Source organism: Methanolobus bombayensis, from assembly GCF_017873415.1.
GTDB classification, from domain to species: Archaea; Halobacteriota; Methanosarcinia; order Methanosarcinales; family Methanosarcinaceae; genus Methanolobus; species Methanolobus bombayensis.
This window is the reverse complement of the sequence record NZ_JAGGKD010000003.1, coordinates 173015-230685: the sequence shown is the minus strand read 5'-3', so window position 1 is coordinate 230685 and position 57671 is coordinate 173015. Positions and strand designations below refer to the sequence as shown.

The 57671-nt window shown below is 41.2% G+C and carries 61 protein-coding genes and 1 tRNA gene (2 of these 62 running past the window's edge); 44 read left to right on the top strand and 18 right to left on the bottom strand.

The features are described 5' to 3' along the window. From thiE to J2746_RS14645, 3 genes are all read left to right on the top strand, one after another. Positions 1–283: the final stretch of a thiamine phosphate synthase gene (gene thiE, locus J2746_RS05110; protein ID WP_209617243.1), read on the top strand. It extends 368 nt beyond the left edge of the window; 283 of the gene's 651 nt are visible here — the last part of the coding sequence; the start codon falls outside the window, past its left edge; it ends in the stop codon at positions 281–283. 182 nt (positions 284–465) lie between these two features. Continuing rightward, a complete protein-coding gene (locus J2746_RS14650; RefSeq protein WP_245249991.1) occupies positions 466–678 on the top strand; it encodes a hypothetical protein in 213 nt (70 codons plus the stop codon). Positions 679–738: 60 nt separating this feature from the next. Then, complete coding sequence (locus tag J2746_RS14645) at positions 739–960, top strand: hypothetical protein (RefSeq protein WP_245249990.1); 222 nt, start codon at positions 739–741, stop codon at positions 958–960. Between the two features lie 50 nt (positions 961–1010). On the opposite strand, the gene J2746_RS05100 is transcribed toward J2746_RS14645, so the two are convergent. Next, a complete protein-coding gene (locus tag J2746_RS05100) occupies positions 1011–2582 on the bottom strand; it encodes a serine--tRNA ligase (RefSeq protein WP_245249989.1) in 1572 nt (523 codons plus the stop codon). Positions 2583–2788: 206 nt separating this feature from the next. On the opposite strand from J2746_RS05100, the gene J2746_RS05095 reads away from it, so the two are divergent. Next, a complete protein-coding gene (locus J2746_RS05095) occupies positions 2789–3718 on the top strand; it encodes a ketopantoate reductase family protein (protein WP_209617241.1) in 930 nt (309 codons plus the stop codon). 45 nt (positions 3719–3763) lie between these two features. Further along, positions 3764–4333: a uracil-DNA glycosylase gene (locus tag J2746_RS05090; protein ID WP_209617238.1), complete on the top strand. Its 570-nt coding sequence runs from the start codon at positions 3764–3766 to the stop codon at positions 4331–4333. A gap of 20 nt (positions 4334–4353) precedes the next feature. Here J2746_RS05090 and J2746_RS05085 read toward each other — a convergent pair whose 3' ends face one another. The 12 genes from J2746_RS05085 to hisS form a co-directional block, all read right to left on the bottom strand. After that, positions 4354–4587 carry a KEOPS complex subunit Pcc1 gene (locus J2746_RS05085; protein WP_209617235.1) on the bottom strand — a complete coding sequence of 78 codons (234 nt, stop codon included), beginning with the start codon at positions 4585–4587 and terminating at the stop codon, positions 4354–4356. Further along, complete coding sequence (gene recJ / locus J2746_RS05080; protein WP_209617232.1) at positions 4584–5924, bottom strand: RecJ family nuclease; 1341 nt, start codon at positions 5922–5924, stop codon at positions 4584–4586. Before recJ ends, J2746_RS05085 begins: the two co-directional genes overlap by 4 nt. 31 nt (positions 5925–5955) lie before the next feature. Next, the gene (gene glmU, locus J2746_RS05075) at positions 5956–7164 is read right to left on the bottom strand and encodes a bifunctional sugar-1-phosphate nucleotidylyltransferase/acetyltransferase (protein WP_209617229.1); all 1209 of its coding nucleotides are present in this window, start codon (positions 7162–7164) and stop codon (positions 5956–5958) included. Beyond that, positions 7161–8462 carry a phosphoglucosamine mutase gene (gene glmM / locus J2746_RS05070; RefSeq protein ID WP_209617226.1) on the bottom strand — a complete coding sequence of 434 codons (1302 nt, stop codon included), beginning with the start codon at positions 8460–8462 and terminating at the stop codon, positions 7161–7163. The genes glmU (J2746_RS05075) and glmM overlap by 4 nt, the downstream gene beginning before the upstream one ends. 27 nt (positions 8463–8489) lie before the next feature. Further along, on the bottom strand, positions 8490–10319 hold the full coding sequence (glmS, locus tag J2746_RS05065; RefSeq protein ID WP_209617224.1) for a glutamine--fructose-6-phosphate transaminase (isomerizing): 1830 nt from the start codon (positions 10317–10319) through the stop codon (positions 8490–8492). Between the two features lie 9 nt (positions 10320–10328). Then, a complete protein-coding gene (glmU, locus tag J2746_RS05060) occupies positions 10329–11546 on the bottom strand; it encodes a bifunctional sugar-1-phosphate nucleotidylyltransferase/acetyltransferase (RefSeq protein ID WP_209617221.1) in 1218 nt (405 codons plus the stop codon). Between the two features lie 186 nt (positions 11547–11732). After that, positions 11733–12191: a 30S ribosomal protein S15 gene (locus J2746_RS05055; RefSeq protein WP_209617218.1), complete on the bottom strand. Its 459-nt coding sequence runs from the start codon at positions 12189–12191 to the stop codon at positions 11733–11735. A gap of 230 nt (positions 12192–12421) precedes the next feature. Next, positions 12422–13630, bottom strand: a complete 1209-nt coding sequence (locus J2746_RS05050; protein WP_209617215.1) for a DUF7284 family protein — start codon at positions 13628–13630, stop codon at positions 12422–12424. Between the two features lie 9 nt (positions 13631–13639). Beyond that, on the bottom strand, positions 13640–14140 hold the full coding sequence (locus J2746_RS05045; protein WP_209617212.1) for a hypothetical protein: 501 nt from the start codon (positions 14138–14140) through the stop codon (positions 13640–13642). Then, positions 14121–14750 (bottom strand): hypothetical protein, encoded by a 630-nt coding sequence (locus J2746_RS05040; protein ID WP_209617209.1) that lies wholly within the window; start codon positions 14748–14750, stop codon positions 14121–14123. Before J2746_RS05040 ends, J2746_RS05045 begins: the two co-directional genes overlap by 20 nt. Then, on the bottom strand, positions 14750–15241 hold the full coding sequence (locus tag J2746_RS05035) for a hypothetical protein (protein WP_209617206.1): 492 nt from the start codon (positions 15239–15241) through the stop codon (positions 14750–14752). The genes J2746_RS05040 and J2746_RS05035 overlap by 1 nt, the downstream gene beginning before the upstream one ends. Next, complete coding sequence (gene hisS, locus J2746_RS05030) at positions 15238–16473, bottom strand: histidine--tRNA ligase (RefSeq protein WP_209617203.1); 1236 nt, start codon at positions 16471–16473, stop codon at positions 15238–15240. The genes J2746_RS05035 and hisS overlap by 4 nt, the downstream gene beginning before the upstream one ends. A gap of 272 nt (positions 16474–16745) precedes the next feature. On the opposite strand from hisS, the gene J2746_RS05025 reads away from it, so the two are divergent. From J2746_RS05025 to ahbC, 12 genes are all read left to right on the top strand, one after another. Beyond that, a complete protein-coding gene (locus J2746_RS05025) occupies positions 16746–20792 on the top strand; it encodes a DUF7286 family protein (protein ID WP_209617200.1) in 4047 nt (1348 codons plus the stop codon). A 9-nt stretch (positions 20793–20801) separates the two neighbouring features. After that, positions 20802–21398, top strand: coding sequence for a sarcinarray family MAST domain-containing protein (locus J2746_RS05020; protein ID WP_209617195.1), 597 nt, complete (start codon positions 20802–20804; stop codon positions 21396–21398). Positions 21399–21497: 99 nt separating this feature from the next. Then, positions 21498–21947: a hypothetical protein gene (locus J2746_RS05015; RefSeq protein WP_209617192.1), complete on the top strand. Its 450-nt coding sequence runs from the start codon at positions 21498–21500 to the stop codon at positions 21945–21947. A gap of 114 nt (positions 21948–22061) precedes the next feature. Then, positions 22062–23360 carry a TrpB-like pyridoxal phosphate-dependent enzyme gene (locus J2746_RS05010; protein ID WP_209617189.1) on the top strand — a complete coding sequence of 433 codons (1299 nt, stop codon included), beginning with the start codon at positions 22062–22064 and terminating at the stop codon, positions 23358–23360. A gap of 375 nt (positions 23361–23735) precedes the next feature. After that, positions 23736–25211 (top strand): DUF2193 domain-containing protein, encoded by a 1476-nt coding sequence (locus tag J2746_RS05005; RefSeq protein WP_209617186.1) that lies wholly within the window; start codon positions 23736–23738, stop codon positions 25209–25211. Positions 25212–25261: 50 nt separating this feature from the next. Beyond that, positions 25262–26011, top strand: a complete 750-nt coding sequence (locus tag J2746_RS05000) for an MIP/aquaporin family protein (protein ID WP_209617184.1) — start codon at positions 25262–25264, stop codon at positions 26009–26011. 118 nt (positions 26012–26129) lie between these two features. After that, on the top strand, positions 26130–28373 hold the full coding sequence (locus J2746_RS04995) for an ATP-dependent DNA helicase (protein ID WP_209617181.1): 2244 nt from the start codon (positions 26130–26132) through the stop codon (positions 28371–28373). Between the two features lie 122 nt (positions 28374–28495). Next, positions 28496–29776, top strand: coding sequence for a histidinol dehydrogenase (gene hisD, locus J2746_RS04990; protein ID WP_209617178.1), 1281 nt, complete (start codon positions 28496–28498; stop codon positions 29774–29776). Between the two features lie 103 nt (positions 29777–29879). Further along, a complete protein-coding gene (locus J2746_RS04985; RefSeq protein ID WP_091709829.1) occupies positions 29880–30278 on the top strand; it encodes a DUF1699 family protein in 399 nt (132 codons plus the stop codon). A gap of 235 nt (positions 30279–30513) precedes the next feature. Beyond that, positions 30514–31281 (top strand): uroporphyrinogen-III C-methyltransferase, encoded by a 768-nt coding sequence (gene cobA / locus J2746_RS04980; RefSeq protein ID WP_209617175.1) that lies wholly within the window; start codon positions 30514–30516, stop codon positions 31279–31281. A gap of 11 nt (positions 31282–31292) precedes the next feature. Then, positions 31293–32081 (top strand): uroporphyrinogen-III synthase, encoded by a 789-nt coding sequence (locus tag J2746_RS04975; RefSeq protein ID WP_209617172.1) that lies wholly within the window; start codon positions 31293–31295, stop codon positions 32079–32081. A gap of 127 nt (positions 32082–32208) precedes the next feature. Beyond that, positions 32209–33411, top strand: a complete 1203-nt coding sequence (gene ahbC, locus J2746_RS04970; protein WP_209617169.1) for a 12,18-didecarboxysiroheme deacetylase — start codon at positions 32209–32211, stop codon at positions 33409–33411. 234 nt (positions 33412–33645) lie between these two features. Here ahbC and J2746_RS04965 read toward each other — a convergent pair whose 3' ends face one another. The 3 genes from J2746_RS04965 to J2746_RS04955 form a co-directional block, all read right to left on the bottom strand. Next, the gene (locus J2746_RS04965; protein WP_209617166.1) at positions 33646–33996 is read right to left on the bottom strand and encodes a desulfoferrodoxin family protein; all 351 of its coding nucleotides are present in this window, start codon (positions 33994–33996) and stop codon (positions 33646–33648) included. 62 nt (positions 33997–34058) lie between these two features. Next, positions 34059–34571, bottom strand: a complete 513-nt coding sequence (locus J2746_RS04960) for a ferritin (protein WP_209617163.1) — start codon at positions 34569–34571, stop codon at positions 34059–34061. A gap of 56 nt (positions 34572–34627) precedes the next feature. Continuing rightward, positions 34628–34993 (bottom strand): DsrE family protein, encoded by a 366-nt coding sequence (locus J2746_RS04955; protein ID WP_209617161.1) that lies wholly within the window; start codon positions 34991–34993, stop codon positions 34628–34630. Between the two features lie 567 nt (positions 34994–35560). Here J2746_RS04955 and J2746_RS04950 point away from each other — a divergent pair. The 8 genes from J2746_RS04950 (at position 35561) to J2746_RS04915 (ending at position 44002) form a co-directional block, all read left to right on the top strand. Further along, the gene (locus J2746_RS04950) at positions 35561–38152 is read left to right on the top strand and encodes a valine--tRNA ligase (RefSeq protein ID WP_209617158.1); all 2592 of its coding nucleotides are present in this window, start codon (positions 35561–35563) and stop codon (positions 38150–38152) included. A 175-nt stretch (positions 38153–38327) separates the two neighbouring features. Beyond that, complete coding sequence (locus J2746_RS04945; protein ID WP_209617155.1) at positions 38328–38810, top strand: RNA-binding protein; 483 nt, start codon at positions 38328–38330, stop codon at positions 38808–38810. 176 nt (positions 38811–38986) lie between these two features. Further along, positions 38987–39367 carry a cell division protein SepF gene (locus tag J2746_RS04940; protein WP_209617152.1) on the top strand — a complete coding sequence of 127 codons (381 nt, stop codon included), beginning with the start codon at positions 38987–38989 and terminating at the stop codon, positions 39365–39367. Then, a complete protein-coding gene (locus J2746_RS04935) occupies positions 39364–40002 on the top strand; it encodes a ZPR1 zinc finger domain-containing protein (RefSeq protein WP_209617149.1) in 639 nt (212 codons plus the stop codon). Before J2746_RS04940 ends, J2746_RS04935 begins: the two co-directional genes overlap by 4 nt. Before the next feature lie 201 nt (positions 40003–40203). Beyond that, the gene (proS, locus tag J2746_RS04930) at positions 40204–41637 is read left to right on the top strand and encodes a proline--tRNA ligase (RefSeq protein WP_209617146.1); all 1434 of its coding nucleotides are present in this window, start codon (positions 40204–40206) and stop codon (positions 41635–41637) included. A 53-nt stretch (positions 41638–41690) separates the two neighbouring features. Beyond that, positions 41691–42767, top strand: coding sequence for a nicotinate mononucleotide-dependent phosphoribosyltransferase CobT (gene cobT / locus J2746_RS04925; protein WP_209617143.1), 1077 nt, complete (start codon positions 41691–41693; stop codon positions 42765–42767). Between the two features lie 69 nt (positions 42768–42836). Next, positions 42837–43033 (top strand) — tRNA-Trp (locus J2746_RS04920). A 207-nt stretch (positions 43034–43240) separates the two neighbouring features. Beyond that, positions 43241–44002, top strand: coding sequence for a response regulator (locus J2746_RS04915; RefSeq protein ID WP_209617141.1), 762 nt, complete (start codon positions 43241–43243; stop codon positions 44000–44002). A 21-nt stretch (positions 44003–44023) separates the two neighbouring features. Here J2746_RS04915 and J2746_RS04910 read toward each other — a convergent pair whose 3' ends face one another. Next, positions 44024–44341 (bottom strand): DUF4405 domain-containing protein, encoded by a 318-nt coding sequence (locus J2746_RS04910; protein WP_209617139.1) that lies wholly within the window; start codon positions 44339–44341, stop codon positions 44024–44026. A 222-nt stretch (positions 44342–44563) separates the two neighbouring features. Here J2746_RS04910 and J2746_RS04905 point away from each other — a divergent pair, with 222 nt between their 5' ends. The 19 genes from J2746_RS04905 to J2746_RS04815 all read left to right on the top strand — a co-directional run bounded on the left by J2746_RS04905 (position 44564) and on the right by J2746_RS04815 (position 56977). Beyond that, positions 44564–45154 (top strand): 50S ribosomal protein L15e, encoded by a 591-nt coding sequence (locus tag J2746_RS04905; protein WP_209617137.1) that lies wholly within the window; start codon positions 44564–44566, stop codon positions 45152–45154. A 14-nt stretch (positions 45155–45168) separates the two neighbouring features. Continuing rightward, positions 45169–45606: an RNA-binding protein gene (locus J2746_RS04900; protein WP_245249988.1), complete on the top strand. Its 438-nt coding sequence runs from the start codon at positions 45169–45171 to the stop codon at positions 45604–45606. After that, positions 45599–46333 (top strand): ribonuclease P protein component 3, encoded by a 735-nt coding sequence (gene rnp3, locus J2746_RS04895; RefSeq protein ID WP_209617133.1) that lies wholly within the window; start codon positions 45599–45601, stop codon positions 46331–46333. Before J2746_RS04900 ends, rnp3 begins: the two co-directional genes overlap by 8 nt. Continuing rightward, the gene (locus tag J2746_RS04890) at positions 46330–46659 is read left to right on the top strand and encodes an Rpp14/Pop5 family protein (RefSeq protein ID WP_245249987.1); all 330 of its coding nucleotides are present in this window, start codon (positions 46330–46332) and stop codon (positions 46657–46659) included. The genes rnp3 and J2746_RS04890 overlap by 4 nt, the downstream gene beginning before the upstream one ends. 118 nt (positions 46660–46777) lie before the next feature. Next, entirely contained in the window at positions 46778–47560 is a 783-nt protein-coding gene (psmA, locus tag J2746_RS04885; RefSeq protein WP_209617552.1) for an archaeal proteasome endopeptidase complex subunit alpha, read from the top strand. Between the two features lie 28 nt (positions 47561–47588). Further along, positions 47589–48281: a ribosome assembly factor SBDS gene (locus tag J2746_RS04880; protein WP_209617131.1), complete on the top strand. Its 693-nt coding sequence runs from the start codon at positions 47589–47591 to the stop codon at positions 48279–48281. A 9-nt stretch (positions 48282–48290) separates the two neighbouring features. Continuing rightward, positions 48291–49076 carry an exosome complex RNA-binding protein Rrp4 gene (rrp4, locus tag J2746_RS04875; protein ID WP_209617129.1) on the top strand — a complete coding sequence of 262 codons (786 nt, stop codon included), beginning with the start codon at positions 48291–48293 and terminating at the stop codon, positions 49074–49076. Positions 49077–49128: 52 nt separating this feature from the next. After that, on the top strand, positions 49129–50130 hold the full coding sequence (gene rrp41, locus J2746_RS04870) for an exosome complex exonuclease Rrp41 (protein ID WP_209617126.1): 1002 nt from the start codon (positions 49129–49131) through the stop codon (positions 50128–50130). A gap of 9 nt (positions 50131–50139) precedes the next feature. Then, entirely contained in the window at positions 50140–50922 is a 783-nt protein-coding gene (gene rrp42, locus J2746_RS04865) for an exosome complex protein Rrp42 (protein ID WP_209617123.1), read from the top strand. Positions 50923–50973: 51 nt separating this feature from the next. Next, on the top strand, positions 50974–51276 hold the full coding sequence (locus J2746_RS04860; RefSeq protein WP_209617120.1) for a 50S ribosomal protein L37ae: 303 nt from the start codon (positions 50974–50976) through the stop codon (positions 51274–51276). Positions 51277–51283: 7 nt separating this feature from the next. Beyond that, positions 51284–51421 (top strand): DNA-directed RNA polymerase subunit P, encoded by a 138-nt coding sequence (locus J2746_RS04855; protein ID WP_084323965.1) that lies wholly within the window; start codon positions 51284–51286, stop codon positions 51419–51421. A gap of 6 nt (positions 51422–51427) precedes the next feature. Next, entirely contained in the window at positions 51428–51898 is a 471-nt protein-coding gene (locus tag J2746_RS04850; RefSeq protein ID WP_209617117.1) for a Brix domain-containing protein, read from the top strand. Further along, positions 51889–52125, top strand: coding sequence for a KEOPS complex subunit Pcc1 (locus tag J2746_RS04845; protein WP_209617113.1), 237 nt, complete (start codon positions 51889–51891; stop codon positions 52123–52125). The genes J2746_RS04850 and J2746_RS04845 overlap by 10 nt, the downstream gene beginning before the upstream one ends. Positions 52126–52252: 127 nt before the next feature. Further along, positions 52253–52606 (top strand): prefoldin subunit beta, encoded by a 354-nt coding sequence (locus J2746_RS04840; RefSeq protein WP_209617110.1) that lies wholly within the window; start codon positions 52253–52255, stop codon positions 52604–52606. 60 nt (positions 52607–52666) lie between these two features. Beyond that, on the top strand, positions 52667–53665 hold the full coding sequence (locus J2746_RS04835) for a DHH family phosphoesterase (RefSeq protein WP_209617107.1): 999 nt from the start codon (positions 52667–52669) through the stop codon (positions 53663–53665). A gap of 19 nt (positions 53666–53684) precedes the next feature. Then, complete coding sequence (locus J2746_RS04830; protein ID WP_209617104.1) at positions 53685–54989, top strand: phenylacetate--CoA ligase family protein; 1305 nt, start codon at positions 53685–53687, stop codon at positions 54987–54989. Between the two features lie 43 nt (positions 54990–55032). Then, entirely contained in the window at positions 55033–55470 is a 438-nt protein-coding gene (locus J2746_RS04825) for an ACT domain-containing protein (RefSeq protein WP_209617101.1), read from the top strand. Positions 55471–55638: 168 nt separating this feature from the next. Next, positions 55639–55986: a DUF2103 domain-containing protein gene (locus tag J2746_RS04820; RefSeq protein WP_209617099.1), complete on the top strand. Its 348-nt coding sequence runs from the start codon at positions 55639–55641 to the stop codon at positions 55984–55986. Between the two features lie 10 nt (positions 55987–55996). After that, on the top strand, positions 55997–56977 hold the full coding sequence (locus tag J2746_RS04815) for a methanogenesis marker 12 protein (protein ID WP_209617096.1): 981 nt from the start codon (positions 55997–55999) through the stop codon (positions 56975–56977). Positions 56978–57079: 102 nt separating this feature from the next. Here J2746_RS04815 and J2746_RS04810 read toward each other — a convergent pair whose 3' ends face one another. Continuing rightward, positions 57080–57671 carry the final stretch of a thiamine pyrophosphate-dependent enzyme gene (locus J2746_RS04810; protein WP_209617094.1) on the bottom strand. Its footprint extends 962 nt past the window's final position, so the window shows 592 of its 1554 coding nt (coding positions 963–1554); its start codon lies beyond the right edge, outside the window; its stop codon occupies positions 57080–57082.

Sequence of the window (57671 nt, the reverse complement as noted above, 5' to 3'; positions counted from 1 at the left end):
ACGAATGGATGCTGATTATGTAGGTCTCAGTCCAATCTTCAACACTTCCACTAAAATGGATGCAGGGAATGGCATCGGTCCGGAAAGCATCCGTCCTGTTAAAGATGCCATCAAAATTCCTGTTGTAGCTATAGGTGGCATCAATAAAAAGAATTGTGAAAGTGTTATCCTTGGAGGAGCTGACAGTCTGGTTGCTATTTCTGCTGTTGTTTGTGGCGATGATGTGGAAAAGGAAACCAGGGATTTCATAGATTTGATTAACAGATCCAAGTCTCTTAGGTAAATGCTCATTTTTCATTTTTTAATATATATTTTCATTTTTAACTATATTTATAAAACTAATTGGTATACAGTTTTGAACACTTTTTTGCTGTTGAAAATTTGAATCAAAATGTTTGTATACAATATTCCTAATCATCCATATATATTTATAAATTTATACTATAATCTATATGGGGAATTATTTTGCCAGCGATAAAAGATAAAGTAACACTTGAAAAAATGCTTCAACGCATGTATTGGATAGAAGCGGAAATGGAGCAACTTGGCACCTGGGAAGCACGCATTGAAATGATGGATGAGAATGTTGCTGCACTTGAAACATTATCCCATGATTCCGATAGACATGGTGACATCATGAAAAAATGGCTTGTAAAAAGTGAGATTTCGGTGCCTTAGGAAGCACCTCACGGTCTTCCTAAACATATATTTGATTTTGCTGGAGTTTCAAGCCATGAAATGTTCAAGACTATAATGAAATATGAAATACTGGCAATGAATGCCTACAAAGATATGAAGAATACAAATCCTGAAGTATTAAATGAAGTATTTCCCGATGAAAATGATGTGAAGGAATTCCTTGCTGATATGGAACAACTGATTAAAGATGAGGAAATGCATGCAGGCATCTGCAAAAAACAGGTAGGTGGTTATACAACAGTAATGTATAACAAAAAATAATGCTTTTTTCTAAAGTATGGGGGATAATCCCCCACAAATAAAATAGGATTTTACAGGAACTTAATTCCTCTTGGAATCTCTCCTGCTCTTTTCCTGAATTCCTCAGGCCAGTTCTCAGGGTCAATTCCTTTCTGTGCAAAGAAGGCGGAAGCCCATCTTTCAAGTCCCACACCGGAACATCCGGACCAGAGCTCCTCACCGGACTGGCACTTTACATTGAATCCTGATGGATACTTGTTTCCGTTCACACTGACATTCTGGAATTCAAGCCACTCAGCATCCTCGCCGCGGTAAGGAAGCACCGCTTCATAATCGGTTGTACCTGCTTCTGTCTGCTCGGAAACTCCTGTGAGCCCTTCCTGTGCCATGAACCATGGAGTTACCCACGCTTTTCTCCATTCAAGATCAAGGATCTCATTGAAAATGTGCATGTATTTCTCATGGAGTTCATTTGCAGTCTTGATTACCTGCTCCTTATTTCCTACCCAGAGAATCTCGATTCTGTGGAACTCGTCAACACGTTCCATACCATGGATTCCACCACTCTCATACCTGTGTGAAGTTCCTGACCTGTCAAACACCTTTATCGGGAACTCATCTGTTGGAACAGTCTCACCCTGCAGGTATGTCCAGAAAGGAGGACACTGTGCGTAGCACATTCCACCGATTGGCTCACCAATTTTTTCCTTTATGAGTTCAGTTGGGACTTCAAGTGTTACCTTGTAATGGTCAATAACTTCCTCCCAGAACTCAGGATCTCTTGTCTTTGGAGGACAGACATAGTAAATCTCAGGATAAACGCCCTTTGCGTGTCCCGATTTCTGCCAGACTTCCCATGGAACAAGTTTCGGAAAGATCATTTCTCTGTATCCAAGTGGCTCAAGCAGTTCCTCAAGGACGATTCTCTCAAATGTCCTGAACATCCTTGTGGACTGCGGACCATGTATCCACTGACCTCTGCTGGCACCTCTCTTAAGCCAGCCTGCTTCCATCATTGCCTTGGTTGGGTCTTCGTTGAACTTGTGATCTTTCTTCTCACTCTGCCAGAGGATGTTCCAGTGCTCAGTCTTTCCACCATAGGACTGCTGCTCTATCTTGTCCTCCATAAGGGAAAGGATCCTGTCAGGAACACGATTTGACATTGCAGACTCATCAACATCAAGAACCAGCTTGAGAATTCCATCTGTATAGGTCATTTTTGAAACATAAGGTATCTTCATTGGAGGAAGTTCTTGCTCAGAGGGAACTTCAATTGTGAATGAATCAACCTCTATTCCACGAATACCTATCTTGAATTCCTTTCCAATCTTTCCTGCAAGAGGTTTTCTCATACGAAGCAGTGCATCATGCACACGCAAATGCCTTCCAGATTCAATGGTCAGTTTTATCCTGTCAGCTTGAACACTCCATGCAGTGACCTTTGCACCCTGGCCTTCAGGAGCTCCTTTTGTAAGAATGGTTTTGTTAGCCTCTTCAATATATGCACCGACAACATCAGTTGCTTTGTCGGCATCTGCGCTTGTCTTAAGTGAACACTCCAGTTTGAATTTGAAGTCAATTGCAATTCCTGCACCCTCCGGTCTATCTGCCGGACAGCATTCATCTCTTTTCTTTGCTTCCATAGATTTCCATTCCTCTGTATGATTATGATATGTAGTAATGAAGCAGTGATAACTGCTTTTTGTGAACATAAAGTGTTATTTCCAGCTCTCTGGATACTTTATGCATGATGTATCTTTTGCTAATTAAGAGCTTCTCTTAATTGGTTATGCTCCAAGAGTTATTCTTTTAATGGAAAAAAACATCTAAGGCAAAAAAGAGGTGCTCTATGAAAGTCCTGATATTAGGTGCAGGAGCAGTGGGTCTGACCCTTGCTGCAAAATTATCTTCTGTTTGTGATGTACATGCGGTCTGTCGCCGGAGACATGCTGATAAAATAAATTCAGATGGATTTAAAATGACAGGCATCTGGGGAGAAGCAAACTGTAAATTCAGTTGTTCTGACGATGCCCCTGAAGATGATTATGATTACATATTCATTACTTCTAAGTCCACATCAACAGAATCTATCTGCGAACAATTTGCCGATATTATCAAAGACAGAGAAGTTATCAGCATGCAGAACGGTCTTGGTAATGAGGAGATCATTGCCAAATACACTGACAAAGTAATAGGAGGCACCATAATTACTGGTTTTGAATGGGCAGGCGATGCACAGATACATGTGTCTGTAGAAACTGGACCAATGAACCTTGGAAGATTCCCTTCAGGACTTGATGACAGCGTAATCGAAATTGTTGAATTAGTAAAAAGTGCAGGCATTCAGGTTAGCGGATCAGAGAACATAATGAGTTCTGTATGGTCCAAGGTCCTGTACAATTCCGCCCTCAACCCCCTTGGTGCGGTCATGGGAGTTCCATACGGAAAACTAGAAAATTCACATGCATGGAGTATTATTGAGAACATCGTTCAGGAAGCATTTATGGTAACTGAAGCAGAAGGTGTTGTACTTCCATGGAAAACAGCAGAAGAATACCTTGCTTTCCTCCATGATTTCCAGCTACCTAATACTGCCGAACATCATTCATCCATGTACCAGGATATCACTTCCGGCAGAAAAACTGAGATAGATTTCCTCAACGGTGCGATAGTATCAAGGGCTAAGAAACTTGGAATTGATGCACCATACAATACATTCATTTCAGAGCAGATTCGTTTCATGGAAGCATTGCAGGCAGAAAAACTGAAACAGGAATAACAAAGTTGGAATTAATATTGAAACTAAGATTGGAACAGTGATCATATGGAAGTCAGATCAGTGAGTGAACTTGTAGCACAGGGATTTGAAGCTGTTGAAAAAGAAATACTTGAGTGTACTGACTGCCAGCTTCATGAAACAATCACCAATAAAGTGATCAGCAAAGGTTCAAGAACTCCAAGAGTTGTTTTTGTTGGCGAGGCACCCGGGAAGAATGAAGATGAAACCGGTGTTCCATTCTGCGGAAGAGCAGGCAAGAACCTTGATGGCATGATCGAGTACATGGGACTTTCAGATGACGACTATGCTGTTATAAACACTATCAAATGCCGTCCTCCTAAAAATCGTAATCCTCTCAAAAGCGAGATTAAAGCCTGTAAACCATTTCTGGAGGCACAAATACAACTTCTAAATCCAAAAGTAATCATACTTCTTGGAAACACTGCTGAAAAAGCATTTTGTGACGGTGAAAAGCTTGAATGGGGAGTTCCAAAAGCAGTGAATGGAAAATACACTCTTCTGAAAATATACCATCCGGCAGCACTTATTTATCAGCGTTCAAGAATTGAGGAACAAAATACTCTGATTGATAATAACAGGCATCTGTGGGAATAAAAAAGGGCCATTAATCAAATTTACTCTTCAAGGTCTTCTGCTATCTCTTCTGCGAGTTTTGCATTCATCAGAAGGTCGTCTACTGTGGCAATGAGTGAAGTTATCTTTTCTGTAGAAATATGAATACATACACTGTCATCCTTGACTTCAGTATGCATATTGGTCAGGTTATCAGGAGCCAGTGAATTTGCAATTCTCTTTGCCACCTGCATGGCACCTTCATCTTTGAATTCAATAGTTGTAGTAATTTTCATTCAGTCGACTCCTGCTTTGGGAGTTGTTCTGCAACTATCTCATCAACTTTAGCAATGAACTGATCGGCAGTTCCCGGTGGGATTGATGCACCGGATGCCACATTGTGTCCGCCGCCTTCTCCCCCAACAGACTTTGCAGCCTCGCGGAGTGCAAATGAAAGATCAAGTCCTTCCTCCACAAGTGCCCGGGTGCCCCTTGCGGAAACTTTTACAAGCTCATCAACCTGGTTCACTGCAACAAAAGGCATCTGAGGATTCACATACCTGACAAAAGTGCTGGCAATCATACCTGTGGATTCCATGTTTTCTCCTATCATGTAACCAATACTGTTGCCTTCTTTGACGAGTTCCATGCCTTTTTTGACATTCTCAACAATTGACTTCTGGTGAGCAACTGCCATTTCCATTGCTTCTTCCAGATATGTCTTATCCTTCAGGCAGATGGAAAGTCCCATGCCATATTTTTCAGCCTTGCCACAGGTATTGAGAATTGCAACAAGGTCGTAGACATTGGAAACAATCTCATTGTTCAGTATGTAAACATCACCGATTGCAGCATCCACAGCTTCAGGACTTGCATTCTTTGCAAGTTTTAGTGCAATTGCGGAAGTAAGTGCTTTTGTCTGGTCAGGATTCAGGTCTTCGATATTCCCTTCAATTCCAAGGAAATCCAGGAACTGGGCTATCTTTTCACTGTCACCGGTTATGTCAAGATAAGGTTCTGGAGTGTACTCAAGAACCTTTGCAATATCTCCATCACCAATTTTCAGTCCTTTCCTTACTGAAACCACTTCAGCATTAACAGCCTCCTCAAGAATATGGCCGTTAAGGGTGCTGAAAATCTGCTTGTCACCCACAGCACCTGCGATGGCAAGTCCCGAAAGGTCAACATTTGCAGGTTCCATTTCCATTGCCACAAAAAAAGTAACTCCTGAGCCGGATATGTGCATTGCACCGTCAATTCCCACAATATGCGGATTTACCAGCACCTTTGCAGGAGATTCACCTACGGGAACGTGGTGGTCAAGTACAACGATATCCTGCTTGATTTCGGAGATTATGTCTGACTGGCCGCTGCCCATATCACAGAAAATAACAAGGTCATCGTCTGCTGTGGTTTCCTTTACCATTTCAACTACAGACTTATCGAGACGTGGAACAATGGATGTGTGATAACGGATGTCCTGCCTTAAAAGAGCCTGGCAGATAATACCGGCTGATGTCAGTCCGTCGGCATCATTATGGGAAATTACACGTACATGTTCGTATTTCTCAATTACATCTGCAGCTTCCCGTGCCAGTTCCTTGAGTTTTTGCATCTCGATATTTAAGTTCATCCGAATCTCCGAATTAAGATAGAAGCGAGCCTTAATTAGTTTTTCTTCTGTACATCAGAACTTCGCCGGGCATGGTTGAACTTCCGGCTTCCATCACAGTACCGATGTTGATACTGGTATTGATGCCAGTATGCACATCATCGCCCATAATAACACCGAGTTTCCTTCTTCCGGTATCCACAATCTTGCCCTTGACAACAGACTTCACATTTTTATTGTCGTGTCTGAGGTTTGCAACCTTTGTACCTGCACCGAAATTACAGTTTGTTCCTATGACGCTGTCACCAACATAACTGAGGTGACCGATATTTGTACCATTCATTATTACACAGTTTTTTATCTCAACTGCATTTCCAATGCGTACGCCATTACCAACTGCAGTTGAAGGTCTGATAAAGCAGTTTGGGCCAATATCACAGTCATCACCAATAATGACCGGACCCATGATGTATGCGCCGTTTCTAATAATGGAATTCTTTCCAACCTTCACATTACCATGCAATGTTGCATAGGGTTCGATTGTTCCTTCACAGCTATTATCGATATTCTCGAGCAGAACCTTGTTTGCGTCCAGAATATCCCATGGTCTGCCAATGTCGATCCACTCGGTTTCCAGAACTTCATAACCAACATTGAGACCATCATCAATCATCATTTGAAGAGAGTCAGTAATTTCATATTCTCCCCTTGATGATTTGCCTGTTTTTGCAATGTAATCGAAAATTGCTTCATGGAAAAGGTATATCCCTGCATTTGCAAGGTTTGTTGGTGGGTTTTTAGGTTTCTCAATGATGCGTGTTACTTTCTCCCCATCAGTTTCAATAACTCCGAACTGGGAAGGATTTTCCACTTTCTTGACACTGATAATCGCATCTTCTGGCCTTGATACAAGATGAGCTATATGTTCCGTGCTGACAAGCATGTCTCCGTTGAGCACAATGAAGTGACCTTTCACAAAGTCTTTTGCACAACCAATGGCATTTGAAGTTCCAAGCTGCTCTTCCTGACGCACGTACTCAACACTAATTCCAAGGTGACTGCCGTCTTTGAAATAATCCTTAATTGCATCCTCACGGTAACCTGTAACAATCAGAAATTCCTTCACGCCGGCATCGATTGCTGCGTTAATGGTATGCTCCATCATTGGTTTGTTTGCTATTGGAAGCATTACTTTTGGTTTTGAAACTGTTAAAGGTCTCATACGTGTGCCTTCACCGGCAGCCAGAATTACTACTTTCATTTGAGGCACTCCTTTACAATATTCTCAACTTTGGCATGTAGTTCTTCAACATTCTGTCTGGCTTCAGCAGTAACTCTTATCTTCGCCTCGGTTCCCGATGGCCTGACAAGGACCCAGCCACCTTCCATATCAACCCTGATACCATCTATGCTGGAAACTTCACCCATGCTTTCAAGTTTAGAGCTGACAGCCTTCATTACAGCAGACTTCTTATTATTGTCACATGCAACCGTACTTCTGAGTGTCGGATACTTCGGAAGTTCATCCCGCAGTTCTGAGAGTTTCTTTTCCTTCACAATATCAACAAGCAGGGCTGCAGCATAAATTCCATCAGGACAGTAGGAGATTCTGGGGAAAATCCAGCTTCCTGAAGGTTCGCCTCCAAAATCAGCCTTGAGTTTCTTCATTTCCTCGGCAACATAAACGTCTCCAACCCTTGTATGAACAACAGTGGAACCGGGCATGGAATCATCAACTATCATTGATGTGTCAACGGGAACAACTATCTTAGGGTTGCCTTTACACTCAAAGCGTGCAAAAATTGCAAGCATCTCATCACCGGAAAGGAAGTTACCATTCTCATCAACAGCCATCATCCTGTCAGCATCACCATCATGGGCAATACCAAGGGCTGCATCGAATTCCTTTACTGCTTTTTTCAGCATCCAGAGATTATCCTCTTTTGGCTCGGGGTTACGTGCAGGGAAATGACCGTCAAGCTGGGAATTAAGAGTGATGACTTCGCACCCCATTTCGCGTAAAAGGAATGGAGTAATTGTACCACCTGCACCGCCTCCGCAATCAATTACAACACGTATTGGTGCACCTGTGGAATTGCTGAGTATCATATCCATGTGATCCCTTACGGCATTTCCGTATGTAGTGATCTCACCAACCTCATTCCAGGGAACATAAACAAAATCCTCTTTCTCGATGATATTCTCAATCTCTTCCTGCTGGGTTGAATCAAACGCCATTCCATCAGGGTTCCAGAGTTTGATCCCGACATCTGTTGCAGGGTTATGTGATGCAGTGATCATTACACCGCAATCGTAATTCCTCGCTGCGTATGCAAGTGTTGGGGTTGTTACAAGGCCAACTCTCACAACATCACAGCCTGCAGACATCAGACCGGAAATTACTGCAAGTTCTATCATTTCCCCTGCTACCCTTGGGTCTCTGCCTATAACAGCAGTCTTCTTTGATTTTCCAAGAGCCATTCCAACTTTCAGTGCCAGGTCTACGGTAACTTCCACATTTGCAAGTCCGCGGATACCTGAAGAACCAAATAACTTCATTTGCTATCCTCTCTAAAAATAAAATGATTATTCTACAGTCACACTCTTTGCAAGGTTCCTTGGTTTGTCAATGGAACAGTCTTTTGCAAGTGCTGTATAATATGAAAGCAACTGCAGCGCTACCGATGAAAGTACAGGTGACAGTAGTTCATGTGCAGGTGGCACACGTATAACTTCATCCACATACTTTTCAATTTCTGTATCATCATCATCTGCCACTGCAATAACTGTTGCATTACGTGCCTTTACTTCCTTGATATTGCTCAGTATCTTCTCGTAAGTGTGACCTTTTGTGGCTATTGCCACAACCGGGGTCTCATCTGTGATTAAAGCCAGTGGACCATGTTTGAGTTCACCTGCTGCGTAACCTTCAGCATGAATATATGATATTTCTTTAAGCTTCAGAGCACCTTCCAGAGCTACCGGGAAATTCAGGTAACGGCCGATGAAGAAGTAATCTCTTTTGTCAGCGAACTGCACGGCACATTCGTTAATTGCATTCTTCCTGCCGAGTACTTTCTGTATCTGGCCTGGAAGCTTTTTAATTCCAACTATCAGGTCTTTTGCTTCGTTGGCACTGATAACTCCTCGTGTCCTTCCAAGATTGATCGCAAGCATGTAAAGTGCCATAAGCTGGGCTGTGAATGTTTTTGTTGCAGCAACACCAATCTCAGGTCCGGCTCTTGTGTAAAGCACACTGTCCGATTCCCTTGTAATTGTGCTTCCAACTACGTTTGTAATTGCAATACTACGACACCCGTATGAACTTGAACTCCTGACTGCTGCAAGAGTATCAGCAGTTTCACCGGATTGAGTGATTGCAATGGTAAGTTCCTCTCCGCAAAGAACCGGATTACTGTATCTGAACTCGGATGCAGTTTCAACATCCGTATGCAGACCTGCAAGTTTTTCAAACAGGTATTTTCCAAGAATGCCGGCATTCCATGAAGTTCCACAGGCAATTATTGTGGCTCTTCTGAGTCTTTTTATTTCATCTGGTTTAAGATATATCTCATCAAGCGTGACAGTTCCCTCGAGTTCAGAAAGCTTGCCTGCAAATGTGTTCTGTATTGAAGTTGGCTGCTCGTGTATCTCTTTGAGCATGAAGTGTTCATAACCTGCTTTTTCTGCCGCTTCAAGGTCCCATTCTATTGTTTCAGTGTCTCTTGAAACTGTGTTTCCTTCAATGTCATAGATCTCTATTGAATCAGGTCTTAGAAGACCGACCTCATTATCATTTATGAAAAGAACCTCTTTTGTGTGCTTCAAAAAAGCTGTAACATCAGATGCAGCATAGTTGCTGCCATTTCCAATTCCTATTACAAGAGGGCTATCCTTTCTTGCAAATGCTATTAAACCCGGTTCGTTGTTACATAAAGCAGCAATGGCGTATGATCCGTCAAGTTCCTTTACGGTTTTAGTAAGACCATCCAGAAGACACATTTCACTATCACAACTCATGTTGAAATGCAAAAGATGTGCAATTACCTCGGTGTCAGTATCTGAATTGAATTCATATCCCTGTTCTATCAGTCTTTCTTTGAGTTCCAGGTAATTTTCAATTATACCGTTGTGTACTACTGATATGTCTGATGAATTGTGAGGGTGGGCATTTCTGGTTTCCGGTTTTCCGTGAGTGGCCCATCTGGTGTGTCCGATTCCCACAGTTCCTGATACGTTTTCCGGGATTACTCCCTCGAGGTCATTTATTCGACCTGCAATCTTGAAAGTTTCAAGTTTTTCATTAAAAACAGTTACACCGGCAGAATCATAACCTCTGTATTCCAGCATTTTGAGTGAATCCAGCAATACAGGTGCAGCCTGTTCATTTCCAATATAGCCAACTATTCCGCACATTTACTCACCTTATTTTATCAGTGCATTTGTTGGTACATCTTCAGATATCGTTTTTCCGGAGCTGATACGGCAGTTCGACGAAACCATCTTTCCGGCATGAACAAGCACATTTCCACCGATATCAGTATCATCACCAATGACAGTTCCAAGTTTTTCAGCTTCATGAAGCTCATTTTCCAGAATTATATGTAGTTCCTCACCTTCTTCAGTAATGAAATTAGGTCCTGTTGAAACATTGCTCCCTATCACAGAGCTGGATATGTTGTTATGAGTATTTATACGAATATCGTTCATCAGGATACTGTTCTTGATATATGAGAACGAAGCGATTGACACGTTATTACCAATACTTGTGGAAGGCAATATAACCACATTTGGTCCGATATCACAGTTATCACCAATAATCACGGGTCCCACAATGTATGATCCCGATCTGATGGTTGTGTTGCTACCGATGGAAACATCTCCTTTTATGCTGACACCATCTTCAATCCTTGATTTTGAAATGTCAGTTTCGAAGTCTCCGAGAACGATTGTGTTGGCTTCCAGCAGGTTCCATGAATAAGCTGCATCAAGCCACTCTGCATTAGTCACTGCTGTTGTCACAGGCCTTCCATCATTGATCATCATTTGAAGAGTATCTGTAATTGCATATTCGCCAGTTGTTGATATGGCTGTCATTTCGATCATATTAAAAATATCACTTTTGAACAGGTAAATACCTGTATTGATAAGGTGACTTACAAGTGTCTTTGGTTTTTCAATGATCTCAACAACTTTCTTTCCTTTGGCAACTATTACTCCATAACCACTGACATTGTCTTTTTTACAAGTGAGCAATGTGGCGTCACCTTCCTCACCACTTATCAGATCTGCAATGGAATCAGGTCCGATTATGTTGTCTCCATTTACAACAACAAACTTCTCCTCATCCTGTCCTATCAGATCACGTGCCTGAAGAATTGCATGTGCTGTTCCTATCTGTGCTTTTTGTTCCACGTACTCAATTTTAACACCAAAATCTATTCCGTCTTCAAAATAGTCCATGATGCGTTCTTTTTTATAACCGACAACAAGAATAATCTCTTTTATATCATTCTTTACAAGAGCATTTATGATATGTTCAAGGATTGGTTTATTTGCCACCGGAAGCATTACTTTTGATCTTGTAAGTGTGAGGGGCCGGCATCGTTTTCCTTCGCCGGCTGCAAGTATGACAGCTTTCATGGCATATAATGCTCTTTAAAACAATTTATAAGTTACCTTCATAAGTGTTTTAGATAAATATAGATTTCTATTTAAGAATTACTCCGTGTTAATACAGCTACCGCTAAAAAAACTTATATTTTTAAAAAGAGAAAAGTTGTGTTTGACCAGCTGGCCAAACAAGTTTTTGAACAATCTAAAATGTGCTTATCTGGTAATCAGCATCTCAGCTGTTTCTGGTTTGTATTTCCAGTCAGCTGGAAGGACCTTTGTGGACTGGTAATATTTAACCAATCTTCTGATTTTTGATTCAACATTCTGGAGAGAACGTTTGTTGTGTACATCCTTGTGGTTGTAGCCCATGTGTTTTCTCATGCCGATTGCTTTTACAATAAGATTGTAGAGATCTTCTGGTACAGCGAAACTCTCACCATTTTCCTTAAGGATTTTTGTGATCTTCTTTCCGGTTGCCACCTTGACGTCAGGTACACCATACTTGTCCCTGAGGATCATTCCTATCTCGCTTGTGCTTATGCCCTGCTTCCAGAGATCAGCAACTACCTCGGTTACTTCATCTCCGGTCATTGTTGACCATGAAGGTGTTTCTGTACGAAGTGGTTTTGTAGGTCCGGCACTTCCTTTCCTACGGGTGTGCATTTTTGCCATTAGCATCCTCCTGATAATTATAATTCGATTTTTGATTTGATTTAATATTCTATATTGAATTTAGATAGAATCCAATATAGTTTAGATGTTTTGATCCTTATCGAACTCTTGAACTTGGGAGTTGGTCCGATAAAATATTACTGTGATTGGCGAAGTGCTACTTATGAAGAGCATCATCTCATATATATGTTATGATTGATTGAATAGCGATTTTCATGAATTTAACTCTCTCACCAAATCATGAGAATTACGTCTGCACCGCCGGAATTTGAATTTCTGTATATCTTTGAAAGTTGTGTATTTGCAAGTTCAATTCTGTTACTGCCGTCTGATGCATTACATATCTGTGCAACAGTCCGGTTGATATTATCATTCTGGACGTGTAATATATGCTCTGATATCTGCTTAGTATTTTTCTTTTTGATAAGATCATGTACCATATCCACAATATCCAGACCGATGCTTTGTTCTTCAGGTGTCATTTCAACATTAAGTCCATACAGGTCTTTTACAGTGTAGTTCATGCATCCGAGAGCACCCTTGATGACGGGACTACTGTAATTTGCATTATCAGGTCCTGCAATGCATGCAAGTTGCTCACTATCTATGGATATTTCAGTTCCATTTAATGATGACAGGTATTCATATGGGAATACAATTTCCGTGATAATCTCGGAAGCTCCTTCTGATGCTATAACAATACTTGAATAGAACATATCATGAAGTTCTTTATCTGGGTCAGATGAGTTTAAAGCAGCACATATACTACTTTCATTCACTGGTCCATATATGTCATTTTTAGTAGTTGTGTACGTCACAGGCAGTGATATTCTGACTTTTTGCTTAACGGCATTTTCCGGAGCATTTCCACCTATAATAATATCACTTTGAATGTTATATCCAGATACGGGTTGCCAGTGTGCTTCAAACCTGTAATTATATCTCTGTCCTATGGTTCTTTCAAGGTGTTCTTCTATTGCCTTTCCGGTCTCAATGTTCTGCATCTTTGTCATGGGGTTGAGATGCTTTTCAGTGCCATTCTGATCAATAACCAAACCCAGGACCAGTCCTTCAGCAACAAGGTCGGAAAAAGTTCTATGTTTTTGTTCTTTTGCAAACAGAGTTTTTTCAGCATTCTCGATTATGGAATCTTCCGACAAATTAACTTCAATCCCTGTAAGTTCTGCAGGTTTAACTGTATATTCAAAATCCTGAACAGTACTGCTCATGATCGTGCTCATTAGTTTTGTATCTATGTCCTGTGCAGACGTATAGGATGCGGAACGATACTGTTCATCTGCTGCAATGGAAGGAAAAAGGATTGCTGCAGATATGGATACAAGTATAAGAAACAAAATTGCATCTATGCTGGTAGAAAATCCCCTGTCATCATCTATGATCTTCATATCTTCCTGAACTTCCCGTTTTTTGATTTTCATGATTGATTCTCAGTTCCATCTGTTCTGTATAACTTTCACAGTTAGTGTTCCAGGTTCACAGCGAGCATTACTTCCAAGTTCAATAACAACAGGTACAGATGCAGCTATTACATCTCTACCACCTAATGTGGTGTTTCCATTGTTTATGGTCCAGTGGTAGTTTCCATTATCTGTTCGTGCCTCGACATAGAATTCAAGATTAGATGAAAATCTGTGGAAGAATATGTAATTTGATTGTGAATTCTGTGAAGGGTCTGCCAGCGTATCCAGCATCTGTGCGGAAACAAGCTCTTGTCTGCTTCCCTGAAGTGGAGGATATGATGCAATATCATTTGCTATCATGGCAGCCTGTTCATAGTTTTCAAGTGCCTGGGAATTGTCGTTGAATGCTATGAATGTCTTTGAAAGAATAGCAGCAAATACAACAAAACCAATGACAACAAGAGTTGTGGCTATTATATCGTTATTAGGTTCAAGAAGTGCTTTCTCATCATTGGTAAACGAGGACATATTCAAGCTCGTTCACCTCTCTTCCGTCTGCAACAAATACCGTTGTTCTCTTAATGTAAAGCTCTTTACTTGTATTCAGATAGAGCTCTTCATTTCCCTTGTTGGCAAGAAGGTCAGTTACATCAGTGTATGAAAATTCTGAGTTTATCGGTTGGTTGATGTTTCCATCTGCACCGAAGCTGCCTGTGAGTATATTGCACAAGTCCTGAGGATTCAGAGTGAGTGTTCTGTAACTTAGCTGCCTGGCTGCTGTAATATCCTGGCCGTTATCTTTGAGTGTACAGAAAACGTACTCACTGCTGATCGATATGTTCAGGTCGTTTCGTCTGCTTAATTTTAGTTCATAGTTTTCAGTATCCAATTCTAGGCAAGCGGTCGACCTATCAGAATGTGCCGAGCCTATTGAATCTATATTTGAAGCAATGTCCGCGGCTATTATCTCGACTTCATCCTTTTTTACAAGACTTGAATAGCTGCCCGCAAAAGTATAAACCGCCATGAGTATTATCACGGTGGCCAGAATAAGTGCCGTTTTTGATAGCAACAAGTCTGCCCATGCAGAATCATCTGAGACAAGATGATGGGTGATAACTTCTTTTCGTTTTTTCATTATATCTGCGACTTATCATGAAGTATAATAAAAATTTTTCCATTTTGATCGCGGACACTTTCAAGAGTCAATACATGTGGTCCGGGACTGAGGATAAAACAGCTATCTAATGTCTGATTAGAATAGGATGCAGACGATTCTCCAATTGTCTGCTTTCCATTTATTTCAAAATAATAATTCTCAGAATCTGAAGGCCATGAGTTTCTACTTTCAGGAATTGCTCCAAATGTAATCTCAACACCAGAAGGAACATTCACATCAATTGTGACAATGCTACCTGCACCTTTGGATGACATTTGTTCTGCATTTGATTCTATTTCAGAAATAATCGCTTTGGTGGTGTATGTTTCCTCACTTTCAATCAGGGAAGAAACTGCACCTGTCATTAGAATAAGCAGTGCTCCTATTGCTATAACAGCAACCACTATTCTCATAGGGAGGGCATCTGCTGCCCTCTCATTTTTCAGAAAATTTCTGGAAAAGTCAATCATTTGTTTGTGATTTTTGTAATGACCTCATCGAGACTCAGAAGTTCCTGATTACCGCTTGCCATGTCCTTTAACATGACCTTTCCGGCTTCAACTTCCTTCTCACCAATGATGATAACATGCTTTGCACCAATGTTATTGGCATATGATAATTGAGCCTTGAAGTTCCTCTTCATCAGGTCATTGTATACTGTTATGTGTTTTCTGAGTTCGTTGGCTGCTTTTATTGCATCAAGACGTGTGCTGTCCTTTGCAATTATCACGACTGGTACATCATCAGGTGATTCAAGCTCACACACTTCCATTATCCTGTCAAACCCAAGGCCGAAACCTGTTGACGGAACATCTCCGCCACCGAAAAGCTGGATAAGCTGGTATGAACCGCCACCGCAAACCTGGTTCTGTGCCCCGAGTCCTTCTGCATAGATCTCGAAAACGGTTCCTGTGTAATAATCAAGTCCCCTGGCAATTCCAAAGTTAATTGTGTAGTCCACACCGTAGGCATCCAGCATAGTAAGAAGGTCCTGGAAATCATCTATTTCAGGAAGATCTCCCAGAATATTCCTTGCTTTTGTAATTGCATCATTGCCGGTTAGTGATATAAGTTCAATTAATTTCATACGAAGATCAGCAGGAGCATCGATATCCTCTAAGAAGTTGTCAAGTCCGTCGTAATCTTTCTTGTCAACAAGCCTCATGATCTTGCTCTGGTTTTCAGCTTCCAGAACACTGAGGAGGTGTCTGATGACACCAAGATTATTCACGTTCAGGTCACCTTTGATACCAACAGATTTGAGCATCTCTGTTGCAAGGGCAATTATTTCGGCATCAGCATCCATTTTCCTGCTGCCAATAAGTTCTACACCAAACTGCCAGAATTCTCTGAAGCGTCCTTTTTGTGGTCTCTCATATCTGAAGCAGTTCTCAAAGTAGAATAACTTTAAAGGCTGCTGTTGTGCCTGCATTTCATTGACATACATCCTCATAACAGGTGCAGTAAGCTCGGGGCGCAGTGTCATTTCCCTGTCACCTTTGTCTGTGAAGTTGTAAAGTTCTCCTATTATACCTTCGCCTGATTTTAGCGTAAAGAGTTCCAGATTCTCAAATGTAGGTGTAATTATCTCATTGAATCCCCAGTTCTTTACTACCTGACGCAGTATGCCTTCTACATATCTTCTTTTCTTTGTGTCCTCAGGGAGGAAATCACGTGTTCCTCGTGGTTTAGTGATCTTCATTTTGTGTCAACCTGATAATTGTGAATTGTAAATATTGAATGCTCGAATTATGTCTGCTAGTATAAATGTAGTATATTTTACAGTTTCGATTAGTTCTTACAGGCACAATGACTATTTCTTATTATTGAATAATTGTGTTTTCTTTATTTTATTCATAAATGAATATTGCTTATTTGTTATAATTTTTAACTTAAAAAAGAACAAAATAACAAAGTTTAAATATTCTTCTTTCGTGCAATGTCTCGCTTACAAAATCAGAAAAAGGTAAGTCTATGATATACGATCCCGCAAATAAAAAACGTAGCTTTAGCCAGGATACCCGGGCTTATATTCCTTTTGCGGTGATCGGTATATTCATTTTACTTTTTGCTGTGATGGCATCTATATACCTGACAAAGACCGACTATGCACTTGCAGAAGTGATACATAACACGGACACAAGAGATATGGAAAAAACTGCAGTGGAGTTTGCTTCATCTGATCTTGCCAGATGTCTAAATTATGCAGGCATGGAAGCCCTTGCGTGGCAGGGTAAGCATCCTGTCATTAAACCCGAGGACCTTACATACGAACCAATGGATTCCGACGGTTTTTCCATAGAACCGATTAACAGAAATGCAGAACCCGGAGACAATATAAATGTAAGTGTCACTTTGCCTTCAGATGTTTTCGAGGCTATATCCTGTCTGTTTTCCGATAAATCAAGAACCTTGATACTTAAAAGTGGTTCTGGAACAATTTATCATTCCATATCCTACAACGAAACTCATTCTTTTTGGACATTTTCAGAATTTGAAGAAGAATTAAGAATACCTGTAAATGCAGAATACGGATATGCCTATCTTTTTTTAGAGTATGATGGTGAGGAGAAAGCAGTCAACTGGTTCCACGTTGGAAGCAGTCCCCTGAAAGACATAACGGCTGAATATTTCAACGAATATCTCAGCACATCATATCAGGAAAATCAGCATACTTTCAACAATTATGCTATTAACATTGATCCCGTTGTATCTCCTTCGCAAATAAAAATTGATAAAATAAACGGTACACTTAAAAGAGAAATTAGCCGCTCTCCCTCAGATGATCGGAGATATCCGATTTATTATACTATGACCGTTGAAAGTCTCAATTATACTCTTGTTGATCTCACAAGTAATACTTCCACAACTAGTTCTATGAATGTGAGTGCTCACATAACTTCCAGAGAACCGTTACTTGAAGAACTGATGAATGAGTATGAAAGCGAATTGAATGGTGGGATTACATCAGACATTGTACTTGGAGCTACCAATATCAGGACTTTTATCTATGGTCCGTGGCAGTATTATCTGAACGGGCCCCTTAACATCGTAACCGGACCATCGCTCTCAGCTTCTGTGAATTCAGGTACTCTTTACACACAGAAACGTGTGTTCGACTCAGTAGACCCCTGGGCTCTAACCTATACCACATATTACAACGGTAAAGTTCTCTTTGATGATGTCAAAAAAGGTACAAGTTCGTATGAAGATGATTCCAGTAAAAATCTCAGTACAACGTATGATGCCCTGTCAAGTGATGGAAGTTTCAATATAAGTGTGGCACAGGGTGTTAATGAATCCATGAAGGAAGCCAATACCACCATGGAAGAGGTTACTGATAATTCAAAGATTGTTGTTTCTGTTTCTAATTTCACCAATGAGGTTTACAGTAATTGGGTCTATAATGATGCTGATGTGTGGAGCAATGATTATCCTGACCTGCTGCACGATGTGACCCATGAAGTGTACAGCGGTACAGTACAGGGTCAGGTTTTCAGGGATGGATTTGATTCTGCGGTTCCTTATGGATTATGGAGTGGTTCTACAACATATGATTCTGTATCTTATGAAGAGCTCAATAAACTACGAAGAAGGGCTAAATATGTAACATGGCGCAGCCATTATCCAATATCAATTTCACATACATCTGCTCTGGGGACTGATTATACAATGACTGATGTCATTGATGTAAATCACAAGGTTTATGTGAAACCGTTTGATGGAACGCCTTACAGGTGGGAATTCAGGTCGGTGAATGTTAAACTCTTGTCTAGTAATGTCAGATGTACTGATATTGATGTAACTTACAATTACATAGGTAATGACAAACTGCTAAATTCTGAATTTACAGACGGCTATCTATCTTTTGAGAATCATAGTTTTGATTGGGAAATTACCTATGATGTCAAGTTTCAGATTGATAGCGATTGGGAAATCAGTTATCCCTATTATTGGTATGAAGCTGTCGGAACGAATCTTGTGACTCATTATAATTCAAGTACAAAATCTGTACATTTGTCGACTAGCCCTGCTATTTCCCACACAGAAACAGAAACTGAACACATCAGTGTCGTTTACCATCAATATCTCCCTTCAGGTGGTTACATTGGAGAAGATGCCATTTACGATTCAGGAAGTTCCAATGATTACAGGAATACAACTGTTATCATCAATGGAATACAGCAATATGATCCCGGATGCAGTGATGCAGCCGATAAGTATCGCTCTCAGTATGTGAATCTGGTTGAGATTGAAAAAGGTTACAACACTTACAGTGACAGAACTTACCTCTCCGATGAGAAAGTCTATTGCGATATTCCTTCATGGCTTCAGAAGAACATGAGCCAGGAAATGGAAAACATGTTCGATGCCATAAATTTCGATAATCCTACAAGGGAAGTGTCCCTGCTTGGGGAGAATCTGGGAAAGAATCCAACTACATTGGTCCAGGAAGCTTCACTTGAGCTTGCTGATGAAATGAAAGCTTTCTCTAAACGAGATTCTTTCATTGAACAATCTCAATATCTGGAGTCCGGACAGTTCAGTACAAGCAGTGCTGCATGTCGTGCAATCTCAAAGAATGAGGCTTATGACCGTTTGCTCAGGGAACTCAAGGAACGGAACAAAGAGATTGAGGATTCATTTGAGTCTTACATCGATGAATCTTTTGAGAAAGAACAGGGATATTCTCTTCTTGATCTTGTCAGTAACAAAGTATCCACGGATGTTATCTTCAACAACCCTGCCATAGATAAAGCTTCAACCGCACTGGCTGATGAAATGGGTATTATTGAAACAATAGAAGTTGTGGGAATGCCAAACAGCAAGTACAACTGGACAGAGAATATGACCCTCGTGGTAGATCAGTATCCTGATTATCTCTACCATGACCCGGAGTTCGATATGCAAAGCCAGTACAAATGGGAGGATGCAACAGGGAAATCTGTCTATCCGCTGGCTGTTAGAAATGTTTGTGTGTTCTCCACCGGCATAGGTGATGATATTGCAGGAATGCTCTCAGGTGCATCCGAACCTCTGAAAGATATGATTTCTCAATCCATGAGCCAGAGTATCTCAGATGCGAATGCTGAGATTGATTCCCTGCTTGCAGACCTGGCAGATGATAGTACGGAACTTGTTACGAACGGAGTCTCAACAGATACTACTCTCATTGAACAGAACCGCAGTAAAATGATGGATGAATACAGCCGCAGAATCAGGGAACAGGTTCCCGGAACGATTGCTGATGAGATTTCCAGCGACCCGGTTCTAAGCACCTGGATCAGCAAAGAGGACGTGACATCAATCACAGACTCCTATCTTGATTCACTTTCCGATGAGGAAATAGTGGATTTAGCTGCTGACAACACATTACAGGATGAAATTCTATATCGCATCAGTCTGAAGATACAACACGACAATCCAACAATAGATTCTGATGAAATGGATGCAGTTCTTTATCGTCTTGAAGCTGACCTGCGTATAGGAGTATCAGAAGGTATCTGTAAGTCCATTGAACTCTGCCAGGAAACCATCGACCAGTGTTTTGAGAACATCAACAATGAGTTACAAAACAAACTGGACGAATCAACTGAGAAACTAACAGGCCAGCTTGCCGAAAAGATTGAAAAGAGGCTGGAAAGGTCTATGAAATATGTTCCATGTGGTCTGCCTGTGATTCCACCAAATTGGGTGTGCACTGTGAATGTATGGGAGTATGATGTGAAAGGTGTTTATCAAGAGTTTGAAGTTATTGATAATGATAATGAGTGTATTTTCAATTCTTATTTTGGACATGATGCGCAGAGTTATGTTAGGAAAAACGAGAGAATTATTCATCCTACTAAAAGAGATGAAAATGGAAATTTGATTGCTATTGGAAGAAACCAAGAAGTAACATTTGATTTTTCAGGTTATGCAGCAACTATAGTAGGACCTGGTCCAAAAGGCGTTGGAGATAAATTAGGTGAAAGGGATGAAAAGTCCTTTGCATATGATGATTTTGAATTACAGTTTTGAGGAAAGAATATGTATAAATTGATTATTGCATGTACTGTTTGTTTATTAGTATTATTTTCTATGCCCGCATCTTCGGAAAGTTCCAATCTTAAAGTTGATATGTATTATAATGACCAATTGCATCCTGGTGCATCAATTCCAAAACCACTATTAAAAATTGGTGAGCCATTCAAATTGAGATTTGAAGTGACTTGTTACAAAAAGAACTTTCTCTCTGTTATGTTAACATCTATTGGTGAAAATGATTTTGATATTATAAAAGGTCCAACACCAAGGTTGGGGTCATTTACAGATGAAGTTATGGAAATAAACGAAACAAAAGTATTTGAATGGACTGTTGCTCCAAATGAAGAATGGGCTGGTGGAAGTGCTCCAATTAATTTCTTTTATCAAATGAATGATTTAAACACAGCTAAATTAATTACAACAGGCGAGTTCACCGCCGCCTACGTTACAATCTCCGAAGAGTACTATGATGGTCCAGGATCCACAACTGATTCAACATCTAACTCCGAGGATGAAAGCAGTTCTCCTTCAACTCCTGCATTCACTGCATTATGTTCTGTTTTTGCATTGGTTTTAGCAGTTATTTACAAAAGAAAGTAGATTCTGATTAGAATCTACTTTTCAGAATATTTTTCAGGACTTATTTTCATATGAGTTATATTTATAAACAATACCACTTCAATTGTTTGTGGTGGTTGAATGCTGGAACGAAAGTGGGTGGTTGCACTCAAAATATCTGTTGTAATATTGATAGCTGTTTTACTGTCCGGTTGCACGGAAAATAGTAACGAGGCTGAAGAACTGATAGAAACTCTTGAAGACACTGATGCTGATTCATTTTCTATTGAAGAGCATTATGGTGATTCTGGAGAAAATATCATTGTTCCTGGTGGGATTCAGGTAACAGATTGGAAAATTGCTATTGACAGGGTATTGATAACGCTTGAGAACACTGAAACTTCAGGGATTTACATTAACAAGATCTCTGCGGATGTGTCATTTGATGATGACATGTCAACTTCTAGGCATTATGAAGTTTACATGAATGGAGAATTGGGTCCGGGTGAAGTCAAAGTTATTTCTATAAGGATACACAAATTCAGTGATTGGGAAAGACCTAATCTAAAATCCATAGAAGTAAGCTTATAGACTTATTTCTTCTATTTGAGCATTGCAAATTTATGCACAAATCAAAACCATTAAATATCTCGTTAATGTACTCAGGTATACATTATCGAATCCTTTTTTACAGAGGTATAAACTATGGATCATACAAAAATATTACTTGATGAAAATGAAATGCCGAAACAGTGGTATAACATACTTGCAGACCTGCCGGTAGAACCACCACTAAACCCTGCAACCAATGAGCCAATGAATCCTGCAGATCTTGAGCCCATATTTGCGAAGGAACTTATCAACCAGGAGATCAGCACCAAGAGATACATTGACATTCCTGAAGAGATCAGGGAGATCTACACACTCTGGAGGCCATCACCTCTGCACAGGGCACACAGGCTTGAAAAGGCACTGGGAACACCTGCAAAGATCTACTATAAGAACGAAAGTGTCAGTCCTGCAGGAAGCCACAAACCAAACACTGCAATAGCACAGGCATACTATAACATGAAAGAAGGCACCGAAAGGATCACGACAGAAACAGGCGCAGGCCAGTGGGGCAGCGCATTATCACTTTGCTGTAACTATTTTGATATCGAATGTAAGGTCTACATGGTAAGTTCAAGTTTCTACCAGAAACCATACAGAAAGTCACTCATCAACCTCTGGGGAGCAAATGTAGTCCCATCACCAAGCCCGGACACACAGTTTGGAAGAAAGATCCTTGAGGAATATCCTGACACAACAGGAAGTCTCGGTATAGCTATCAGTGAGGCAATTGAGGATGCAGCTCTTAACGACAACACCAAGTATGCGCTCGGTAGTGTTCTTAACCACACCAGTCTTCACCAGACTGTAGTTGGTCTTGAGACCCAGGCACAGTTTGACAAGACAGAGGACTACCCTGATATCGTAATCGGATGCTGTGGTGGCGGAAGTAACCTTGCAGGTGTAAGTCTGCCGTACATCAGGGACAACCTTGCAGGTAAGACAAATACAAGATTCATAGCAGTAGAACCATCCGCATGTCCAACACTCACATCAGGTGAGTTCAAGTATGACTTCGGTGACATGGCACAGATGACACCTCTGCTTAAGATGTACTCACTTGGTTCAGAGTTCATTCCACCTGCAATCCATGCAGGAGGTCTCAGGTACCACGGTGCGTCACCAATTGTCAGTAAGCTTGTAGCAGACGGAATCATGGAAGCAACATCATATCACCAGGTAGAGGTATTCGATGCGGCAGTTACATTCGCACGCAGCGAAGGTATTGCTCCTGCTCCTGAATCATCACATGCTATCAAATGTGCAATTGATGAAGCACTCAAATGTAAGGAAACCGGCGAAGAGAAGACCATCATGTTCAACCTCAGTGGTCACGGTCACTTCGACATGGGTTCCTATGACAAGTACTTCAGTGGTGACCTGAGCAACGACTGAGTTTTTCTAAAACTAAAAGTAAGTGGCATTCCTCATGCCACATTTATTGTTTTTTTTAATATGATTAGGTAGAAGACTACCAGTATGATCTTATTTTAATAAAATTCAGGTACATAAGATTCCGTTTGGAATGTCAACTCCTGTATCTGTAAACTTTATACCAGTTTATAAAAGTTTAGAAATGTTTATCTGGTATTACCTTAAATTATTATATGGAGTGAAGAAACACCCTGAAAAGAGAGTGTTGTTAGTGGCAGTAGTTAGCTTGGTACTTTACGGGATACTGTAGAGTATGGTTTATTTTTTAAATTCTATTGCAATTGCATTTCATTCAGGAATGTTTGTCACTTTCAGATATTGAGTAAGGGGTAGAATATGAAAGAGATATACGATAAAATGGCAACGGAAGCCATGAATGCACAGAAAGCTGTAGTTAGTACTATAAACAAGAAGCGAGGTACAGCCTTTAAGGTTGAGGACGCAAAACCTTATGTCGATGCAGTTAATAAGATGGAACCTAAAGGTGACCAGTGTAAAGAAGTTTTTGATCTGCACGTTAATTCTGTAAACTCTCATTATGAGGTTCTTTCCAGCTTAACCGACAGTGTAAGGCCAGAGGATGATCCATTTGTCGAACACTATCAGACACCTCCGATTCTGGATATTCTTTATGAGGAAGACCCAGCTTTCAGGGAATCTGTTGAGAAATTCATTGACAGGATAGGCAGATCTGAAGCTCTGATCGGGAAAGAATCAATTCGCAGGTATGCAGGTTTCTATGGTCCGACCTGTGTTGTTGACTTTGCTTTTGTCCCGGGAAGCACCAGCAATGTGGTAAATAGAATTCTTGAGAAGACAGATATTCCGGTGGACCATAAGCGTGCAATCCTTTCTTCCAAATCATGGGGTATGAACACATCGTATGGTATCGGTGCCAAGTTCCAGATGGCTATCGAGAATGGAAAGACACCATCAGAGGCCATTGCAGAAGAAATTGAAATGCTTCAGATGGTCTATGATGCCCCTATGGCTGCTCAGGCCAAGCTCATGGACGAGGCAGGCCACACATCCTTCGACGTAAAGAAGTATATGAGCGAGTACAAAAACAGGATGAAGAAAACAGTCAAATCCGCCATGGATGAAGATGTTTTCTACGGAAACATAGTTACTGTTCCTGCATATGGTGTAGGTGACGTTGCCCACCACATTTCCCAGTCAATGTTCAACATGACAAAGGATGATGTTGTTATGGCTGTAATTAATGCTGTAACCGATGTCATGGATGGTACAATGAACAATGCAATGGGCAAGTTCAAGGATGAATATTCTCCCCTGACAATAGCAACTGATGCCGCTGCTGCCGCAACAACTAAGATACTCTGGATGGATGGTTTCACCACAATGATGGTACTGGATCTGCTGGTCAAGAGATTCCATAACCTTGTACTGAACAACCCAACAAGAGGTGCTGCAGCTGAACTCCACAATGTGGATTTCATTGATCTCATTGAAAAGGGAGAACGTATCATTGATCACAAACCAAGAGGAATGGGTGGAAAAGTCCAGGGCATACCTGTTGACCTGAGTCCTATAGAGAAGAACGAAGTTCTGAACAACCCACAGCGTTACACATATCCTGCATGTGCTATCACTGTCAGGTTCTCGGCCCTTATGAGGCTGGCTGACTTCCCATGCCTGCTGACAAGTGAGCCTGTCACAGCTACAATGCTGACAAACATAATAGCCCTGCATAAGACAGAGCCACACTCTCCCGCACGTACCTGCAAGTTCTGTGCAGCCAATTACTTCGACTACAAGTGCAAGTACTGTAACTGGACGGAGGCAGTTTGATCACGGATGTGCCTTCTTAAGGCACATTTTGTTTTCAGGCGGGTGATTATATGTCAGAACCGGGTCTGTTAAAGAGATCCATCGCTGAACTGATCGGGACGTATGTACTGGTATTTCTGGGAACAGGATCTGTGGTTACAACCGTCCTGTTGGTCCAGGGTACGAGTTCGATTCCAGGTAACACATTCAATGTGGGTATAGATATTGCAGCATGGTTTGCAATAGGCATTTCCTTTGCAATAGCGATAATTGCTATGATATACGCCTTCGGCCATATATCAGGAACACATATCAATCCGGCTGTGAGCATAGCATTATGGGCAACAGGACGTTTCCCTGCAAAGGATATGCTTGGTTACATCGTGGCCCAGCTAATTGGTGCCAGCCTTGCATCATTCACCATTGTAGCAATACTGGGTTCAAGGGCTGTTGCCACGGGCCTTGGTGCCACGGCTATGTTTGATGGTGTGAGTTACAGCCAGGCCATACTCTGTGAGGCGGTTGCGACCTTCTTCCTTATGTTGACCATCATGGGTTCGGCAGTGGATAAAAGAGCACCTGCAGGTTTTGCAGGACTTGCAATTGGTCTTGTTGTAGCTGCTGATGTTATTGTTGTGGGAAACATAACAGGTTCATCACTGAATCCGGCCCGTACTTTTGGTCCGTACCTGGCGGAATTCCTCATGGGTGGAACGAATTTCTGGTGGCAGTTCCCAATCTATATCGTAGGACCGATAGTTGGTGCTCTGGTTGCAGCTTTCCTCTATGACTTTGTTTCTGAGGCAAAAGAAGTCGATTGAAGGCATCTGACAATATGTCTCATTTTTCTTTTTTAACATTCAGGATGCAGATTAATTTAGACTATTCTGGGAAGGACAATTTTAATTAGATATAACAATCTCTTAATTCTCAGTTATCATGAAGATTGAATCACTTGGCCTGCCAGACGAAGTCATTCGCTTTTATCTGGATTCAGGTATTGAAGAACTCTATCCACCTCAGGCTGAAGCAATTGAAAAAGGGTTACTTGAAGGAAATAATCTACTGGCTGCTATTCCCACAGCTTCAGGAAAGACCCTCCTTGCCGAGCTTGCAATGCTAAAGGCAATATCTAACGGAGGAAAGGCTCTCTATATAGTTCCTTTACGTGCACTTGCAAGTGAAAAATTCGATCGTTTCAGGTCATTTTCATCATTATATGTAAAAGGGGAAGGAAAGGCCGGTATCAGGGTTGGCATATCCACAGGTGATTTCGAATCAAGAGATGAGTGGCTAGGTTCCAATGATATTATTGTTGCCACATCTGAAAAAACAGACTCACTTTTACGTAATGAGACTTCCTGGATGGAGGATATTACAACAATAGTCGTTGATGAAGTTCACTTGCTCGACTCTGCAAACAGGGGTCCCACACTGGAAGTAACTCTCACAAAACTCATGAAACTCAATCCCGGATGTCAGATAATTGCACTTTCGGCAACTGTGGGTAATGCTTATGAGATAGCAGACTGGCTGAAAGCAAAACTTGTGCTCAGTGAGTGGAGACCCACTGATCTACATGAAGGTGTTTACCTAAAAGGAAATATCAATTATCATGGCTCACAAAAACGCATTGAACCCCGAACAAGGGACGATGCTATCAACATACTTCTGGATACACTGGAAGAGGGAGGGCAGTGCCTTGTTTTTGAAAGCAGCCGCAAGAATAGTGTTTCATTTGCAAAACGTTCCGGGGCAAAGATAGGGGAAACTCTTGACAAACCAACACGTAATGCCCTTGATATATTAGTAGAGCAAATTGTTGAAAACGGCGAGACCGAAACAGCCAATGAACTGGCAAAATGTGTGCGAAATGGTACTGCATTTCATCATGCCGGGCTTAATTCTGCACATCGCAGAATCGTGGAAGATGGTTTCAGAGACAACAAAATAAAGGTCATATCCAGCACCCCGACCCTTGCAGCAGGACTCAATCTGCCTGCAAGAAGAGTGATTGTCAGAAGTTACAGACGTTACGATCCCAATTATGGTATGCAGCCAATCCCGGTTCTTGATTACAAGCAAATGGCAGGTCGTGCGGGCAGGCCGCATCTTGATCCTTATGGAGAATCAGTTCTCATCGCCAAATCATATAATGAAATGACAGGTCTTTTTGACAATTACATTGATGCAGATGCAGAGGACATCTGGTCAAAACTTGGTTCTGAAAACGCACTGCGAACGCATATTCTGTCAACTATTGTGAACGGATTTGCAACCACAAGGGAAGGCCTTCTGGAATTTATTGAAGCCACATTCTTTGCTCACCAGAATGATACCTGGGGTATCATGGATGTGGTTGATGAATGTCTTGATTTTTTGCGAGACAATAAGATGCTTGAAGGTGAAGATACTCTTGTACCTACTGCCCTTGGAAGACTCATATCCACTCTTTACATTGATCCGCTTTCAGGAGCCTATATTGTTAATGGTTTAAAAAAAGCTGAACACATCACCGACCTTACTCTGCTGCATCTCATATGTAAAACACCCGATATGAGGCAACTCTATATGCGTTCCGGTGACTATGAAATTATTAATGATATTGTAATTGCACATAGTGATGAGTTTGCTGAAATCCCTCCACGCTCAAGAGAAATTGATTATGAATTTTTCCTTGCAGAAGTAAAAACAGCTCTTCTGATACAGGATTGGATTGGTGAGAAAACCCTTGATAGTATCACCAAGAAATTCAACGTAGGTGAAGGTGATGTTCATGCCTTTGCAGATATTGCCGAGTGGCTTATGCATGCCTCTTCAAGACTTGCAGGGCTTATTGCTCCTGAAATGAGCATCGATGTTTCAAATATGACTTCATTGCTGGAAAAGAGGATACATTATGGAGCTTCACCTGAGCTGATCGAACTTGTCAGCATACGCGGAATTGGTCGTGTGCGTGCCCGCAAGCTCTATGATAATGGGCTTAAAACGGTTGATGACATCAGAAAGTCAAGCCATAAAAGAATTGCAGAACTTATTGGTCCAAAGACAGCAGCGAAGCTATTTACAGAAATTGGCCTTCATCTGGAGTTCACATCTGATGATTCAGGAGAAGTGACCTTAAAGACAATGGATTCACTGATGGGAAATGAGCAGAGCACATTCAGCGATTTTGAAAAATGAAACTGACCTTAAAGATGCCATGTTCTAAGCATTATATATGATGAATAGGTATAAGCAGTAATAAGCATAACCATTAACTTATTATTTATCATACATTTTACGTACTCATCAGAGGAAGAAATATGCTTTACAAGAAATTATCCGAACTTACTGACGAAGAAAGGAACAAACTAATTGGACGTGGCGGAGGAGATCTTGCAGACGTACAGGCTACAGTTGCAACTATCCTGGAGGATGTAAAGCATAATGGAGATTCTGCTCTGCGCGAGTACACTAAGAAATTCGATGGTGCTGATATTGATGTCATTGAGGTTTCAAAGGAAGAAATAGATGAAGCTATAAAATGTGTTGATACAGAAATTCTGGAACACCTTGAGTTTGCAGCAGGTAACATAAAGAAGTTCCATGAGGCTCAGATGCCTCAAAAGATATGGTTCATAGAAGTTTCTCCGGGAATTGAACTTGGACAGAAATTCACTCCCCTTGAAATTGTGGGTGCATATGTACCCGGTGGAAGGGCATCCTATCCATCCACAGCTCTTATGACAATTATTCCAGCAAAGGTTGCCGGCGTTAAGGATGTCGTCATGTGCACTCCTCCTGGTAACGACGGGAAGGTCAATCCATTGACACTTGCGGCAGCAAAAATAGCCGGTGCAGATCATGTTTATAAGCTAGGTGGCGTGCAGGCTGTTGCCGGTATGGCATATGGTACTGAAACTGTCATGAAAGTTGACAAGATTGTAGGTCCAGGTAATGTTTTTGTCACATCTGCAAAGATGCAGGTTAGGGATATGGCAGAGATCGACTTCCCTGCAGGGCCCAGTGAAGTGCTTATCATAGCCGACAATTCCTGTAATGCAAGGATGGCAGCCTCTGACATGATAGCTCAGGCAGAGCACGACCCTAATGCAGTATCTGTTGTTGTAACAATTTCAGAAAAACTTGCATTAGACATAAAAGCTGAGGTACTTAAACAGGCAGAAAAAACCCTCAGATCAGAGATTGTAAATACTTCACTTGTAAATGCTGCTATTATTGTAGCAGATTCAATGGATGAGTGTATCGATTTCTCAAATGAATTTGCACCTGAACACCTTGAGATCATGGTTGAGAATGATGATGAGATCCTTGAAGGAATCGAACATGCAGGCTCAATATTTGTAGGAAACTATGCACCTGTTCCTGTTGGCGATTATGCATCTGGTACAAATCACGTCCTCCCAACTGCAGGTTATGCTCGAATTTATTCCGGTCTGAACCTTGCTCACTTCATGAAGTCGGCAAGTATTCAGAGAATAAGCAAGCAGGGACTTGGAACTTTGAAAGAGTCTGTAATTGCTCTTGCTGAAAAAGAGGGTCTGCAGGCGCATGCAGATTCTGTGAGAACAAGATTCGAATAATTTACCTTCATATTTTTTTATTTTCTAAATCGGTAATTATTTAAAAGGTGAATACATACATTATTTTAATAAGTTCTCAACGAACTGGAGGTGAGGGAGACTTATGAAAATAAGAGTTGTAAGTTCGCGAGAGGAGATACCACATCTGAATCCAGGTGAGAAGGTAATTCATCTTGCTTTCAGACCATCGAACAAGGATATATTTTCACTGGTCCAAACATGTCCTAAAGTGGAAGTTATTCAGATCCCGAGTTCTTACAGGCGAACTGTTTCAAAGTCCATCGAGATGTTCATGCAAATGCAAGGTATTAAGCTCATAGAAGGTGATGTCTGGGGCCACAGGAAAGATATCAACGAATATTACAGTATCGCTCCGGCGCTGCTCGACAAGATCAAAGAGCTTAAATCAGAAGGCATGTCTGATGAAAATATAGTAAGTAAACTGGAACGTGAAGGAAAATTGAACAAAGAAATGTTGTTCTATATATTGAGCAAAAAATAGAGTTTTTGGGTTGGAAAAGGTGCGGTATCTAACGGTACGGCACTCCATTTATATTTATTAGTATTTGATGCCGGATATTCAAATCTTTAATCATACTGTTTTTGTTTAATTAACTTAGGTCTTCCTTTTGACTATTTATAAAGTTTCCTTGTTTTCCGTCTTTTCAAGACGATGCATATTTATAACTTGGTAAGTTCATTACCATTCTAATAAAGATTAAGAGGATCTCACTAACATGGCCCAGAAATATGGTAAAGTCTATTTAGTTGGTTCAGGTCCGGGTGACCCGGAATTATTAACAATTAAAGCACGCAGGTTACTCGATACAACTGAAGTCGTGGTATATGACCAGCTTCCAGGTAAGGCGATAATAGATTTCATTCCTGACAGCGCTGAAAAGATCGATGCAGGTAAACACGCAGGTGATCATAAACTCACTCAGAATGAGATCAATGAAGTGATCATCCGTAAAGCAAAGGAAGGAAAGAACGTACTCCGTCTCAAAGGTGGCGATCCTTACATGTTCGGTCGTGGTGGAGAAGAGGCTCAGGAACTTGTTGCAGAAGGAATTGAATTTGAGGTAGTTCCAGGTATCACTTCTGCAGTAGCAGTTCCGGCATATGCAGGTATACCTGTAACTCACAGGGACCATGCATCAATGGTGACTTTCATTACAGGCCACGAAGACCCCACAAAAGAAGAAACAGCCCTTGACTGGGAAACTCTTGCGAAGTTCGATGGTACTATTGTCATTTTCATGGGTGTCAAGATGCTTGGCAGGAATGTCGGTGAACTCATGAAATATGGCAAGGATCCCAAAACCCCTGTAGCTCTTATTGAAAGAGGTACAAGACCCGATCAGCGCGTAACTGTGGGTATTCTTGAGAATATCGAAGAGGTTGCAAAAGAGAGAGGTGTAAAGGCACCTGCCATTACAATTATTGGTAATGTTGTATCACTGCACGATATTCTGGGCGAGCAGTTTGCAGAGTATTTTGATTAGAAGGTGTTATTTTGGCAGAAAATAAAAAGCCCGTGATAGCAATAATGAGGCCAAAGACATATCTTAAGAAGTCATCAGAGCTTGCCTCTTCAATGGGATTTGAGCCTGTAGCAGTTCCTATGGTAGAACTTGAAGATATGAAAGATGAGTATTTCGATGGTTTTGTAGAGAGGGTCATGACAGATGTGTCTGATTATGTTATCTTTACAAGTGCAAATGGTATTGATTATACCTTGCAGAAGATAGATGACAGGGAGGCTTTTATAGCTGCTCTTAATAAAACAAAAGTGATAGCTATAGGTCCTACTACCCGTAAGGCTCTGGAAGATCTTGGAATTCAGGTACTTGGAATGCCCGGAGTGTACAGCTCAGAAGGACTTGTGGAGTATCTCTGTCCTAAAGTGAAGGGTAAGGTCATTGACACTGCAAGAAGCTTTTATGGTTCAACTCGACTTATAGATGGGCTAAAAAGCTGTGGTGCGGAGATTCATGAGACAAATGTCTATACCCTTGTAAAGCCTGAAGGAAAGGAGCAGCAGGAATTCATTGACCAGGTTATTGAAGGCAAGATCGATATATTCGCATTTACAAGTTCAATGATGGTTCGTAACTTCTTTGATTATGCTAACGATCAGTTTGTAAGGAATAGAATTGTGGGAATTATGAACAACTCAGTGGTCGCAGCTATTGGTCTTCCAACAGCAGAGACCATTGAAAGTTTTGGTGTACCGGTTTCGGTGATGCCTGATAAATTCACTTTTAAAGCTCTCCTCGAAGATATCAGGGAAGTTCTCGACTGAGATTCCCTCTTTTTTATTTCTGGTACAAAATCTATCCAGCCTACCATAGATGTAATATAGGATGATGATATAGGAGTTTCGCATATAATAGAACAATCTTCTTTTATCTTTTATTCGGAGTCCGATCATGATAGGAATTTCAAAACTTTATTGCAGAACTGTAGAGCCCTCGGATGCGCTCAGGTACGGGCGTGATTCTAAGAAACTCCCCTCACACCTGCTCCAGTTCTCTAAGGATAAAAAACCGGTTGTTGTCTGGAATGTCACCCAGCGCTGCAACCTTCGCTGTGTTCATTGTTATGCTCATTCTAAAGACATAGAATACAAAAACGAACTCACAACTGAAGAAGGTATGGCTCTCATTGATGATCTTGCAGATTTCGGTTGTCCTGTAATACTTTTCTCAGGTGGTGAACCTCTGATGAGAAAGGACCTGCCTGAACTTGCAGGTTATGCGCGTTCTAAGGGAATAAGGGCTGTTATATCAACAAATGGAACTCTCATTACAGAAGAGGTTGCAAAGAAACTCAAAGATATTGGACTTTCCTATGTTGGAATCTCTCTTGATGGTATGAAGGAAACAAATGACAGGTTCCGCGGACAGGAGGGTTCATTTGAAAAAGCCATCCAGGGAGTTCATAATTGCCAGAAGGAAGGCATTAAAGTAGGACTCAGATTCACGATCAACCGCCATAATGTACAGGACATTCCTGCTATATTTGATCTTCTTGACAAAGAAAACATTCCACGTATTTGTTTCTATCACCTGGTGTATTCAGGTCGTGGTTCTGAAATGATCAATGAGGATCTGAGCCTTGAGGAAAGCCGCAAGACTGTGGATTTACTTATGGATAAGACGAAAGAACTTCACGAAAAGGGCAAAATGGTTGAAGTACTTACGGTTGATAACCACTGTGATGGTCCTTACATTTACATGCGCCTTTTGAAAGAGGATCCTGAAAGAGCAGGAGAGGTACTTGATCTTCTTCAAATGAACAGGGGCAATTCTACAGGGATCGGCTTTGGCTGCATCTCGTGGGATGGTTCTGTGCATCCTGACCAATTCTGGAGGCACTATTCATTCGGAAATATAAGGGACCGTAAGTTCAGCGAGATCTGGAGAGACACCAGCAATGAACTCATGGCAGGACTTAAAGAACGCAAACCTCTGATAATGGAAAATGCCGACAGGTGCGCTAAATGTAAATGGTTTGATGTCTGTAACGGAAACTTCCGTGTAAGGGCTGAAGCTATATACGGCAATACCTGGGCAGACGATCCTGCTTGTTATCTAACTAAAGAAGAGATAGGTTACGAGGACTTCGAGTAACCTTTTTTCTTTCATGCATGCATGTAAGGTATTACATATTCAAGAATTATAATTGCCATTACCCCTACTATCAGGGCAAGGAAAATAAATTTCCCAATAAGTTGTTTGATCACTTTTGTTCCCTCTTTTCTTTCAACTCATTTGCATGATGATTTTATTGAAAGATGGGGATGAACAGGTATAAAAAAGATGTGGCGACCGGTGCCACAAATAGCATATTTTTCACTGGAATCTTTAAACTTCAATACAGTTCTTCCACAGTCCGTGGATGTTACAGTATTCAAGTGCACAGAAAGATTTGAAGTCATCAATGTTGTTGACGTGGAATGAGGCTGTAGGTTCTGTATATACGGGCTCGAAGTTCATTCTTCCAAAGTCGATTACTTTACCATCTTTTGTTGTGCCATAAAGTTCAACCCACTCGATGTGATGCTCAGCGGTATTTGGGTGTTTTACCTCTTTTCCGACAATTACACGTACATAGTCTGCCTTTGCATGTCCATGTCCTCTGACAATATCAATTTCAGGGACATGCTTCTCTTTACCTTCAACTTCCTTTCCTTTAAGTATTTCTTCAAATTCCATATACTTCACCTTCTATCTTACTCTTATGTTTTGATAAGTTTAATCTTATGATTATTTCTTTATTATTCCTCTGATGCAGGTGGTGTGAACGTTCTTGTTGCAAGTTCATTGTCGATCATGAAAAGACCGTTTCCATCGTTGCCCACAAGCTTGAGTTTGGCAATCATTTCATTGTCATTAGCTTCTTCTTCTATCTGCTCTGTTACGAACCACTGGAGGAATATTTGTGTGGCATAATCTTTCTCTTCGTTTGCCAGGGTTACTAGGTCATGAATTGATTTTGTGATGAATTGTTCATGCTTTAGTGTCGCTTCAAACATCTCTAACGGAGTCCCGAAATCCCCGGGTGGCTTTTCAATTGCTTCAAGGATAATTTTTCCGCCCTGCTCATTGATATAGTCATAGATTTTCATTGCATGGCTCATTTCTTCCTGATACTGTACCATGAACCAGTTGGCAAAACCATCAAGTCCTTCATATGTGCAGTGAGCTGACATATCCATGTACAGATATGCGGAGTACATTTCCTTGTTGATCTGCCCGTTAAGGGCTACTGTCATCTTTTCACTTAACATTTACAATCTCCGTTCTGATGTTATTTCTATAATGGTTCGATTCTTACATGAAATGATCAGACTACAACAATCTCATAGCCCTCATCCATATATCGAGCCATGCTTGGATGTCCGAACATTTCATCGCACAGTGGCAATTCCTGATTTTTCGCACTTTCAAGACTTTCCATTTTGGATGCACATGCTCTGCATACGCAATCAATGAGTCCTGCATCCTTTGCTTTACGATAAAGAGCTGTGAATGTTTTATTCTCACCTTCTGCTTCCTTTACAAGACGGGTGGCAGAGCCTTCAATGGTGAGCTTTACATCATATTCTTTTTCTTTCATATCAAGTGCGTTCATCAGGGCGTGGATGAAACACATCTCCTCTCCGTTAAAAGCAAAAATAGCTACTTTCCTGGCCATCATTTCACCTTTCATCAACCGTTTTGCTTCCCCTGCATAGAATTGCTGAGATTTCTATAAAGTGTTTTCGGTAGCCTGATATTTTTATTCAAAATGCAGAGGTACCGTGCTTGTGGTGTGTCATGATTTTTTGTGACTGCCTTTTATGTATGTATTTGTTCATGATGCAAAAACAAAATCGCAAATTTGATATACTTACTTCTCTTCACAGAGTTTGGTTTGTCCTTTTGCATATGTGGGGCAGAATGTAGGGCATATGTTCCAGACGGTATCATCACCCATTCGTCAAGGAAATGTTTGCTTTCGATCGTACACCAATGACCTCTTACCCACTGAGTTTTCTGCAAGATACTCTTTTGTAAAGGGGCAGCCTCTTTTTAATCAGGTACGGTGATTTTCATATTTGTTTGCGTTCTGCATTAATGTGTTTATCGTTATGCTCCGGTATTTCCGGCTTTAACCAGATAATTTAAATAATCTTACGCCACTTAGGATAAAAAAACACAATCAATACATTAAATAAACTAATTAATTTCAGATTGATAGCAGATTACGTTTTATTACATTTATCGGAGAGTCACAATGACAATTCCTAAAGAATATGATCCACACATTATAGAGCCTAAATGGCGCGATTCATGGGATATGTCCATGTATCACTTTGACTGGAAAGATAACAGCAGACCCCAGTTCATCATAGATACTCCACCACCATATCCTACCGGAAATTTCCATATCGGTAACTCTCTTAACTGGTGTTACATCGATTTCGTTGCAAGATACAAGCGTATGTGCGGTTTCAATGTGATGTTCCCTCAGGGATGGGATTGTCACGGTCTTCCTACCGAGGTAAAGGTTGAGGAGATCCACGGTATCACAAAGAATGAGGTTCCGAGGGAAGAATTCAGGAATATGTGCCGTGAGCTCACAGTTGGTAATATAGAAAAGATGAGGCAGACAATGCTGGATCTCGGTTTTTCAACCGACTGGAGCAACGAGTTTGTGACAATGGAGCCTGAGTACTATTCCAAGACTCAGAGGTCTTTCAGGAAAATGTATGATATGGGTCGTCTCTATCAGTCCGATCACCCTGTAAACTGGTGTCCGAGATGTGAAACTGCTATTGCATTTGCAGAAGTTGAGTACGATTCAAGGGAAACAAAGCTTAATTTCCTTAACTTTGATGGTCTTGAGATCGCAACCACAAGGCCGGAATTGCTTGCAGCATGTGTTGCAGTTGCTATAAACCCTGAAGATGAGCGTTACAAACAACACCTTGGATCAACTGTAAAAGTTCCGCTATTCGGTCACGACGTAAACGTTATCGGTGACAGAGACGTTGATCCTTCATTTGGTACAGGTGTTGTTATGATCTGTACTTTCGGTGACAAGCAGGATGTCAGATGGTGGATAGAGCACAGCCTTCCACTGCGTAAGGCAATTGACAAGAACGGTCTTATGACCGAACTTGCAGGCAAGTACAAGGGAATGACAATTCCTGAATGTAAACAGGCAATAATCGAAGACCTCAGTAATGAAGGCTATCTATATGAGCAACAATCACTTGAACAGAATGTAGGTATGTGCTGGAGATGTGATACTCCTATTGAGATTCTTTCCGAGCGCCAGTGGTTCATTAAGATTGATAATGACGAGATATCAAAGGCTGCAAATGAGATCGAGTGGCTTCCGGATTATATGAAGGTCAGGCTTGATAACTGGAACAACACCATGGAATGGGACTGGTGTATATCCCGTCAGAGGCTTTTCGCAACTCCTATTCCTGTATGGTATTGTAAGGAATGTAGCGAGGCAATGGTTGCTAAAGAAGAGTGGATGCCTATTGACCCTACCAGCGAACAGCCACCAGAAGCATGTAAATGCGGATGTAAAGAATTCGAAGCAGAAGAAGATGTCCTTGACACATGGATGGATTCATCAATAACAGCACTCCATGTTTCCGGCTGGCTTACCGATCATGAGATGAGGCTCCCAACGCAGCTGCGCCCACAGGGCCACGACATCATCAGGACATGGGCATTTTATACTATTCTCAGATCAATGGCTATTCAGGGTAAGAAGCCGTGGGATTCTATTCTGATCAACGGTATGGTGCTTGGTGAAGACGGTCACAAGATGAGCAAGTCTCTTGGCAATGTAATCTCTCCGGAAGAAGTTATCAAAGACTACAGTGCCGATTCTTTCAGGCAGTGGGCTGCAATTGGCGGTTCCCCTGGTTCAGATGTAATGTTCCGCTGGAAGGATGTTGTTTCAGCATCAAGGTTCTTCGCAAAGATGTGGAGCATTTACAGGTTCAGCATGTCCCATCTTGATGAGTATGAACACAGTGAACTTGATGTTTCGGAACTTAAGGTCGTTGATAAATGGCTTCTGAGTAACCTTAACAGACTCATAGCCACAGTCACCGATTCAATGGATAAATTCCAGTTCGATGAGGCTTTCAAGGCTCTAAGGGGCTTTACATGGGATGTCCTTGCAGACAACTATATAGAGCTTGTAAAGGCACGCCTTTATGGTGAGGATGAAGCAGGTAAAAAAGCTGCAAGGTACACTTTGTATGTGGCCATTGATGCACTTTCACGCATGCTTGCACCATTTGCTCCGTTCTTTGCCGAGGAAATGTTCTCACGCTTAGGTGAAGGCAGTGTTCATGTTCAGAGTTGGCCGGATGTTTGTGATTCCTTGATAGATGCAGAAGTCGAGAGTTCCGGAGAGTTCATCAAGGAAGTTGCAAGCAATGTCAGGCGTTATAAATCAGAAAGTGGAATGGCACTGAACGCTCCTCTGGAGAAGATCGAGATTTATGGCAACCTTGATGATCTGACTGATGTGCTTGGAGTTACCAATTCTCCTGTTGAGATGATGGATGGTGAGCCTGACTTCGAACACGTTCCTGTGAATGTTAAGCCAAACATGGGAATTATAGGTCCGAAATTCAGAGGACAGGCAAAGGCAATTATCAATGCATTGACAGAGGCGAATCCAAAGAGGATCGCAGATGAGGTTACAAAGGGCAAGATTACCATTGATGTAGATGGTGAGTCTATTGAACTTGAACCTGAATGTGTTGAGATCGAGAAGGAAGTAGTTTCTGCCGGAAGGTCTGTTGATGTTCTTGATATCAGTGGGATTCCTGTTGTCATAATCAGGTAATTATTGAAATTGCTCGTGATCCAGGCAAAGCTTGGAATATTCAGTTTCAGGATGCTTTGTGTGTTTATCACACAAACTTTAAAAGCATCCATTACTTATTTTAGCAAAGGAGATAATCGGTAAAAAAAAATCCTTATTAAAGGGATCATAATTATCGTGTCTGACAGGTGATCAGTTGAAAATCAAGTCCAGGGTACAGTTAAGGAAATCTGCAAAGAATCAGCTTTTAAGTGATATCAGGTCCGTTTTCGGGGATGATGTAAAACAACTGGAAAAGAGTAAGTTTGAAACAGCAAACATTGATGATATGTCTCTTATACTTGTGGATGGTGAACCTTTACTTTTCCAGATCAATGGTTTCTACTTCCCCACTGTTAAAGGTGCATTGAAACTGGACCTGAAGAAAAATGTAGTAACAGTTGATTCGGGTGCTGTTAGGTTTGTAGTAAATGGCGCTGATATTATGTGTCCTGGTATAGTTGCTGCTGATGATAATATTATGGAGGACGATCCAGTAATAATAATTGAGGAAGCCCATGGCAAACCTCTTGCAGTTGGTACTGCACTTATGCCAGGATCTGAAATGAAAGGAAATAAAGGAAAAGGTGTCAAATCCATCCATTATGTTGGTGACAAGTTGTGGAATCTCGACATCTAAAAGAAATCATTAAAATAGGATGAGATTGAATATAAATACCATTATATCCGAATATCAGTAACATAACAGCAACAAATAATACTGATTATGAACCGGCATCTCCATTCAATTACGGTAACATTTTAAGTATTAGTGATATTAATATAACAGTGTTTTTGAATACATGAGGGCGAATTATGGCAAATATCGTGAACAAATTGTTTGGTGGCAGCAGTAAAAGCTCAACCACTGAGGATGAGTATACTGAACTTGACCTTACCAAGTACGAAGAGGTAATAGATGATGAGCCAGCAGAGACCTATATCAGGGTAGCGGAACTTACAAACCTCAATGAGCTGACCTCACTCAAGAAAGAGATCTATGATGGTAATATAGTCATGATAGACATTTCCAATATTAAAGTGGACAAATTGATACTTGATCGCGCTTTGAAAGATCTCAAAGAAGTAGTTCTTGATGTTCATGGCGATATCGCCGGTATAAAGGAAGACCAGGTTCTTGTAACTCCTACAGGCATTAAGATCGACAGGTCAAAGATTACCGGTGGCAGATATTGAACGAAGAAGATTCCTGCCAGCACTTTGTAACCAGATCTTCATGTCCGCTCTGTCATAAAGAGCTGCTGATCAGCTGGCAGAGTGATGAAATTCCTTATTTTGGCGAGGTAATGTACATCACTGCGGCATGTGATTGTAGTTTCAGGTTTGCTGATACTCTTATTCTTTCCCAGAAAGAGCCAATGCGTTATGAGCTACTGGTGGAGAACCTTGAAGATCTTAACAGCAGGGTAGTACGTTCTACTTCAGGAACCATCAGAATACCTGAACTTGGAATTGATGTTGAACCTGGTTCAATATCGGATTCATATGTGACCAATATTGAGGGTGTACTAGACAGAATTCTCAGTGTTGTAATAACTGCAACCAAATGGTGTGAAGATGATGAAGAAAGACACTCGCGTGGTCTTGAAGTCCAGAAAGCGCTTGAAGAAATAATTGAAGGTCTAAGACCTGTTACTATTGTTATAGAGGATCCTTTCGGCAACAGTGCAATTATTTCTGATAAGGTGAAATCATGTGTACTTCCTTCTGAGGAGGCCGATTGTCTTAAGACAGGTATGATTGTCTTTGATACCAATTCCTCTGAAATGGAACTTGATGCGAGTGATTCAGAACATCGTCTGACCGAATGAGTGAAGGTTCCAGTTTAATCTATTTTTTATCTTGTTAATCCGGGAATTCCGGTTTCTTCCGGATATCATTTATTATACTTCTTTTAATATTTCAGGTGATCATTTTTATTTGTCTCTACCATGTTATGAAAGGAAATGGCTATAAGCAATGTATTAGTTATTGTAGCCAAAATCAAGTATGGATATTATATAGGTGAATACATGGCAGAGCAAGAAAAAGAGGCTGCACTTCCTTCTAAAAAAGATTTCAGTGAATGGTATAACGATCTGCTCTTAAAGGGCGAGATCATGGATGTACGTTATCCTGTAAAGGGACTTTATGTATGGTTCCCATTCGGATTCAACATCAGAAGAAATGTTTACGACATAATGCGTAATTTACTTGATAAAGACCATCAGGAAACAATGTTCCCTCTTCTGATTCCTGAAAATGAGTTCATGAAAGAAGCAGAACATATTAAAGGTTTCGAGGATGAGGTTTACTGGGTGACACATGGCGGTACTTCTCCGCTCGATGTCAAGCTTGCACTTCGTCCTACCAGTGAGACTGCTATTTATCCAATGTATAAACTCTGGATAAGGTCACATGCTGATATGCCACTTAAACTGTACCAGATCGTCAACACTTTCAGGTATGAGACAAAACACACACGTCCTCTTATCAGGCTGCGTGAGATTACCTCATTTAAGGAGGCTCACACTGTTCATGCAACATGGGATGATGCTGCAGCTCAGGTAGATGAAGCTATCAGGATATATACCGATTTCTATCGTAAACTTGCTGTTCCTGTGCTTGCATCCAAAAGACCTGACTGGGATAAGTTCCCTGGTGCAGATTATACAATTGCAACCGATGCACTGATGCCTGATGGGAAAACGCTTCAGGTAGGTACTGCCCACCATCTAGGTGACAATTTTGCAAAGACATTTGACATTACTTATGAAGATGCAGAAGGTGAGCAGGTCTATGCTTTCCAGACATGTTATGGTGTTTCAGAACGTTCCATCGCTGCTCTCATTTCCATACATGGGGATGACAAGGGTCTTGTGCTTCCGCCAGCAGTTGCTCCGGTTCAGGTTGTCATTATTCCGATCATTTTCAAAAAGGCAGAAGGTGTTCTTGAAGCCTGTGAGGAAGTAATGAGTAAGCTTGAAGCAATAGGCATACGTGTGAAGATGGATGCAAGTGACGAACGTCCTGGTGCCAAATATTACAAATGGGAAATGAAAGGTGTGCCTGTAAGACTGGAACTTGGCCCAAGGGATCTCAAGAATAATGCAGCTATGCTTGTACGTCGTGATACTGGTAAGAAACAGCAGGCATCCCTTGACACTGTTGTTGATGAAGTATCTTCAATGCTGGGTGATATCCATGATTCACTTTACGAAAAGGCAAAGGAAAGTGTCTATTCACGTGTATTTGATTGCAAGGATATTGATGAGATCAAGGAGAATCTTCCAAAGGGCATTGCAAAGATATTCTGGTGTGGCGACAAGGAATGTGGCCTGAAACTGGAGGATGATATTGGCGCAGGGATACTTGGAATCCCCACTGAGCAGGAAGAATGTAAAGGAAAGTGTCCTGTATGTGGTGCTGATTCTGACATTCAGGTGTATGTTGCAAGGACTTACTGAGTTAATCTGGAAAAGGTCATATACTCCCTGTAAAATACATCTAGGCGATTGGTATGGATACGTTATCACCTGAAAAAGTCCGGTTACCTGAAAAACCGTTGTTCGTTTGTGTCCTTGGAAATACGGAGACTGCGTATATTGAAGGTCTTTCCGCTGCAGGAAAGACTGCAAAACTGACAGACTATACTCCTGCCGGTGACGCAGAGGTTCTTGAAACAGGAACTATCATTGATATTCCTATATTGCCTATGACTCCTCCCTATGATACTCCAACACCTGCACTTATTACGCGTGCTGCACTTTCCATTACAGGTGTGCCGCATATATTTGTAAATGCAGGTCTGAAGGTACTTCCGGCTAAACAGGTTCCTCTTTTTAGTATTAACGGTAAGCCGGGTGATGATATAAGAAAGCCTGTTGCTGTACATAATGTACAGGAAGCTTTTGATAATGCCTTCAGGCTCGGAGAGGAACTTGCAAAGAAGCATGACTTTGTCATGATCGGTGAGAGTATTCCTGCGGGGACCACCACTGCAAATGCTGTATTACAGGCACTTGGCTATGATGGGAACGTTAGCAGTAGTTCAGATTCCAATCCTTTGTCTCTTAAAAAAGAGGTTGTAAAAGAAGCTCTTGCTTCATCAGGTATCACTTTTGGATCTTTGCGCAACGATCCTATCAAGGCGATAACTTCTGTGGGTGACCCTATGATGGTTGCAGTTGCAGGGATAGCTGCAGGTCTTGGTGACACACCAGTTGTTCTTGCAGGTGGTACACAGATGGCTTCAATATTTGCTGCCATTAAACATATGGGCTATTCAATGGATCACATAAAGATTGTTACTACCAGTTATGTTGTGAGAGATGAATCTGCTAATTTTGTGGAACTGGTAGATGAGGTCGGTGCTGACTTTGAAGGTGCTGATCCTGAATTCGGTAAATCTTCATTTAAGGGTCTGCAGCAATATGAGGTCGGCTTTGTAAAAGAGGGCGTAGGTGCAGGTGGTGCTATCTATCTGACTGCGATGTATGGTTATTCAATGGAGGATTTACGCTTAAAGATAGAACAACTTTGTGATGAGCTGTGCAAATTCGGGGATTTGGACCGGGTTGCCAGTGAAAATATATAAGCATAGGAGTGTAGTACCGCTAAATATATCATAGATAAGATGTATTCAGGGGATACTGCCCGAATTTATGGGGCTGTGGCCTAGTCCGGCATGGCGATGGGCTCCAGCGGATAAATGATGAACAACGGGTCTACTGAGACTAACCCGACGGGGTTGGTTTGTGAGGAACCGTTGGAGCACTGATATGTGCTCATTAGAACTATAGCTGTTTTGTGCAGCTGTTCGGAGAGACCCGTCGATCGTGAGTTCGAATCTCACCAGCCCCATCTACTTATCTTTGCAGAAATCTCAATTCTGCCGGATGAGTACCTTTTCTATGCCTAAACTATATATGTAGATAGAACTATATAATTAATAGTAAAGTTAAAATAATAATTTTACTTAAATTTAAGTAACAAAATATGAAGGTTACCATTAAATTTATATTATAATGTATTTATTTAATTCATGTGTAAAAAGGGAGCCTATGATTCATGCACTACAGGGATAAAGTACTCATTGTTGATGACGAGCAGGCAATTGTGGAGCTAATGGGACTTTACCTTAAATCAGATTATGATGTTATTCCTGCATATAGTGGACAGGAGGCACTGGATAAGGTAAAAACCGAAAAGCCGGATATAATCCTGCTTGATGTGATGATGCCTGATATGAATGGGTATGAGGTTTGCAGAGTTTTAAAAACATCTGTGGAAACTCAATTCCTTCCAGTGGTAATGGTTACTGCACTTTCTGGCAAGGATGATCGTATAAAAGGTATTGAAGTTGGTGCTGATGAGTTCCTTGGTAAGCCTGTTAATCGCCTTGAACTTGTGACCAGGGTAAAATCACTCTTGCGTATAAAGCATCTTCAGGATAAGGTTCTTGCAGAGAGAAATGAGGCAATGAACTATCTTGATGTTGCCGGTTTTGTTGTTTTTGTCGTTGATAATGACATGAAGATCAATCTTGTAAATCGCAAGGGTAATGAGATACTGGGATACGATGAGTTTGAACTGATTGGCCATGATTTTATTGATTTCCTCGTACCGGAAGAGAAAGGTAAAGAGCTTCGGTCTGAGTTTGAGAAAGTTATTTCCGGTGAATCGGAACTTCCTGAATTCAAAGAACATGCTGTTCTTTCAAAAGATGGCAATGAAATTCAAATGCGCTGGTACGATGTTGTCCTGAAAGAAGATGATGGTTCTATAACAGGTATTCTGCGCTCCGGGGAAGATCTGAGTAAATTTGAATGATTTTCACAAAAGATATTCATTTTATATTTTCTTTTCAAATGTTTGTAATTCACACTCAGCATCTTTTTGCTCACTTTTTTTGAACATATTCTTTGTCATGCAGAAAATCCATTTTTTATGTAATAATAAATGCAGGCCTGTAAATAATGTCAGGAGTATTGATGTTCTGTTATGTATCAGTGTCCATGTTGCTTTTGTTATGCCAATGAATTCCTGATATCTGCCTCTTTGTACTCCTGATGGGATGGCAAGATATAATATAAAGCCTGTAATGGCAACAGCAATAAATAATATCGTTAATACGATATCGGTATAATAGTTTACTTCTGATTTGTTCATCTTTTCACCCGTTTATATTTATTTTTTTAAAATTGTCTACTACAGTATAATAACATTGTATTTGCAAGATGAAATTTTTATTTTAAGTTGTGCAAAGGTTTAAATTTGATTGGGTTAAGTAGTAGTCCTGTTTCATTGCCGGGATTCGTCCCGTGGGAATGTAGCATTTGTAAATCACAAAAGCTGAACCGTGAAACTAGAAATGAAACTTAGGTGAACAATTTGTCAAAATCATATTATGCATACGTAAGGGACGCATGGAAAGACCCGGACAATACACATGTCCGTGAACTCAGATGGGAAAGACTCCAGGAATGGAGAAAGGAAGGGTCTGTTACAAAGATAAGACGTCCAACTCGTATTGACCGTGCCCGCTCCCTTGGATACAAGGCAAAACAGGGTATCGTTGTAGCTCGTGTAAAGGTACGCAGAGGCGGTCTCAGAAAACCAAGATATATCCGTGGAAGACGTACACAGCGTATGGGTAAGAACAAGATCACTGGTGGAATGAGCATTCAGAGGATTGCTGAACAGCGTGCTGACAGGAAATTCCCTAATCTTGAAGTTCTTAACTCCTACTGGGTGGGCGACGACGGTAAATCCAAGTGGTATGAGGTTATCCTCGTAGATCCAAGCCATCCTGTAATCAAAAGTGACAAAAATCTCAACTGGATCTGTGGTAACACTCACAAAGGACGTGCACAGCGTGGTAAGACCAGTTCAGGCAGAAAGGGCAGAGGTATGATGTCACGTGGTACGGGTACTGAAAAGACCAGGCCAAGCCTGAGATCAAACCTTAACAGAGGCAAGTGATCCACTATATAATATTGCGTGTATTTGCGCACTCTACTGAGGATCTTTCCAGGGTACGTGCTGCCCTGGACTTCTTTTTACGGAATGCAATTGGCATATCCGACGATGATGTTACCGATGGACTTATTGAAGTAACTGATATTGAAGGTCATTATGGCAATCCGTCCGTGATGCTCAGTTCACAGATATCACGCAAATCGGATTCTGTACGACTTGCAAGGTTTATCAGGGAACGTATGAGTTCCGATGATGTTCAGAACCTTCGAGATGAAATGCCTGAAAGGCTGGATGATGAACAGCTATTCCATATGAGGTTTGACAAACAAGCAGCTTTCCAGGGAAGGATAGTGTTGAGTTCATCCTCTGATGCTATTACTGTAAAGGTAAAGATAGCCACCTATCCAAAGAACCGTCTTCAGGCGGGGCTGATAGTGGAGGAATTGTTTGGTTAACCCCTCTTTTTATGATCTGCACGTTTACTCTGTGCCCGAAGGCAAAAATACTATAGAAGAAATGGCTTCTTTTTCCTTGAGATTAGGAATAAGTGGCATCGCCATTACTAATCCTTCACAAAGTTGCCAGCCGGAAAGGGCACAGGTGTTCGATGACTTTGAAGTGTTCAGCGGTGTGGAAATCAGAGTTGATAATCCATCGCGTTTACATGGGATGGTTGGAAAGTATCGTAAAAAGACAGATGTAATAGTTATTCGTGGCGGTACAGAGAATATCAACCGTGCAGCTGTAGAGAATTCTAATGTGGATATCCTCTCCGGTTTCGGGTCAATGAAAGATAATGGTCTGAATCATATACTTGCAAGATCAGCAAGTGACAACGATGTTGCAATTGCATTTGATCTTGGTGAAGTGGTCAGCCAGCGTGGTGGCCGACGGGTAAGGACTTTGTCTAATTTCAGAAAAGACCTGGCACTGGTCCGCAAATATGACGTTCCTTTTATCCTGACTTCTAACGCAGGGTCTTGTTATGATTTGCGCGCTCCCAGGGAATTGATAGCTCTTGCAGGACTTTTCGGAATGACAAAAGAGGAAGCAATATCCGGTTTGTCTTCTACTCCTGAATGTATTATTTCCAGAAATCGTCCCTCTAAATCATATGTTTTTGAGGGTGTGGAAATTGTAGATTCTACTGATGTGTTTTCAGACAAGGGTGATGAGAAATGAAGGTATTGCCACCGACCATGCGGGAAAATAAGCGATATCTTGCTTTTGAGCTAATAGCTGAAAACATGATTGGAATAAGCAGGGATGATCTTATCCGTGAAATATTCTCAGCTTCAGGAAGTTTGCTTGGTGATCTTGGTTCAAGTGAGTGTAATATATGGCTTTTTGCTTTTGATGATAACAAGGGTGTAATAAGCTGTGAAAGGAATCATGTTTCACAAACGCGGGCTGTTATGGCCACAATTACCCATGTGAAAGGAAAAAGAGTGTTGCTTCATGTTCTGGGAGTTTCAGGTACGGTTCGCGGTGCAACAAAAAGTATTTAGAGGGTGTAGATATATTTACCCCCGAGGAACAGTCACATATAAATGAGTAGAGAGCGTATTTCAGTTAATTATAGTATATATTCTGTTATTTATAAATAAATCAGGAGATGAAGTGAAGATGCAAATGACGCCACAGATGGGTTATGATCGAGCCATCACAGTTTTCAGTCCGGACGGACGTCTCTTCCAGGTAGAATATGCAAGAGAAGCAGTTAAGAGGGGCACAACCGCAGCCGGTGTAAAAGCAAAAGATGGTGTGGTATTGCTTGTAGACAAAAGGATCACAAGCAGGTTGATAGAAGCAGAGTCGATAGAGAAGATCTTCCAGATCGATGACCACATTGGTGTTGCTACTTCAGGACTGGTGGCTGATGCTCGTTCTCTTGTTGACAGGGCAAGGGTCGAGGCTCAGATCAACGTTGTTTCATATGATGAACCAATAGGTGTCGAAGTAATTGCCAAGAAGATATGTGATCATAAGCAGACATACACCCAGTATGGTGGTGTCCGTCCATACGGTACAGCTCTTCTTATTGCAGGTGTGGACGATTCACGTCCACGTCTCTTTGAAAGTGACCCAAGCGGTGCATTGCTTGAATACAAGGCAACTGCAATCGGTGCCGGCAGAAATGCTTTCATGGAGATTTTTGAAGCAGATTATAATGATGATATGGATATTGATGCTGCCATTATGCTTGGTATGAAAGCTCTTTACACTTCTGCAGAAGGCAAAGTTGATGCATCTACCCTTGAGCTTGGTATAATCACTCTGGAAAGCCGTCAGTTCAGAAAGCTTTCTGAAGAGGAAGTTGGCGGTTTTGTTTCCAGGATACGTGAAGAACTCAAGGACGATGTGAAAGAAGAAAAAGATGAATCTGAAAATCAGGACTCAGAGGAATAAATTATCAGAGAGTATGGGGTGAATTAACATGGTGTCTCTTGATGAGTCTGTTATTGCAAGGCTCAAGAAAGGAAAGAATCATTTTGAGGTATTTGTAGAACCGGAAGGTGCTTTTTCGCTCAAAAGAGGGGAAGAGGTCAATATAGAGGAAATTATAGCTGTGGAATCGGTATTTACCGATGCTGCTCAAGGGGACCATGCTGCGGAATCTGACCTTGTGAATACTTTTGAAACAAGTGATGTAACGGAAATTGCCAGGCAGATCATATTACATGGTGAACTCCAGCTTACCAAGGAACAGAGGAAGCAGATCCTGGAAGAAAAGACCAGACAGGTAATAAACATCATTGCACAGAATGCGATAAATCCTCAGACAAGAGCTCCTCATCCTCCTGCAAGGATCGAAATGGCAATGGAAGAGGCAAAGGTCCATATAGATCCTATCAAAGGTGTCGATGAGCAGGTAAATATTGTAATGAAAGCTATCCGGCCAATAATTCCTATAAGATTTGAAGAAGTAGAAGTAGCCGTAAAGATTCCGGCTGAATATGCAGCAAAGTCATATGGTGATATTGCCGGCTTTGCAACCCTTTTAAAGAATGAGTGGCAGAATGATGGTTCATGGGTAGCTGTTGTTAAAATGCCTGCAGGCCTGCAAAATGATTTTTATGGCCTTGTGAACCATCTTACAAAAGGCGATGCTGAAACCAAATTATTATGAGGCCACATAATGGAACGTGAAATTGTAATTCCGGGGCAGTTTTTGTCTGATAACAAAGATGATTCCGGTCCTGGTACTTATGTAAAGGACGGAAAAGTCTATTCCCTTTTATACGGAGTAAAGAACGCTAAGAAAAAGATATCTGTAATTCCTTTTTCCGGAAAGTACATTCCATCTTTCAGGGATTATGTTATTGCTACGGTTATAGACGTAACTCCATCTAACTGGATATTCGATATAGGTTCTCCATATGATGGTTTGCTACACGTATCAGAGTATCCAAGACGTATCGATCAGGATAAAATGGCAGAAGTACTTGGAATAGGTGAGTCTGCCTTACTTCGTGTAAAAGATGTAAGTTCATCCATGAAGGTCGAATTGACCATGAGAGAACGCGGTCTGAGACTTCTCGACAAGGGCCGTGTAATTGAAGTAACTCCTGCGAAGGTCCCTCGTATCATAGGACATGGTGGTTCTATGGTATCAATGCTTAAGAAAGAGACAAATTGTGAGGTATTCGTGGGCCAGAACGGAAGAATATGGATAAAAGGAAAAGATAGTCAAATGGACATTCTCACTGAAGCTATTGAGCTTATTATGAAACATTCCCACACCTCAGGATTGACCGACAGGATCTCTCTTTTTTTAAAAGGTGAAGATGAATTTGTTTCAGAGGAGGATGAAGCTGTTTTGAATGAAGATCTCACTGAAGATACGAAAGATGCAGAGAATGAAAGTGAGATAAAGGAAGATACCTATCGAAAAGTTGATGCTCTTCTGGAAGATGATGATTGATCCGAGGCAAAACTTTTTGATCAGGGAAATGTGCTAACATTGGAGAATTAATATGAGTGATAAACCTGAAAAGTTCATTGATGAAAATGGATTACGTCTGGACGGCAGACGTATTGATGAAATCAGGCCAATGAAGATGGAGATAGGTGTACTCTCCAGGGCTGATGGTTCATGTTATTTGGAATGGGGTAAAAATAAGGTACTTGCGGCTGTTTATGGTCCCAGGGAACTTCACCCCAGAAGATTGCAGAAAGCTGATTCTGTATTAATAAGATATCGTTATAATATGGCTGCCTTTTCTGTAGAGGATCGTATAAGGCCAGGTCCTAGCAGAAGGAGCACCGAAATATCAAAAGTAAGTCGTGAGGCATTTGAGCCTGTCGTGCTGACCCACCTTTATCCGGGTGCGGTTATTGATGTCTTTGCTGAGGTCCTTCAGGCAGATGCAGGTACAAGAACTGCAGCGATAAATGCAGCTTCTGTGGCACTTGCTGATGCTGGAATTCCTATGAAGGGACTTGTATCCGCTTGTGCTGTGGGAAAGGTTGACGGTAAACTGGTACTTGATCTTAACAAGCCTGAAGATAATTATGGAGATGCTGATATTCCGATGGCTATGACCTCTGATGGTGAGATCACTCTAATTCAGATGGATGGTGATGTTACTCAGGAAGAGTTCAAACAGGCAATTGAGATGTGCAAGGAAGGATGTCGCCAGATAATGGAGATACAGAAAGAAACACTCAGAAATAAGTTCACAAAACTTGATGAAGTGGATATCTCTGATGATGAGGAAGATGTTGATGTTTCTGCACTTGTGGAATCTACCCTTGAATCAGCTGAGGATGATGATATCGAGGATAAGGAATCCGATTCAGATGAAGAAGAGGATGCTACTCCTGAGTCATCAGAAGAAGATGAAGATATTGATGTAGATGAATCACATTCTGACTTTGAAGCTGTTGAGCTTGTAGAGGATTTTGAAGAGTCTTTCACTGATGTAGACGAAGAAGAGGATGTCTCTGATGGTGAAGATGATGAGGAGAAGGACTGAGGTGCGATCATGGGTAATGAAGTAATGTCAGTACTTAAGAAAGATTATATTTACAACCTTATGCTCAAAGGAAAGCGAGCAGATGGCCGAAACTTTGATGAGATAAGGGATATTGAGATCAGTACCAATGTTATAGAAAAGGCTGAAGGATCCGCCTGGATCAAGATGGGTGGTACTGAGATTCTTGTAGGAGTAAAAATGCAGGTAGGTACACCTTTCCCTGATTCTGCCGATCAAGGTGTCATCATTACAAGTATGGAACTTAATCCGATAGCTTCTCCTGATTTTGAGGCTGGCCCTCCCAGAGAGAATGCTATTGAGATGGCTCGTGTCACTGACAGAGGTATCCGTGAATCAGGCGCAATTGATTTAAACAAGTTGTGTATTACGGAGGGAGAAGAAGTCTGGATGGTATTCATCGATATCCATGTTCTCAACAATGAAGGGAACATCCAGGATGTATCCTCTCTGGGTGCAATAGCTGCCCTTCTGACTGCCGTTGTTCCTGGTGAACGCGAAGGTCGTGGTGAGGATATGCCAATGCCAATAAGGGATATGCCTGTTTCAGTTACGCTGGTAGACATCGGTGGTGAAATGATGGTTGACCCTGACCTTGATGAAGAAACTGTTTGTGACACTCGCATAACTATAGTTTCAAATCAGGATGGCTCAATATCAGGAATGCAGAAGAGCGGTGATGGCGCACTTACCGAGGAAAAACTTTTAAAAGCTGTGTCAATTGCCTGCCAGAAAGCATCAGAGCTCAGGGAAGCTCACCTGTTGAATATCTGATCCGCAAATTCAATATCATAAAAATCACAGAATTTCAAGGAGATAAGATTCATGGCAAAAAAATATACGCGAAAAGGTCGAGTTTCCAGATCAGCCGGTAGATTTGGTACTCGCTATGGTAGGAAAGACCGTAAACTGGTCGCAGACCTTGAACAAAAGATGCGCATGCCACACAAGTGTCCAAACTGCGCACGTCCTACTGTAAAAAGAACAGGTACGGGCATATGGAAATGTGCTAAGTGCAACTATACTTTTGCAGGTGGAACATTCCTGCCACAGACAAATGTTGGAAAGACTGTTGCACGTTCTGTTAAGAAAGCAAAGGAAGCAGCAGCTGCAGCTGCAGAAGAGTAAGGTGAATATGGCCTACAAATGTACCAGATGCAAAAGAAATGTTGAGATCGACTACGAGTATACAGGTATTCGCTGTCCTTATTGTGGACACCGTATCCTTGTGAAAGAGCGTCCAACAACTATCAAACGCATCAAAGCAGAGTAAGAAGCGATGTTAATCACTTCTTCTCGCAAACCTTCTGCCGGAACGCGTACTCTATGTAAGCATCTGGCATCTTTTTTTGGTTGTGAGTATTTCAACCGTGGTAAGATGAACATGGGAGAAGTCTTGAGTCTCTCTCATAATATTCCTCTCATTATAGTTGGGGAATATCATGGTAATGCCGGTAGCCTAGCTTTCTATGATAATGAAGGTTTCTGTACACTTTCTATTTATTTTTCTGTAATAGAAGATCCTTCTTTTTATCCAAAAAGGTCTGATTCATTCCCTTTGATAGAAGGGGATAATGAACTTGTACCATTGATTAATAATCTCCTTATTCAGAAAGATTCAAAGTTGTCATCTTCATTGTCGCTTGTGATCTCAGGCAATCATATACATTTTAAAGAAGGCGATAAAGAACTTTTCAGCCTCAGGATGAAAAGCTATAAAGTATATGAGGTTGATGAAAGTTGCTCCTGAAGTCTCTTTCACGATTTGAAAATAGCGAAGCCGACCTGATTTATCGCTCTCTTAAACCTGAGCTTGAAAGCCAGATAACTGACAGAGCATCTGTTTCAATATGGGTTGAGGATGGATATATCTTTCTAGAGGTAAGTTCTGATGACCTGGTGGCAATGCGTTCAACTCTTAATACATGGCTTCGTTTGATACAGGTTTCATTCGAAACAGCGGACTGTATTGTTTAATTATTCCTGTATCATATAACAATATGTATTTTATGGTTTATTATCTCTTTTCATTCTTGTTTTTGAATTAATGTACATAGAAACATTAAAATCATTTCAGGTTTATTGGTATGCCAGGTGAAACCAAATGAGTACACAAATACCCCCGCAGATACAGAATCAACTGGCGCAGTTGCAACAGGTTCAGCAGCAAGCGCAGTCACTTGCAATGCAGAAATCTCAGGTTGAGTCCATGCAGAAAGAAGCTGAAATGGCTCTTGAAGAACTGGAAAAAATGCCTGACGATGTTGTCATCTATCGCAGTGTTGGTGAATTACAGATAAAATCCAATAAGGAAGAGTCTGTATCTAAACTGAATGAAAAAGTAGAAACACTTTCACTCAGATTACAATCCATTTCCAGACAGGAAGAAAGGATATCAAAACGTTTCACACAACTTCAGGAACAGATTGAACAATCTATGGGGAACCAGGCACAGTAAGCCTGATCTCTATTTCTGATGACATGTCGGTATTAGATCCGACAATGTTCAGAGGTTTCCATGCAAGTTGAAGAAACGGAGTTTTACAATAAGCTTCTGGATTATACTAATATCCTTTATCTTTGTCATCGGAACGCCGATCCGGATGCCGTAAGTAGTGCATTTGCACTTTCAGAAGCCGTGGGAGGAACAATTGGCCTTGTTGATGGGTGTAACCGTGTTGCTTCTCTTCTTATTGATAAACTAAATATTGACGTGGTTGAAAAACCTGATCCGTCTGAATATGACATAACTCTTGTAGTTGATACTTCCACAAGTTCCCAGCTAAATGATATTAAACTTGGTAAATACTGTGTGATCGATCATCATGCAACTACTGCTCTTATCGAGAATGCTGAGTTCTATCTACACCGTCATGCAACATCCACTGCAGAGATGGTATTTGACATACTGAGATCCATGGGTGCACCTGTAATGCGACGCACTGCAATGGGTCTGCTTACTGGTATAATAACCGACACCGGACATTTTAAACATGCTACTCAGGAAACATTCAGAACAGTTTCTGAAATAATTGCCTGTAGTGGTGTGGAATATGCCGAAGTGCTGGAAATGATGGCAGCAACTCCGCAGGATATATCCATGCGTATAGCAATGTTAAAATGTGCCACCCGTGCAACCATTGAAAGGGTTGATGACTGGTTACTTGTTGACTCTCATGTAAATTCCTTTGGTGGTGCAGCTTCATCCATGTTCCTTAATATCGGGGCTGATGTGGCTCTCATAGGAACTTCCCGTGATGCAAATATCAGGGTAAGTGGCAGAGCCAAGCGTGAAGCTGTTGCTGCAGGTGTCAATCTGGGAAAGATTATGGAAGATATAAGCCAGAATTATGATGGCACCGGAGGAGGTCATGCGGGAGCTGCTGGAATAGATGTGGTTGCCGACATGGATACAATACTGGGTGAATGCAAAAGCAGGATACGTGATATCCTCACGGGCAAACCCAATCCTTCTATATGTGATTCACTGAATGATGAATGTCACGAATCTGAATAATTGATAAAGGGGCAATTAGATGATAGAATACTGGAACCCATTGATGGAAAGGATGCCAGTTGATGAACTGGAGAAAATGCAGGAGAAGAAACTTAAAAGTCTGGTGAACTACGTATACCAGCACTCGGATTTCTATAAAAAGAAATTCGATGAGGCAGGCGTTAAACCTGAAAACATCCAATCACTAGATGACCTTAAAAAATTACCTTTTACGTATAAATCCGATCTCAGAGATACTTATCCAACAGGAATGTTCTGTGTGCCTAACGAGCAGCTTGTGCGTTTTCATGTATCCTCAGGGACCACAGGAAAACCAACTGTAGTAGGTTATACAAAGAATGATATTCAGGAATGGAACACATCCCTTGCAAGGGCTCTCACCTCAATTGGTGTTGGTCGTGGGGATGTAATTCAGGTAAGCTACGGGTACGGTCTTTTCACAGGTGGTCTCGGACTTCACTATGGTGCTGAAGAAGTAGGTTCTACTGTTCTTCCTACAAGTTCAGGTAATACAGAAAAGCAACTTGAACTTATGCAGGATCTGGGCAGCAGTGTAATTGCCTGTACGCCATCTTACTTCCTCTTCATGAGTGAGGTTGCAAACCAGAATGGTATCAGCATACAGAATGATACAAATCTTAAGGCCGGAGTATTCGGTGCAGAGCCATGGTCCGAAGAAATGAGGGCAAGAATAGAAGAAGCAACAGGTATCAAAGCCTATGATATCTACGGTACTTCCGAACTTAGTGGTCCTCTTTGTACAGAATGCCAGTTCCAGGAAGGTATTCACATATGGGCAGACCAGTTCCTTATTGAGGTAATTGATCCGGCAACAGGTGAACAGCTTGGTGATGGTGAGCGTGGAGAGCTTGTTATCACGACCCTTGCAAAAGAAGCACTTCCACTTATCAGGTATCGTATTGGAGATATCACTGTTATTAACAAGGAGCCATGCAAGTGTGGTCGTACACACCCACGTATCATGAGGGTCCTTGGCCGTGCAGATGACATGCTTATTGTTCGTGGAATTAATGTTTTTCCGGGACAGGTGGAATCTGTATTGATGACGATTCCTGAGGTTGGTGAGCACTTTATGATTCTTGTCGACAGGGTGAATGAACTTGATACCATGACCATCCAGATCGAGATGACAGATGAAGCATTCAGTGACAAGGTCAATGATATCATTGATCTTGAAAAGAAGGTTCAAGCAGCACTTAAGAATGTCCTCAATCTGGCGGTTAAGGTCGAGCTTGTTGAGAAGGGAACAATCCCGCGCTCAATGGGTAAAGCCAAGAAAGTGATAGACAACAGAAAGTTATAAACGCTTACATCACATAACTTCTAATAAAAATGCAGGTGCTAATATGGAAGAAAAGATAATCAAACAGATATCACTTTTCGCTGAGAACAAGCCGGGTCGCCTTGCTAATATTGCATCAAATTTCAGGAATGCAGGTATTAACATAAGGGCTTTTACCATTGCTGAAGCAGGTGATTTCGGTATCATCAGGATGGTAGTTGATAAGCCTGATCTTGCTCATGAAGTTCTCCATGATGCAGGATTCACGGTTTCCGAGACCAGTGTTCTGGGTATAGAGATGGAAGATGTGCCAGGTGGACTGGGTAAGATCGCTGATGTGCTTGGTGCTCAGAGCATCAACATAGACTATGCTTATGCTTTTGTTACAAAGACCGAGAAAGCACTTCTCATCCTCAGGGTCAGTGATATCGAAGGAGCAATTAAGGTTCTTAATGGTGCAGGTGTCAAGCTCATTGATATGGTAAATATTCAGGAAATCTGATTTTCTGAATATTATTTTCTTTTATTCAAAAACAGTTTATTGGTTATATTTCCATAAATCTTTCATTTGTTTATGTTTTATGATTTTTCATATTCTCTTCCGGGTTTTGCAGCCGATACAGAATCGAACCACTAATATTTTATATGACCTGTTGTCATTCCAATTGAAATGACGGATACTACTAATTCGAACGGAGTTCGCAAACCAGATTTAAAACTCGGTGGCTCACATACTACTATTATAGGTGGACGCAGTGGTAAAAAGGTTGTATCCCTGATTAGTCAACATCCTTCTGTCAAAAAGATAATTCCTTCTGTAATTGCTGTAAAAGGAAAAGGAAATTCCGGCGGAAAACTTACTGGCAGGGTGCAGAGACCTGATGACAGGGGCAATATGCGACTTCTTCTTTCACGTGGAACTTCTTTTCAGGAACTACGCATTGTCACAAACGTAGGTAGTTTTGAAGAAGGTGAGCACGTTATGAAAGAGCTCAATTCATTATTATCTGATATTTAAGGTGAAATTAATGTTTATTGGAATAGACCATGGTACAACTGCAATGCGCTTTGCTGCACTTTTTCCTGACGGAAATGTGCTGAAACTTGAAATTCCAAGAACTGAGGCCGCCGGGATGACAGAGTCCCAGCTGATATCTTCAATAGAAAATGCTTTCGGGATAAGTTCTTCTGATATTTTCCTTATGGCTGTGACCTATTCAATGGGTGATGGCATTAAGGATATAGAGGACATAAGGACAGTTGAAAACCGTGGTGTTAAAAGCATAGAGGGTGCCGGTAAGAAAACTGGCGGTGGAGGCCTTGTTTTTGATTCTATAAGATCCTCTGGAATTCCTGCTGTTGTAATTCCCGGTATCCATGAAAACAGCGATACAGATCCTCGTCTTAATATTTTCTCACATTCAACCAGTCCTGAAAAGATAGGAATTGCCTATCATGCATTTGCAATTGGATTCAACGATTTTGTTCTTTCTGACATCAGTTCCAATACTGTTACTGTTGCAGTTTCAGATGGGAAACTAATTGGTGCAATAGATGCATGCATATTTGCTCCGGGGTTGCAGCATGGTCCACTGGATGTACAGTGTCTGAGGGATGTGGATGCGGGTAAAATGAGTGCTAATGAAGCTTTTGTTAATTCAGGAGTTCTTAAACACACCTCATTCTCAGATAGACATGAACTCATTAAAGCTGCAGCAGATGGGGATTCTCGGGCTATACTGGCAATAGATAGCATCGCACTTTTTGCTGCCATGGAAATTACCGGTATGCAGCTTCTGATGAAAGAATATGGCTCTGTGGGTGATGTTGTCATCGAAGGTTCCGTTGGTGAGGTTCCTGAAGTTGTAAAGAAGATAGAAGCTCATCTTGATGTGAAAGCCCATGTCCTTGACAGATGGAGTGCCGCCATCGGTTGTGCAGAGATTGCAAGGGATATTAATTCTGGTTCAAGTGAAATTCTGGGTCTGAAAGTAAATTTCAAGAATTGATGAGATACATCTCTGTTTGACATTTCAAATTTAAAATTATAAACTTAAAACAATAAATTTCAAACAGCAAGTTTTAAACAACAAATTAAAAACATCAAACTATCAGTATTTTGGGCAACTGCCTTCGATATAGATAACAGAAACTCCCTTTTGATCAAGTTTTTTCTGTATCGTGTCTTTAATAATGTCTGAACAGGCTTTGCTTCCTTCTGAACCTTGCATCTCATCTATGTTAATGCAGGTAGTATCAGGCACAAGTGTCTTTACAACTTCTTTCAGGTCAGGTGCAGCCTGTCCTCCGGTCATAGCTGCAACATCATTCTGGAGTACGATGGCAAGGATGTCGAAACCACTGTCAACAGCATTTATCAGTCCAATAATGCCTGAATGGGCAAGCCCGAAATCTCCAATCACAGCTATGCCCTTTCCGGGGAAACCGCAGGCTGTTGATATTGCCCCTCCAAGTGCAAATCCGGTATTAACTGCATTTAACGGGTCAGGTGCTGTACGAATAGAACAGCCCATATCTCCTGCAACTGGTTGAATATCACTAAGGACATTGTAGAGTGGCATGAATGGACAATCGCTACAAATAGGCTTTGAACCTCTGCTGAGGATTGTCTGTACATCAGTGTATTTTGAGACTTCATCTTTATCGATGTTCTCAAAAGCAAGATTGACATGTTCCTTTTCA

What these genes read in the sequence shown, in the direction of transcription:
- J2746_RS14645 (WP_245249990.1), top strand. Translation starts at nt 739, where the DNA reads ATGTTCAAGACTATAATGAAATATGAAATACTGGCAATGAATGCCTAC.
- J2746_RS05100 (WP_245249989.1), bottom strand. Translation starts at nt 2,582, where the DNA reads ATGGAAGCAAAGAAAAGAGATGAATGCTGTCCGGCAGATAGACCGGAG.
- J2746_RS05095 (WP_209617241.1), top strand. Translation starts at nt 2,789, where the DNA reads ATGAAAGTCCTGATATTAGGTGCAGGAGCAGTGGGTCTGACCCTTGCT.
- J2746_RS05090 (WP_209617238.1), top strand. Translation starts at nt 3,764, where the DNA reads ATGGAAGTCAGATCAGTGAGTGAACTTGTAGCACAGGGATTTGAAGCT.
- J2746_RS05085 (WP_209617235.1), bottom strand. Translation starts at nt 4,587, where the DNA reads ATGAAAATTACTACAACTATTGAATTCAAAGATGAAGGTGCCATGCAG.
- recJ (WP_209617232.1), bottom strand. Translation starts at nt 5,924, where the DNA reads ATGAACTTAAATATCGAGATGCAAAAACTCAAGGAACTGGCACGGGAA.
- glmU (WP_209617229.1), bottom strand. Translation starts at nt 7,164, where the DNA reads ATGAAAGTAGTAATTCTGGCTGCCGGTGAAGGCACACGTATGAGACCT.
- glmM (WP_209617226.1), bottom strand. Translation starts at nt 8,462, where the DNA reads ATGAAGTTATTTGGTTCTTCAGGTATCCGCGGACTTGCAAATGTGGAA.
- glmS (WP_209617224.1), bottom strand. Translation starts at nt 10,319, where the DNA reads ATGTGCGGAATAGTTGGCTATATTGGAAATGAACAGGCTGCACCTGTA.
- glmU (WP_209617221.1), bottom strand. Translation starts at nt 11,546, where the DNA reads ATGAAAGCTGTCATACTTGCAGCCGGCGAAGGAAAACGATGCCGGCCC.
- J2746_RS05055 (WP_209617218.1), bottom strand. Translation starts at nt 12,191, where the DNA reads ATGGCAAAAATGCACACCCGTAGGAAAGGAAGTGCCGGACCTACAAAA.
- J2746_RS05050 (WP_209617215.1), bottom strand. Translation starts at nt 13,630, where the DNA reads ATGAAAATCAAAAAACGGGAAGTTCAGGAAGATATGAAGATCATAGAT.
- J2746_RS05045 (WP_209617212.1), bottom strand. Translation starts at nt 14,140, where the DNA reads ATGTCCTCGTTTACCAATGATGAGAAAGCACTTCTTGAACCTAATAAC.
- J2746_RS05040 (WP_209617209.1), bottom strand. Translation starts at nt 14,750, where the DNA reads ATGAAAAAACGAAAAGAAGTTATCACCCATCATCTTGTCTCAGATGAT.
- J2746_RS05035 (WP_209617206.1), bottom strand. Translation starts at nt 15,241, where the DNA reads ATGATTGACTTTTCCAGAAATTTTCTGAAAAATGAGAGGGCAGCAGAT.
- hisS (WP_209617203.1), bottom strand. Translation starts at nt 16,473, where the DNA reads ATGAAGATCACTAAACCACGAGGAACACGTGATTTCCTCCCTGAGGAC.
- J2746_RS05025 (WP_209617200.1), top strand. Translation starts at nt 16,746, where the DNA reads ATGATATACGATCCCGCAAATAAAAAACGTAGCTTTAGCCAGGATACC.
- J2746_RS05020 (WP_209617195.1), top strand. Translation starts at nt 20,802, where the DNA reads ATGTATAAATTGATTATTGCATGTACTGTTTGTTTATTAGTATTATTT.
- J2746_RS05015 (WP_209617192.1), top strand. Translation starts at nt 21,498, where the DNA reads ATGCTGGAACGAAAGTGGGTGGTTGCACTCAAAATATCTGTTGTAATA.
- J2746_RS05010 (WP_209617189.1), top strand. Translation starts at nt 22,062, where the DNA reads ATGGATCATACAAAAATATTACTTGATGAAAATGAAATGCCGAAACAG.
- J2746_RS05005 (WP_209617186.1), top strand. Translation starts at nt 23,736, where the DNA reads ATGAAAGAGATATACGATAAAATGGCAACGGAAGCCATGAATGCACAG.
- J2746_RS05000 (WP_209617184.1), top strand. Translation starts at nt 25,262, where the DNA reads ATGTCAGAACCGGGTCTGTTAAAGAGATCCATCGCTGAACTGATCGGG.
- J2746_RS04995 (WP_209617181.1), top strand. Translation starts at nt 26,130, where the DNA reads ATGAAGATTGAATCACTTGGCCTGCCAGACGAAGTCATTCGCTTTTAT.
- hisD (WP_209617178.1), top strand. Translation starts at nt 28,496, where the DNA reads ATGCTTTACAAGAAATTATCCGAACTTACTGACGAAGAAAGGAACAAA.
- J2746_RS04985 (WP_091709829.1), top strand. Translation starts at nt 29,880, where the DNA reads ATGAAAATAAGAGTTGTAAGTTCGCGAGAGGAGATACCACATCTGAAT.
- cobA (WP_209617175.1), top strand. Translation starts at nt 30,514, where the DNA reads ATGGCCCAGAAATATGGTAAAGTCTATTTAGTTGGTTCAGGTCCGGGT.
- ahbC (WP_209617169.1), top strand. Translation starts at nt 32,209, where the DNA reads ATGATAGGAATTTCAAAACTTTATTGCAGAACTGTAGAGCCCTCGGAT.
- J2746_RS04965 (WP_209617166.1), bottom strand. Translation starts at nt 33,996, where the DNA reads ATGGAATTTGAAGAAATACTTAAAGGAAAGGAAGTTGAAGGTAAAGAG.
- J2746_RS04960 (WP_209617163.1), bottom strand. Translation starts at nt 34,571, where the DNA reads ATGTTAAGTGAAAAGATGACAGTAGCCCTTAACGGGCAGATCAACAAG.
- J2746_RS04955 (WP_209617161.1), bottom strand. Translation starts at nt 34,993, where the DNA reads ATGAAAGGTGAAATGATGGCCAGGAAAGTAGCTATTTTTGCTTTTAAC.
- J2746_RS04950 (WP_209617158.1), top strand. Translation starts at nt 35,561, where the DNA reads ATGACAATTCCTAAAGAATATGATCCACACATTATAGAGCCTAAATGG.
- J2746_RS04940 (WP_209617152.1), top strand. Translation starts at nt 38,987, where the DNA reads ATGGCAAATATCGTGAACAAATTGTTTGGTGGCAGCAGTAAAAGCTCA.
- proS (WP_209617146.1), top strand. Translation starts at nt 40,204, where the DNA reads ATGGCAGAGCAAGAAAAAGAGGCTGCACTTCCTTCTAAAAAAGATTTC.
- cobT (WP_209617143.1), top strand. Translation starts at nt 41,691, where the DNA reads ATGGATACGTTATCACCTGAAAAAGTCCGGTTACCTGAAAAACCGTTG.
- J2746_RS04915 (WP_209617141.1), top strand. Translation starts at nt 43,241, where the DNA reads ATGCACTACAGGGATAAAGTACTCATTGTTGATGACGAGCAGGCAATT.
- J2746_RS04910 (WP_209617139.1), bottom strand. Translation starts at nt 44,341, where the DNA reads ATGAACAAATCAGAAGTAAACTATTATACCGATATCGTATTAACGATA.
- J2746_RS04890 (WP_245249987.1), top strand. Translation starts at nt 46,330, where the DNA reads ATGAAGGTATTGCCACCGACCATGCGGGAAAATAAGCGATATCTTGCT.
- psmA (WP_209617552.1), top strand. Translation starts at nt 46,778, where the DNA reads ATGCAAATGACGCCACAGATGGGTTATGATCGAGCCATCACAGTTTTC.
- J2746_RS04880 (WP_209617131.1), top strand. Translation starts at nt 47,589, where the DNA reads ATGGTGTCTCTTGATGAGTCTGTTATTGCAAGGCTCAAGAAAGGAAAG.
- rrp4 (WP_209617129.1), top strand. Translation starts at nt 48,291, where the DNA reads ATGGAACGTGAAATTGTAATTCCGGGGCAGTTTTTGTCTGATAACAAA.
- rrp41 (WP_209617126.1), top strand. Translation starts at nt 49,129, where the DNA reads ATGAGTGATAAACCTGAAAAGTTCATTGATGAAAATGGATTACGTCTG.
- rrp42 (WP_209617123.1), top strand. Translation starts at nt 50,140, where the DNA reads ATGGGTAATGAAGTAATGTCAGTACTTAAGAAAGATTATATTTACAAC.
- J2746_RS04860 (WP_209617120.1), top strand. Translation starts at nt 50,974, where the DNA reads ATGGCAAAAAAATATACGCGAAAAGGTCGAGTTTCCAGATCAGCCGGT.
- J2746_RS04855 (WP_084323965.1), top strand. Translation starts at nt 51,284, where the DNA reads ATGGCCTACAAATGTACCAGATGCAAAAGAAATGTTGAGATCGACTAC.
- J2746_RS04850 (WP_209617117.1), top strand. Translation starts at nt 51,428, where the DNA reads ATGTTAATCACTTCTTCTCGCAAACCTTCTGCCGGAACGCGTACTCTA.
- J2746_RS04840 (WP_209617110.1), top strand. Translation starts at nt 52,253, where the DNA reads ATGAGTACACAAATACCCCCGCAGATACAGAATCAACTGGCGCAGTTG.
- J2746_RS04835 (WP_209617107.1), top strand. Translation starts at nt 52,667, where the DNA reads ATGCAAGTTGAAGAAACGGAGTTTTACAATAAGCTTCTGGATTATACT.
- J2746_RS04830 (WP_209617104.1), top strand. Translation starts at nt 53,685, where the DNA reads ATGATAGAATACTGGAACCCATTGATGGAAAGGATGCCAGTTGATGAA.
- J2746_RS04825 (WP_209617101.1), top strand. Translation starts at nt 55,033, where the DNA reads ATGGAAGAAAAGATAATCAAACAGATATCACTTTTCGCTGAGAACAAG.
- J2746_RS04820 (WP_209617099.1), top strand. Translation starts at nt 55,639, where the DNA reads ATGACGGATACTACTAATTCGAACGGAGTTCGCAAACCAGATTTAAAA.
- J2746_RS04815 (WP_209617096.1), top strand. Translation starts at nt 55,997, where the DNA reads ATGTTTATTGGAATAGACCATGGTACAACTGCAATGCGCTTTGCTGCA.